This window comes from Geodermatophilus sp. SYSU D01045 (assembly GCF_054050295.1).
In genome coordinates this window covers 57672-112959 of the sequence record NZ_JBJGZB010000003.1, presented here as the reverse complement: position 1 = coordinate 112959, position 55288 = coordinate 57672, and the positions used below count along the sequence as shown (strand labels likewise).

The 55288-nt window shown below is 76.1% G+C and carries 59 protein-coding genes and 1 pseudogene (2 of these 60 only partly in view); 17 read left to right on the top strand and 43 right to left on the bottom strand.

Annotated elements, in window-relative coordinates; genetic code table 11:
* The 8 genes from ACI798_RS03775 to ACI798_RS03740 form a co-directional block, all read right to left on the bottom strand.
* Window positions 1-592, bottom strand: the 5' portion of a protein-coding gene (locus ACI798_RS03775) for a bifunctional polysaccharide deacetylase/glycosyltransferase family 2 protein (RefSeq protein WP_457047269.1). Its footprint begins 1748 nt before the window's first position; only the first 592 of its 2340 coding nucleotides appear in the window; the start codon lies at window positions 590-592; the stop codon falls past the left edge of the window.
* A 2156-nt stretch (window positions 593-2748) separates the two neighbouring features.
* On the bottom strand, window positions 2749-3081 hold the full coding sequence (locus ACI798_RS03770; RefSeq protein ID WP_457047268.1) for a CDGSH iron-sulfur domain-containing protein: 333 nt from the start codon (window positions 3079-3081) through the stop codon (window positions 2749-2751).
* A gap of 42 nt (window positions 3082-3123) precedes the next feature.
* Entirely contained in the window at window positions 3124-6243 is a 3120-nt protein-coding gene (locus ACI798_RS03765) for a bifunctional [glutamine synthetase] adenylyltransferase/[glutamine synthetase]-adenylyl-L-tyrosine phosphorylase (RefSeq protein WP_457047267.1), read from the bottom strand.
* Window positions 6244-6247: 4 nt separating this feature from the next.
* Window positions 6248-6988 (bottom strand): type 1 glutamine amidotransferase, encoded by a 741-nt coding sequence (locus ACI798_RS03760; protein ID WP_456941971.1) that lies wholly within the window; start codon window positions 6986-6988, stop codon window positions 6248-6250.
* A 93-nt stretch (window positions 6989-7081) separates the two neighbouring features.
* Complete coding sequence (gene glnA / locus ACI798_RS03755) at window positions 7082-8431, bottom strand: type I glutamate--ammonia ligase (protein ID WP_456941972.1); 1350 nt, start codon at window positions 8429-8431, stop codon at window positions 7082-7084.
* A 107-nt stretch (window positions 8432-8538) separates the two neighbouring features.
* Window positions 8539-9762, bottom strand: a complete 1224-nt coding sequence (locus ACI798_RS03750; RefSeq protein WP_457047266.1) for an NAD(P)/FAD-dependent oxidoreductase — start codon at window positions 9760-9762, stop codon at window positions 8539-8541.
* 15 nt (window positions 9763-9777) lie between these two features.
* Window positions 9778-10440, bottom strand: a complete 663-nt coding sequence (gene folE, locus ACI798_RS03745; RefSeq protein WP_457047265.1) for a GTP cyclohydrolase I FolE — start codon at window positions 10438-10440, stop codon at window positions 9778-9780.
* A gap of 56 nt (window positions 10441-10496) precedes the next feature.
* A complete protein-coding gene (locus ACI798_RS03740) occupies window positions 10497-11177 on the bottom strand; it encodes a helix-turn-helix transcriptional regulator (protein ID WP_457047264.1) in 681 nt (226 codons plus the stop codon).
* 123 nt (window positions 11178-11300) lie between these two features.
* Between ACI798_RS03740 and ACI798_RS03735 the strand changes: the two genes are divergently transcribed.
* The 3 genes from ACI798_RS03735 (at window position 11301) to panB (ending at window position 15069) form a co-directional block, all read left to right on the top strand.
* Entirely contained in the window at window positions 11301-12131 is an 831-nt protein-coding gene (locus tag ACI798_RS03735; protein ID WP_457047263.1) for a slipin family protein, read from the top strand.
* A gap of 278 nt (window positions 12132-12409) precedes the next feature.
* Window positions 12410-14242, top strand: a complete 1833-nt coding sequence (locus tag ACI798_RS03730) for an NAD+ synthase (RefSeq protein ID WP_457047262.1) — start codon at window positions 12410-12412, stop codon at window positions 14240-14242.
* Window positions 14239-15069 carry a 3-methyl-2-oxobutanoate hydroxymethyltransferase gene (panB, locus tag ACI798_RS03725; RefSeq protein ID WP_456941978.1) on the top strand — a complete coding sequence of 277 codons (831 nt, stop codon included), beginning with the start codon at window positions 14239-14241 and terminating at the stop codon, window positions 15067-15069. Before ACI798_RS03730 ends, panB begins: the two co-directional genes overlap by 4 nt.
* On the opposite strand, the gene ACI798_RS03720 is transcribed toward panB, so the two are convergent.
* Window positions 15070-15444, bottom strand: a complete 375-nt coding sequence (locus ACI798_RS03720) for a DUF2784 domain-containing protein (RefSeq protein ID WP_457047261.1) — start codon at window positions 15442-15444, stop codon at window positions 15070-15072. It lies immediately after the preceding gene.
* 172 nt (window positions 15445-15616) lie between these two features.
* Here ACI798_RS03720 and ACI798_RS03715 point away from each other — a divergent pair, with 172 nt between their 5' ends.
* Window positions 15617-16726 carry a glycosyltransferase gene (locus ACI798_RS03715; RefSeq protein ID WP_457047260.1) on the top strand — a complete coding sequence of 370 codons (1110 nt, stop codon included), beginning with the start codon at window positions 15617-15619 and terminating at the stop codon, window positions 16724-16726.
* A gap of 6 nt (window positions 16727-16732) precedes the next feature.
* Here the strand turns inward: ACI798_RS03715 and npdG are convergent, their stop codons facing one another.
* The 3 genes from npdG to ACI798_RS03700 form a co-directional block, all read right to left on the bottom strand.
* Window positions 16733-17434 carry an NADPH-dependent F420 reductase gene (gene npdG, locus ACI798_RS03710; RefSeq protein WP_456941981.1) on the bottom strand — a complete coding sequence of 234 codons (702 nt, stop codon included), beginning with the start codon at window positions 17432-17434 and terminating at the stop codon, window positions 16733-16735.
* A 112-nt stretch (window positions 17435-17546) separates the two neighbouring features.
* The gene (locus tag ACI798_RS03705; protein ID WP_456941982.1) at window positions 17547-17729 is read right to left on the bottom strand and encodes a hypothetical protein; all 183 of its coding nucleotides are present in this window, start codon (window positions 17727-17729) and stop codon (window positions 17547-17549) included.
* A 99-nt stretch (window positions 17730-17828) separates the two neighbouring features.
* The gene (locus ACI798_RS03700) at window positions 17829-18299 is read right to left on the bottom strand and encodes a cupin domain-containing protein (protein WP_457047259.1); all 471 of its coding nucleotides are present in this window, start codon (window positions 18297-18299) and stop codon (window positions 17829-17831) included.
* A 123-nt stretch (window positions 18300-18422) separates the two neighbouring features.
* On the opposite strand from ACI798_RS03700, the gene ACI798_RS03695 reads away from it, so the two are divergent.
* Both ACI798_RS03695 and ACI798_RS03690 read left to right on the top strand, forming a co-directional pair.
* Window positions 18423-19592, top strand: a complete 1170-nt coding sequence (locus tag ACI798_RS03695) for a diguanylate cyclase (RefSeq protein WP_456941984.1) — start codon at window positions 18423-18425, stop codon at window positions 19590-19592.
* 49 nt (window positions 19593-19641) lie between these two features.
* Window positions 19642-20976 carry a M24 family metallopeptidase gene (locus ACI798_RS03690; RefSeq protein WP_457047258.1) on the top strand — a complete coding sequence of 445 codons (1335 nt, stop codon included), beginning with the start codon at window positions 19642-19644 and terminating at the stop codon, window positions 20974-20976.
* Here ACI798_RS03690 and ACI798_RS03685 read toward each other — a convergent pair.
* The 6 genes from ACI798_RS03685 to ACI798_RS03660 are packed head-to-tail and all read right to left on the bottom strand — an operon-like array spanning window position 20973 to window position 23976.
* Entirely contained in the window at window positions 20973-21398 is a 426-nt protein-coding gene (locus ACI798_RS03685; RefSeq protein WP_456941986.1) for a ChaB family protein, read from the bottom strand. The genes ACI798_RS03690 and ACI798_RS03685 overlap by 4 nt on opposite strands.
* Before the next feature lie 28 nt (window positions 21399-21426).
* Complete coding sequence (locus ACI798_RS03680; protein WP_456941987.1) at window positions 21427-21888, bottom strand: cupin domain-containing protein; 462 nt, start codon at window positions 21886-21888, stop codon at window positions 21427-21429.
* Window positions 21889-21919: 31 nt separating this feature from the next.
* Complete coding sequence (locus ACI798_RS03675; protein ID WP_456942003.1) at window positions 21920-22333, bottom strand: acyl-CoA thioesterase; 414 nt, start codon at window positions 22331-22333, stop codon at window positions 21920-21922.
* Window positions 22330-22560: a hypothetical protein gene (locus ACI798_RS03670; protein WP_457047257.1), complete on the bottom strand. Its 231-nt coding sequence runs from the start codon at window positions 22558-22560 to the stop codon at window positions 22330-22332. Before ACI798_RS03670 ends, ACI798_RS03675 begins: the two co-directional genes overlap by 4 nt.
* Window positions 22561-22570: 10 nt before the next feature.
* Complete coding sequence (locus ACI798_RS03665) at window positions 22571-22828, bottom strand: DUF2795 domain-containing protein (RefSeq protein ID WP_456930362.1); 258 nt, start codon at window positions 22826-22828, stop codon at window positions 22571-22573.
* Window positions 22829-22842: 14 nt separating this feature from the next.
* Window positions 22843-23976 (bottom strand): baeRF2 domain-containing protein, encoded by a 1134-nt coding sequence (locus ACI798_RS03660; RefSeq protein WP_456941989.1) that lies wholly within the window; start codon window positions 23974-23976, stop codon window positions 22843-22845.
* A 140-nt stretch (window positions 23977-24116) separates the two neighbouring features.
* Here ACI798_RS03660 and ACI798_RS03655 point away from each other — a divergent pair, with 140 nt between their 5' ends.
* A complete protein-coding gene (locus ACI798_RS03655) occupies window positions 24117-24461 on the top strand; it encodes a hypothetical protein (protein ID WP_456941990.1) in 345 nt (114 codons plus the stop codon).
* A 57-nt stretch (window positions 24462-24518) separates the two neighbouring features.
* Here the strand turns inward: ACI798_RS03655 and ACI798_RS03650 are convergent, their stop codons facing one another.
* From ACI798_RS03650 to ACI798_RS03610, 9 genes are all read right to left on the bottom strand, one after another.
* Window positions 24519-25415 (bottom strand): type II secretion system F family protein, encoded by an 897-nt coding sequence (locus tag ACI798_RS03650; protein ID WP_456941991.1) that lies wholly within the window; start codon window positions 25413-25415, stop codon window positions 24519-24521.
* Window positions 25415-26356 (bottom strand): type II secretion system F family protein, encoded by a 942-nt coding sequence (locus ACI798_RS03645; protein WP_456941992.1) that lies wholly within the window; start codon window positions 26354-26356, stop codon window positions 25415-25417. Before ACI798_RS03645 ends, ACI798_RS03650 begins: the two co-directional genes overlap by 1 nt.
* Window positions 26356-27789: a CpaF family protein gene (locus ACI798_RS03640; RefSeq protein WP_457047256.1), complete on the bottom strand. Its 1434-nt coding sequence runs from the start codon at window positions 27787-27789 to the stop codon at window positions 26356-26358. Before ACI798_RS03640 ends, ACI798_RS03645 begins: the two co-directional genes overlap by 1 nt.
* Window positions 27790-27817: 28 nt before the next feature.
* Window positions 27818-29008, bottom strand: a complete 1191-nt coding sequence (locus ACI798_RS03635; protein ID WP_456941994.1) for an AAA family ATPase — start codon at window positions 29006-29008, stop codon at window positions 27818-27820.
* Window positions 29005-29817, bottom strand: a complete 813-nt coding sequence (gene cpaB, locus ACI798_RS03630) for a Flp pilus assembly protein CpaB (RefSeq protein WP_456941995.1) — start codon at window positions 29815-29817, stop codon at window positions 29005-29007. The genes ACI798_RS03635 and cpaB overlap by 4 nt, the downstream gene beginning before the upstream one ends.
* Before the next feature lie 10 nt (window positions 29818-29827).
* Window positions 29828-30814, bottom strand: a complete 987-nt coding sequence (locus ACI798_RS03625; protein WP_456941996.1) for a pilus assembly protein TadG-related protein — start codon at window positions 30812-30814, stop codon at window positions 29828-29830.
* Complete coding sequence (locus ACI798_RS03620) at window positions 30802-31197, bottom strand: TadE/TadG family type IV pilus assembly protein (protein ID WP_456941997.1); 396 nt, start codon at window positions 31195-31197, stop codon at window positions 30802-30804. The genes ACI798_RS03625 and ACI798_RS03620 overlap by 13 nt, the downstream gene beginning before the upstream one ends.
* An 82-nt stretch (window positions 31198-31279) precedes the next feature.
* Complete coding sequence (locus ACI798_RS03615; protein WP_456941998.1) at window positions 31280-31495, bottom strand: Flp family type IVb pilin; 216 nt, start codon at window positions 31493-31495, stop codon at window positions 31280-31282.
* Window positions 31496-31677: 182 nt separating this feature from the next.
* Window positions 31678-32412 (bottom strand): prepilin peptidase, encoded by a 735-nt coding sequence (locus ACI798_RS03610; RefSeq protein WP_456941999.1) that lies wholly within the window; start codon window positions 32410-32412, stop codon window positions 31678-31680.
* Between the two features lie 115 nt (window positions 32413-32527).
* On the opposite strand from ACI798_RS03610, the gene ACI798_RS03605 reads away from it, so the two are divergent.
* Genes ACI798_RS03605 through ACI798_RS03595 form a run of 3 tightly spaced genes read left to right on the top strand, consistent with a single transcriptional unit; the run spans window position 32528 to window position 34726 of the window.
* A complete protein-coding gene (locus ACI798_RS03605) occupies window positions 32528-32854 on the top strand; it encodes a hypothetical protein (protein ID WP_457047255.1) in 327 nt (108 codons plus the stop codon).
* 39 nt (window positions 32855-32893) lie between these two features.
* Complete coding sequence (locus tag ACI798_RS03600) at window positions 32894-33160, top strand: DUF1905 domain-containing protein (protein ID WP_456942001.1); 267 nt, start codon at window positions 32894-32896, stop codon at window positions 33158-33160.
* A 54-nt stretch (window positions 33161-33214) separates the two neighbouring features.
* On the top strand, window positions 33215-34726 hold the full coding sequence (locus ACI798_RS03595) for a DUF222 domain-containing protein (RefSeq protein ID WP_457047254.1): 1512 nt from the start codon (window positions 33215-33217) through the stop codon (window positions 34724-34726).
* Window positions 34727-34824: 98 nt separating this feature from the next.
* Here ACI798_RS03595 and ACI798_RS03590 read toward each other — a convergent pair whose 3' ends face one another.
* The 3 genes from ACI798_RS03590 to ACI798_RS03580 all read right to left on the bottom strand — a co-directional run bounded on the left by ACI798_RS03590 (window position 34825) and on the right by ACI798_RS03580 (window position 36855).
* Complete coding sequence (locus ACI798_RS03590) at window positions 34825-35565, bottom strand: hypothetical protein (protein WP_457047253.1); 741 nt, start codon at window positions 35563-35565, stop codon at window positions 34825-34827.
* Window positions 35566-35718: 153 nt separating this feature from the next.
* On the bottom strand, window positions 35719-36351 hold the full coding sequence (locus ACI798_RS03585; protein WP_456941920.1) for an SIMPL domain-containing protein: 633 nt from the start codon (window positions 36349-36351) through the stop codon (window positions 35719-35721).
* A 6-nt stretch (window positions 36352-36357) separates the two neighbouring features.
* A complete protein-coding gene (locus ACI798_RS03580) occupies window positions 36358-36855 on the bottom strand; it encodes a hypothetical protein (RefSeq protein ID WP_456941919.1) in 498 nt (165 codons plus the stop codon).
* A 199-nt stretch (window positions 36856-37054) separates the two neighbouring features.
* Here ACI798_RS03580 and ACI798_RS03575 point away from each other — a divergent pair, with 199 nt between their 5' ends.
* Window positions 37055-37489, top strand: coding sequence for an SRPBCC family protein (locus ACI798_RS03575; RefSeq protein WP_457047252.1), 435 nt, complete (start codon window positions 37055-37057; stop codon window positions 37487-37489).
* 40 nt (window positions 37490-37529) lie between these two features.
* Window positions 37530-39197: a CocE/NonD family hydrolase gene (locus ACI798_RS03570; RefSeq protein WP_457047251.1), complete on the top strand. Its 1668-nt coding sequence runs from the start codon at window positions 37530-37532 to the stop codon at window positions 39195-39197.
* 3 nt (window positions 39198-39200) lie between these two features.
* Here ACI798_RS03570 and ppk2 read toward each other — a convergent pair whose 3' ends face one another.
* The 4 genes from ppk2 to ACI798_RS03550 all read right to left on the bottom strand — a co-directional run bounded on the left by ppk2 (window position 39201) and on the right by ACI798_RS03550 (window position 42907).
* Window positions 39201-40037, bottom strand: coding sequence for a polyphosphate kinase 2 (ppk2, locus tag ACI798_RS03565; RefSeq protein WP_456941916.1), 837 nt, complete (start codon window positions 40035-40037; stop codon window positions 39201-39203).
* A 50-nt stretch (window positions 40038-40087) separates the two neighbouring features.
* Entirely contained in the window at window positions 40088-41545 is a 1458-nt protein-coding gene (locus ACI798_RS03560; RefSeq protein WP_457047250.1) for a protein adenylyltransferase SelO, read from the bottom strand.
* A 23-nt stretch (window positions 41546-41568) separates the two neighbouring features.
* Window positions 41569-41940, bottom strand: coding sequence for a hypothetical protein (locus ACI798_RS03555; RefSeq protein WP_456941914.1), 372 nt, complete (start codon window positions 41938-41940; stop codon window positions 41569-41571).
* Between the two features lie 73 nt (window positions 41941-42013).
* On the bottom strand, window positions 42014-42907 hold the full coding sequence (locus ACI798_RS03550; protein ID WP_457047249.1) for an alpha/beta hydrolase: 894 nt from the start codon (window positions 42905-42907) through the stop codon (window positions 42014-42016).
* Window positions 42908-43093: 186 nt separating this feature from the next.
* On the opposite strand from ACI798_RS03550, the pseudogene ACI798_RS03545 reads away from it, so the two are divergent.
* Window positions 43094-43933 (top strand): annotated as a pseudogene (locus ACI798_RS03545) (helix-turn-helix domain-containing protein); the annotation flags it as partial.
* Here the strand turns inward: ACI798_RS03545 and ACI798_RS03540 are convergent.
* Window positions 43862-45091 carry a DUF2235 domain-containing protein gene (locus ACI798_RS03540; RefSeq protein ID WP_456941912.1) on the bottom strand — a complete coding sequence of 410 codons (1230 nt, stop codon included), beginning with the start codon at window positions 45089-45091 and terminating at the stop codon, window positions 43862-43864. The pseudogene ACI798_RS03545 and the gene ACI798_RS03540 sit on opposite strands and share 72 nt — an antisense overlap.
* A 215-nt stretch (window positions 45092-45306) precedes the next feature.
* Here ACI798_RS03540 and ACI798_RS03535 point away from each other — a divergent pair, with 215 nt between their 5' ends.
* Window positions 45307-46755 carry an amino acid permease gene (locus tag ACI798_RS03535; RefSeq protein ID WP_456941911.1) on the top strand — a complete coding sequence of 483 codons (1449 nt, stop codon included), beginning with the start codon at window positions 45307-45309 and terminating at the stop codon, window positions 46753-46755.
* A 15-nt stretch (window positions 46756-46770) separates the two neighbouring features.
* Here ACI798_RS03535 and ACI798_RS03530 read toward each other — a convergent pair whose 3' ends face one another.
* Window positions 46771-47397: a hypothetical protein gene (locus ACI798_RS03530; RefSeq protein ID WP_457047248.1), complete on the bottom strand. Its 627-nt coding sequence runs from the start codon at window positions 47395-47397 to the stop codon at window positions 46771-46773.
* 140 nt (window positions 47398-47537) lie between these two features.
* On the opposite strand from ACI798_RS03530, the gene ACI798_RS03525 reads away from it, so the two are divergent.
* Window positions 47538-48494, top strand: a complete 957-nt coding sequence (locus tag ACI798_RS03525) for a hypothetical protein (protein ID WP_457047247.1) — start codon at window positions 47538-47540, stop codon at window positions 48492-48494.
* Between the two features lie 19 nt (window positions 48495-48513).
* Here the strand turns inward: ACI798_RS03525 and ACI798_RS03520 are convergent, their stop codons facing one another.
* Complete coding sequence (locus tag ACI798_RS03520; RefSeq protein WP_457047246.1) at window positions 48514-49356, bottom strand: alpha/beta fold hydrolase; 843 nt, start codon at window positions 49354-49356, stop codon at window positions 48514-48516.
* Between the two features lie 103 nt (window positions 49357-49459).
* On the opposite strand from ACI798_RS03520, the gene ACI798_RS03515 reads away from it, so the two are divergent.
* Both ACI798_RS03515 and ACI798_RS03510 read left to right on the top strand, forming a co-directional pair.
* Window positions 49460-49846, top strand: a complete 387-nt coding sequence (locus ACI798_RS03515; RefSeq protein WP_456941907.1) for a YybH family protein — start codon at window positions 49460-49462, stop codon at window positions 49844-49846.
* Window positions 49847-49923: 77 nt separating this feature from the next.
* Entirely contained in the window at window positions 49924-50463 is a 540-nt protein-coding gene (locus tag ACI798_RS03510) for a dihydrofolate reductase family protein (protein WP_457047245.1), read from the top strand.
* 105 nt (window positions 50464-50568) lie between these two features.
* Here ACI798_RS03510 and dhaK read toward each other — a convergent pair whose 3' ends face one another.
* The 6 genes from dhaK to ACI798_RS03480 all read right to left on the bottom strand — a co-directional run.
* The gene (gene dhaK / locus ACI798_RS03505; protein ID WP_457047244.1) at window positions 50569-51564 is read right to left on the bottom strand and encodes a dihydroxyacetone kinase subunit DhaK; all 996 of its coding nucleotides are present in this window, start codon (window positions 51562-51564) and stop codon (window positions 50569-50571) included.
* On the bottom strand, window positions 51561-52217 hold the full coding sequence (gene dhaL / locus ACI798_RS03500) for a dihydroxyacetone kinase subunit DhaL (RefSeq protein WP_456941904.1): 657 nt from the start codon (window positions 52215-52217) through the stop codon (window positions 51561-51563). The genes dhaK and dhaL overlap by 4 nt, the downstream gene beginning before the upstream one ends.
* Window positions 52214-53050, bottom strand: coding sequence for an HAD-IA family hydrolase (locus tag ACI798_RS03495; protein ID WP_457047243.1), 837 nt, complete (start codon window positions 53048-53050; stop codon window positions 52214-52216). The genes dhaL and ACI798_RS03495 overlap by 4 nt, the downstream gene beginning before the upstream one ends.
* Window positions 53051-53060: 10 nt before the next feature.
* Window positions 53061-53921 (bottom strand): class II fructose-bisphosphate aldolase, encoded by an 861-nt coding sequence (locus ACI798_RS03490; RefSeq protein ID WP_456941902.1) that lies wholly within the window; start codon window positions 53919-53921, stop codon window positions 53061-53063.
* A gap of 61 nt (window positions 53922-53982) precedes the next feature.
* Entirely contained in the window at window positions 53983-54849 is an 867-nt protein-coding gene (locus tag ACI798_RS03485) for a LuxR C-terminal-related transcriptional regulator (RefSeq protein WP_457047242.1), read from the bottom strand.
* 146 nt (window positions 54850-54995) lie between these two features.
* Window positions 54996-55288: the 3' portion of a dihydrofolate reductase family protein gene (locus tag ACI798_RS03480; protein WP_456941900.1), read on the bottom strand. The gene runs 280 nt beyond the window's last position; only the last 293 of its 573 coding nucleotides appear in the window; its start codon lies off the right edge, out of view — the gene reads right to left on this strand; the stop codon is at window positions 54996-54998.

Here is a 55288-nt window from a genome sequence, read left to right as displayed (position 1 = left end):
TGCCGAGGGCGTGCCCCTCCCGCACGATCCGCTGCATGATCTCCGGGTACCGGACCATCTGGTCCCCGGTGACGAAGAACGTCGCCGGCACGGAGTAGCGGCTGAGCAGGTCGAGCAGGCGCGGGGTCCAGACGGGGTGGGGCCCGTCGTCGAAGGTCAGCGAGATGGTCCGGCCCGCGCCCGTGCCGTACCCGTAGCGGCGCAGGGCGTAGGTCGCGGACCCCGCCTCGTCCACGTCCTCGGGCGGCAGCTGCGCCACCACCTGGCCGGTGAACGGTTCCTGGGCGTAGGTCTCGCCGTCGACGTGCAGCAGCCGGACCACCTGCACCAGGGGGCCGGCACCCAGCACGGGCGGGACGCCGACGTCGGCGACCGTCGGCCCGTCCGGGACGGGCGCGCCGCCGAGCGCCGGTGGCGCGATCGCGTGGGGGACGACGACCGCCCCCGCGGCGAGGAAGACGGCCAGCAGGCTCAGGCCGACCGCCCGGAACCGCCGCCAGCGGCGTCCCGAGGGGTTGAGGAAGACCGGGCGGTCGACGACGCGGACGGCCCGGGGTGCGGGGCGGTCCGCCTTCGTGGTGCGGTGGTTCACGAGAGGTCCTTCGGAGGAGCCCGGGCGCGGACGGCGCAGGGGCGGGCGAGCGGTGGGACGGGGGTGCGCACCGCCTCAGCGGGCGCAGCGGTGGACGCGCGGCGTCGGTGCGGCAGGCGCGTCAGGCACCGGTGGTCCGGCACGCGTGCAGCCGGGTCCCGCGGGTCAGTCGGGCCGGGAGCCCGGGGCGTCGGCGTCACCACCGGGAGCGGCGCCCGGGTCGCGCCCCGGGCAGACGGGGACCCCGCCGAGCAGTGGCGGCCAGTGCCCGGTCAGCGCGGCTGCGGGCAGGGTCGGGGAACTGCCCGAGGAGCTCGACCCGGCGCTGGAGGACCCGGCGCTCACGCCGGCGACGGCCACGGCCTGGTGCTCGGGCAGGTGGCCCTGCAGCGGGGCGACCGGGACCCGGGGGGTGATCGTGTCGGCCTGCCCGGAGGGCGCCGGCGCCGCGGCGGGACCGGGCGCCCCCGACCGAGCGGGGACGGTGTCACCGGGCTCGGCGGGGCCGTCGGAGGCGGGACCGTCGGAGGCGGGACCGTGGGAGGCGAGACCGTCGGAGGCGAGACCGGAGGCAGGTGCCGACCCGTCGTCGGCGCCCGGCTGCTGACAGGGGACGGGCGGAACCGGAGCGACGTCGGGGGCGGTCACCGGGGGCTGCGCGGGCTGTGGCACCGCAGGCTCCGGGGCCGCTGCGGTGGCCGTCCCCGTCGGCGCGGTCTCGTCGGTCGGGGCGGTCGAGGACGGTCCGGCGTCGGGCGTGGCGGCAGGCGCCGTCCCCGAGTCGGCCGTCACTCCTCGCGTGCTCGCGGGTCCGCCGGTTCCCGGGGTCGGCGGGGCCGGTGCGCCCGTGTCCGCCGTCCCGTCGGTCGGCGCACCAGCGGCCGCGGGCTGGGGCGCCGGTGTCCCGGTGGCGAGGATCCCGGCGGCCGTTCCGGCCCCGGATCCGGTGCTGTCCGACGACGCCGCGACCGTGCCGGCCGGGGGGCCTGCCGTGGCCGCGGGCCCGTCGTCCGTGCGGGCTACCGGGCAACCGGTCGCGGGCGGCGGGGATCCCGGCCCGCTGGTGCCGGCCCTCACCGGGAGCCTCGTCCCCGTCGGCACGCACGTACCGGGTGACGGCGCGGCCGCCCCGGACGCGTGGGGCACCCCGGTGACCGCTTCCGGCCGCGGCGGCGCGACCGGCTCGGGAGGGGCCGGCTCCTCGGGAGACGTGACCGGCTCGGGAGCGACCGGCTCCTCGGGAGACGTGACCGGCTCGGGAGCGACCGGCTCCTCGGAAGGCGCGACCGGCTCGGGAGCGACCGGCTCCTCGGGAGGCGCGACCGGCTCGGGAGCGACCGGCTCCTCGGGAGGCGCGACCGGCTCGGGAGCGGGTGGCTCGTCCACCGGGGCAGGTGCGGGGGGCTCCGTGGTCGCCGGGACGGCGCCGGTCACGTCGTGGTGCGCGGCGGGTCCCGGACGGCCGGCGCACCCTGCCTCCGCCCCGTGCGGGTCCCGCTGGGGATGACGCTGGTCGCCGGCGGACTCGACGTGGGGGCAGGACGGCCCGGGCCCGGGGGTGCCCGTCGTCCCGGGACCGGCGGACGCCGCCGGGGCGAGGAGGGCGAGGAGCGCCCAGCAGCCGACGACGAGGGCTGCACCGGCGAGGACGCGACCACCCCACCGCATCCAGGCCAGGACGGCTCCGCGCCGGGACACGACCTCCGCCACCCGGTCCACCCGGGAGGTGTCGGGAGGGCGTGGCTCGCCCACACGGATGCGCACTGTCCCCCCGGGTGTCGAACCACACGGTCGGCGTCGCCACGGGCGTCCTCAGCACCGGTGGCACGGACGGGGCAACGCTCCGAAGTCGTGGACGACCGGTCAACAACCTCGGCGGCCTCCGCGGCGTCACAAGGGGGACGCGCCGCACGGGGGTGACCCTCCGTCACCGCCGGGGTGTCCTCAGGTACCCGATCGGGTGACGGACCGCACCGCGTCGGCTGCGCGTGCAGCCCGGTCGTCACCCGGTCGGGTGACCCCTCCACGGCCGGGGGTGCGTGGATCCCGCACGCCTGCACGGTGCCGCACCGTCGTACGGCGCGCAGCGCACCGATCACCGGGCGTGACCGTCACTGCCTCCTGACCGGGTGCGTGCCGGCACCGGAGGCGGCCGGTCAGTCAGGTGCCCCCTCCGCGGACGGTGCGGGGTCCGGGCGGCGGGCCCGGCGCAGGATCGCCGCGGCCGGCCGGGGCCGGCTCGGCGCGCTCGGGGCGGAGAAGCCCGAGCGCTTGTGGCTGCCGTCGCAGAACGGCTTGATGCCGGACTTGCCGCACCGGCACAGCGCCACCGTCTTCCGGCCCGGGTCGATCTCGGCGCCGTCCTGGTCGACCAGCCGGAAGTCGCCGCGCACGATCAGCGGGCCGTCGCGGTAGGGCGTGATGGTGGCGCCGGGGACGGCGTCCTCGTCGGGCAGGCCGGCGTCGTCGGCGGGGACGGCTGAGCTCACTCCCCTCCCGTGCCCCGCCACCGCGCCCCGCACACCCGGGGGTCAGCCGGGCGGCTGACCGTAGAAGACCTGCTCGACCACGCCGCGGGCGTGCCGGGTGGTGCGCCGGTAGTCGTCGAGGAACTGCCCCGGGTCGACGTCGGGGCCGTACCCGCTGGCCCGCGCGACCCCGGCCAGCTCCAGCCCGGGCCGGGGCAACTGGTCGCCGGGCCGGCCGCGGACGAGGAAGACGGCGTTGCGCGCCCGGCTGGCCAGCTCCCACGCGTCGCGCAGCGACCCGGCCTGCTCGACGGTCAGCAGGCCGTTCCCGGCCAGCTCGGCCAGCGCGCCGACGGTCGAGGGCTCCCGCAGCCCGGGGACGGCCGCGGCGTGCTGGAGCTGCAGCAGCTGCACGGTCCACTCGACGTCGGCCAGGCCGCCGCGGCCGAGCTTGGTGTGGGTGGCCGGGTCGGCGCCGCGCGGCAGCCGCTCCCGCTCCACGCGCGCCTTGATCCGGCGGATCTCGGCGACCTGCTCGGCGGACAGCCCGCCCTCCGGGTAGCGCAGCGGGTCGACCAGCTCCACGAAGGCCGCGCCCAGGTCGGGGCTGCCGGCCACCGGCGCCGCGCGCAGCAGCGCCTGCACCTCCCACACCGACACCCAGCGCTCGTAGTACTCGCGGAAGGCGTCCAGGCTGCGGACCAGCGCGCCCTGCCGGCCCTCCGGGCGCAGGTCGGCGTCGACCTCGAAGGCGGGGTCGGGAGCGGGCTCGCCGAGCAGCCGGCGCAGCGTGTGCGCGACGGCGTTGGCCGCCTGGGTCGCCTTCGCCTCGTCCGCTCTGCCGTCCCCCGACCCACCGTCCCCGACGGCCCTCGGGCGGTGGACGAACAGCACGTCGGCGTCGGAGCCGTAGCCCATCTCGCCGCCGCCGAGCCGGCCCATGCCGATGACCGCGAGCTCCATCGGCACGTCGGCCGGGTCGATGCCGGCCTCGCGGGCCCACGCGCGGACGGCGACGTCCAGCCCGGCCTGCAGCGTGGCGACGGCGACGTCGGTGAGCGCCTGCCCCACGCGGACGACGTCGAGCAGGCCGAGCAGGTCGGCCGAGGCGATCCGCAGCAGCTCCTGCCGGCGCAGGCCGCGCAGGACGGTGACGCCGGCCTGCGGGTCGGCGGCGCGGCCGGCGGCGGCGCGCCAGGCCCCGGCCAGCGAGTCGGCGCTGCGCGGCTCGAGCTCGTCGTCGTCGGCGAGGATGCGCAGCGCCTCGGGGGTGCGGGTGATCAGCGCGGCCACGAACCGGCTCGACCCGAGCAGCCGCGCCAGCCGCTCGGCCACCTGGCCCTCGTCGCGCAGCAGCCGCAGGTACCACTGGTTGCCGCCGAGGGCCTCGCTGACCTGCCGGTAGGCCAGCAGCCCGGCGTCGGGGTCGGAGCAGTCGGCGAGGGTCTGCAGCACGACCGGCAGCAGGTACTTCTGCATCGACGCCGACCGGGACACCCCGCCGGTGAGCGCGCCCATGTGCCGCAGCGCGCCCTGCGGGTCGGCGAACCCGAGCGCGCGCAGCCAGTCGCCGGCGGCCTTGCTGCCCAGCTGCGCGGCCTCGGCCGGCACCCGCGCCACCGCCGACAGCAGCGGCCGGTAGAAGAGCTTCTCGTGCAGCCGGCGCACCTCGCGGGTGTGCAGGGCCATCTCCGCGCGCAGCACGTCGACGGCGGTGCCGCGGGCGTCGGGCTTGTAGCCCAGGGAGCGGGCCAGCCAGCGCAGCTGCTGCTCGTCGGTGGGCAGCAGGTGGGTGCGGCGCAGCCGCAGCAGCTGCAGCCTGTGCTCGACGGTGCGCAGGAAGCGGTAGGAGGCGATGAGGGTGTCGGCGTCGTCGCGGCCGACGTAGCCGCCGGCCCGCAGCGCGTGCAGCGCCGGCAGCGTGCCGCCGACCCGCAGCCGGACGTCGACCCGCCCGTGCACCAGCTGCAGCAGCTGGACGGCGAACTCCACGTCGCGCAGGCCGCCGCGGCCGAGCTTGATCTCCCGGTCGACCTGCGCCGGCGGGATGTTGTCCTCCACCCGCCGCCGCATGGCCTGCACCTCGGCGACGAAGCCGGGGCGGTCGCCGGCCTCCCACACCATCGGGAAGAGCTCCTCGACGTAGCCGCGGCCGAGGTCGGGGTCGCCGGCCACCGGGCGCATCTTCAGCAGCGCCTGGAACTCCCACGTGCTGGCCCACTGCCGGTAGTAGGCGGTGTGGCCGGCGAGGGTGCGCACCAGCGCCCCGGCCTTCCCCTCCGGGCGCAGCGCGGCGTCGACCTCCCAGGCCGCCTCGCGGCAGATCCGCATGAGCGCGGCGGCCACCCGGGTGGCGCTCTGCAGGGCGGGGGCCTCCGGGTCGCTGGGGTCCACGGGCTCGGCGACGAACACCACGTCGACGTCGCTGACGTAGTTGAGCTCCCGCCCCCCGGTCTTGCCGAGCGCGATGACCGCCAGCCGGCACGGTGCCGCGCCCTCGGGCTGCTCGGCGACGGCGAGCGCGAGGCCGGCGGTGAGCACCGCGGCGGCGACGTCGGCGAGCTCGGCGGCGACGTCCTCGGCCGACAGCCCCTCCCCCAGGTCGCGGCCGGCGAGGTCCAGCACCGCCCGCCGGTAGGCCAGCCGCAGCGCGGCGACCCGCTGCGGCGAGGCGTCCGGCGCGGCCCTGCCCAGCCGGACGCCCCACGGCGGGTCGTCGGGGTCGGCGCCGACGGCGGCGAGCATCTGCCGCTCCAGCGCGTACGCGGCGGGGCGCACCGCGCCGCGGCCGTCGGAGTCGAGGACGGTCCAGTCGCGGGGGTGGGCGGCGAGGTGGTCGGCCAGGCCCGCGCTGGCGCCGAGCACCGACAGCAGCCGGGTGCGCAGCGCGCCCGAGCCGCGCAGGCGGGCGAGCAGGCCGGCGGCCGCACCGCCCGTGTCGTCGGCGGCGTCCAGGGCCTCCACCAGCCGGGCCAGCGAGCGGACGGCGAGGTCGGGGTCGCCGGCGCGGGCCAGCGCGGAGACGACCGGGCCGGCCTCGGGGTCGGCGGGCTCGTTGCGCTCGAGGTCCCACAGCCCCAGGGCCGGGTCGGACAGCAGCAGCGCGGCCTTCTCGCCGTCCTCGAAGCCGAAGCGGGCCAGCCGCACGACCGCGCGGCGGGGCACCTCCCGGGATGCGGTCACCGGCTCAGACCGCGGCGCCGCGGCCCGCGCGGACGAGGTCGGCGAAGCGGGCCGCGAACGGCGCCCAGACCTCCTCGAGGTCCGGGTGCACCGCGTCGGTCAGCCGGCAGAGCGTCTCGCGGTCGTACGGGCTCGCGGCGACGCCGACGGTGTCCCGCTCGGCCCACTCGCGGACGATCTCCGGCGTCGTCTCGACGTGGAACTGCAGCCCGTAGACGTGCCGGCCCACCCGGAAGGCCTGGTGGGCGTACACCGGGCTGCTCGCCAGCAGGGTGGCACCGGCCGGCAGCTCGCTGATCTCGTCGTGGTGGAACTGGATGACGTCGGGCGACAGCGGGAGCGGGCCGAACACCGGGTCCCCGGCCGCGGCGTCCCGCTTGGCCACCAGCAGCGCCCCGACCTCCGGGCCCTCCATCCCCTCGCGCACCCGCCCGCCGCCCGCCTGGGCCAGCAGCTGGGCGCCCAGGCAGATGGCCAGCGTCGGGGCGTCGTCGGCCAGCGCCCTCGCCAGCAGAGCGCGGACCGGCCCCAGGCCGCTGGTGGCGTCGTCGTCGAGGCCGGACTGCGGGCCGCCGGTGACCAGCAGCCCGTCGAAGCCGGTCAGGTCGGCCGGCACCTCGTCGCCGGCGTCGAGGTGCCGCTCGTCGAGCTCGAGGCCGGCCGCGCGCAGCCAGTCCCCCAGCCGTGCGGGCGGGGCGGTGTCGCTGGGGACGACGACGAGCAGGCGGGCAGGGGTCTCCGGCACGGTGCCGAGGTTAGTGCGCGCCCGTGCCGGCGCCCCGCTCCGCCGCCCGCGCGCGGACGGCGGGGCCCTGGGGGCCTTTGTAGCGCTATCGGCTCAGAGGCCGGGCAGGTAGCGCTTGAGCTCGAAGGGCGTCACGTTCTGCCGGTAGGAGTTGAACTCCTCCCACTTGTTGCGGAGGAAGAACTCGAAGACGTGCTCGCCGAGGGTCTCGGCCACCAGCTCGCTGCCCTGCATCGCCGTCAGCGCCTCGCCCAGGGACACCGGCAGGTCCTCGTAGCCCGCGGCGCGGCGCTCGGTGTCGGTGAGCGACCAGACGTCGTCCTCGGCCTCCGGCGGCAGGTCGTAGCCCTTCTCGATGCCGCGCAGCCCGGCGGCCAGCAGCACGGCGAAGGTCAGGTACGGGTTGCACGCGGAGTCCGGCGAGCGGACCTCGATCCGCGCCGACTGGCCCTTGTTCGGCTTGTAGGAGGGCAGCCGGACCAGCGCCGAGCGGTTGGCCCGGCCCCACGTGGCCGCGGTCGGCGCCTCGGTGCCGGCCAGCAGCCGCCGGTAGGAGTTGACCGTCTGGTTGGTGACGGCGGTGAACTCGCGGGCGTGGGTGAGCAGCCCCGCGATGAACTGGCGCCCGGTGGCCGACAGCCGGATCGGGTCCGACGGGTCGTGGAAGGCGTTGCGGTCGCCCTCGAACAGCGACACGTGGGTGTGCATCGCCGAGCCGGCCAGGTCGGTGAACGGCTTGGGCATGAAGGTGGCGTGCACGCCCTGGGCGAGGGCGACCTCCCGGACGACGTGCCGCAGCGTCATCACGTTGTCGGCCATCGACAGGGCGTCGGCGTAGCGCAGGTCGATCTCCTGCTGGCCGGGCGCGACCTCGTGGTGGCTGAACTCCACCGAGATGCCCATCGCCTCGAGCGCGAAGACCGCCTCGCGGCGGAAGTCGTGCGCCACGTTGTGCGTGGACAGGTCGAAGTAGCCGCCGGTGTCGGCGGGCTCCGGCGGCCGCCCGTCGGTGGGGAGGTCCTTGAGCAGGAAGAACTCGACCTCGGGGTGGGTGTAGAAGGTGAACCCCATGTCCGCGGCCTTGGACAGCGCCCGGCGCAGCACGTGCCGGGGGTCGGCCCACGACGGCGACCCGTCGGGCAGCGTGATGTCGCAGAACATCCGCGCGGTGTCGCTGGGCTGGCCCTTGGTCGCGGGCATCACCTGGAAGGTGGCCGGGTCGGGCTTGGCGAGCATGTCCGACTCGTAGACCCGCGCGAAGCCCTCGATCGCCGAGCCGTCGAAGCCGATCCCCTCGGCGAACGCCGCCTCGATCTCCGCCGGCGCCACGGCCACCGCCTTGAGGTAGCCCGAGACGTCGGTGAACCACAGCCGCACGAAGCGGATGTCGCGTTCCTCCAGGGTGCGCAGGACGAACTCCTGCTGCCGGTCCATGCTGGCCATGATCGGATCCGCTCGTCTCGTCGCCGTGTCGTCCGTGCACAGCCTGCCCGGTCCGGGTGCCGGGCACACCGGTGGGGCGCCCCGTGTCGCCCCACCCGGTGGGCCGGTCAGACGACGAGCGACTCCAGGGGCGCGTCCGGGTCGGTGAGCGCGGCCGCCGGCACCCGCTGACGGCTGCGGACCAGCGCCTGCAGGGGCGCGGTGACGTCCCAGACGTCCACGTTCATCGCCGCGGTGACGCGGCCGTCCGACGTCCAGAAGGCGATGAACCCGCCGTCGTCCGGGTCGCCGCGGCAGACCACCGTGTCCCCGGGCGCGCTCACCCCGGAGTACTCCATCCCGAGGTCGTACTGGTCGGTGAAGAAGTAGGGCACGCGGTCGTACGGGACGTCCTGCCCCAGCATCGAGCGCGCGGCGGCCGGGCCGCCGTGCAGCGCGTTGGCCCAGTGCTCCACGCGGAGGTGCCGGCCGTAGAGCGGGTGGAACGACGCCGCGACGTCACCGGCGGCGTACACGCCGGGCGCGGAGGTCCGCAGCGCGTGGTCGGTGACCACGCCGTTGTCCACGTCGAGTCCCGCCGAGGCCGCCGGCTGCGTGTTCGGCACGGCGCCGACGCCGACGACGACCAGGTCCGCGGACAGCCCCACGTCCCGGTCGGTCACCACCGCGGTGACCCGCCCGCCGGCTCCGCGGATCTCCCGCACGGTGGTCTCGGTGAGCAGGTCGACACCGTGCCGCCGGTGCAGGCGCGCGAACACCTCCCCCATCCGCGGGCCCAGCACGGCGTGCAGGGGCGTGGGCTGCGGCTCGACGACGGTCACCTCGTTGCCCCGGGTGCGGGCGGCGGCCGCCACCTCGAGCCCGATCCACCCCGCGCCCACGACCACGATCTGTCGGCCACCACCCGTGAGGTCGGCGCGCAGGCGGTCGGCGTCGGCGAGCGTGCGCAGGTACCGGACGCCGTCGAGGCCGGCGCCGGGCACGGGCAGCCGCCGGGCCGAGCACCCGGTGGCCAGCAGCAGCCGCGACCAGGCGAGCTCCTCGCCGGTGTCCAGGGTCAGCCGGTGCGCGCCCGGGTCGAGCCCGACGGCGCGCACGCCCAGCCGCAGGTCGACGTCGTGCTCGCCGTACCAGCCGGGGTCGAGCACCTGCGCCGCCTCGCGGGGGGTGGTGCCGAGCAGGTACCCCTTGGACAGCGGCGGGCGCTCGTAGGGGACCTCGGGCTCGCCCGCGACGACCACGAGCGGCCCGTCGAAGCCCTCGGCGCGCAGGGTCTCGGTCGCCTTCGCGCCGGCGAGGCCACCGCCGACGACCACGAAGGGGGTGTCCACGGGTCCCGCCTCCCCTCAGGCGGCCGTGCCCGGCACGGCGCCGGTCAGCGCGAGGAACTCCTGCCGGGAGCGGGCGTCGTCGCGCAGCACGCCGTGGAGGGCGGAGGTGATCGTGCGGGACCCGGTGGCGCGCACCCCGCGCAGCGTCATGCACTGGTGCTCCGCCGCGATGACCACGCCCACCCCGCGGGGCGCGAGGTGGTCCCGCAGCCAGTCGGCGACCTGCTGGGTGAGCCGCTCCTGCACCTGCAGGTCCCGGGCGAAGGACTCGAGCACCCGGGCCAGCTTGGACAGGCCGAGGATCCGCTCGCCCGGCAGGTAGCCGATCGCCGCGGTGCCGGTGAAGGGCAGCAGGTGGTGTTCGCACAGCGACTGGACGGGGATGCCCGTGGCGACGACCAGCTCGTCGTACCCGCCGTCGTTGGGGAACGTGGTCAGCTCGAAGGGCCGGCCGGTGAGCAGCTCGGCGAGGGCGTCGGCGACCCGGCGCGGCGTCTCGGCCAGGTGCGGGTCGGTGGGGTCCCTGCCGAGCGCCCGCAGCAGCTGGGCGACCGCCCGCTCGGCCGCGGGCAGGTCCACCGCCCCGGTCTCGCGGACGAAGCGGAGGGCCCGGCGGTGGCCGGGGACGGCGGGCTCGGCGGTGAGGGCGGCGGTGCGTCGGAGCGCGTGGGTGGTCATCGGACCTCCTCTATCACCAACGGTGGTTGGCAGTAGAGACCCGGCCGCCCGGTCTGTCAACCGTCGCGCGTGCCGTCCAGGCGCACGCAGCAGGCGCCGTCCTCCGGCTGCAGCCGGGCGGTCAGCCCGCTGGGCCCGACGCCGTCGAGCACACCCTCGAGCAGCCGCAGGTTCATGCCGCAGACCAGCTCGGTGTGAGCGCGGGCGAGGGTGTGGAAGGGACAGTTCCGGAGGGTGACCGCGTCGCCGTCGACGCGCGGCTCGTAGCCGTGGGCCTCCAGCACGCGGAGCACGGCCTCCCGGCCACCGGCCCCGTCGGTGGCGGCGGCGAGCTCCCGCCCGCGTGCGTGCGCCCGCCGGTCGAGGACGGCCGCGGGCCGCTCGCCCGACGCCTCGGCCTCGGTCACGGCCGCGGCGAGCAACTCGCCGGCCAGGTCGTAGTGGCGCTCCGGCAGCGAGACCGCCACCGAGCCCCCCGACCGCCGGTAGAGCTTCGCGGGGCGGCCGGCGCCCGGGCCGGTGCGCCCGGACCGCCGCTCGAAGTGCACGTCGAGCAGCCCGTCGTCCACCAGCCGGTCGAGGTGGAAGGCGACCGTCGCCCGGGGGACGCCCAGGGCGGCGGCCACCTCGTCCCGGCCGACCGGCTCCGCCTGGCGGACGACGTGGTCGTACAGCCGGCGGCGGGTGGGCTCGGCCAGCGCGGCGACGGCGGCGACCTGGTCCGCCCGGGGATCCACCCGCCCACTCTAGAAGCAACGATCGTTCGTCGAACAGTTCCGCGGGGCCCGGTGCGGGCCTACGCTGACCCCCGCGTCACCGGTGCGTCCGCGGCTCGCACCGGGACGGCGACGGAGGACGACATGGACGCGATCCTCGTGATCCTGGCGGTCGTGCTGGTGGTGCTGCTCCTCCTGGGCGGGAGCAGCGTGCGGGTCGTGACGCAGTACGAGCGCGGCGTGGTGCTCCGGCTGGGGCGGCTGCTCGGCGAGCCCCGGCCGCCCGGCCTGACCCTCATCCGGCCCGGCGTCGACCGGCTGCACAAGGTGAACGTGCAGGTGGTCACCCTGCCGGTCCCCGCCCAGGAGGGCATCACCCGGGACAACGTGACGGTCAAGGTCGACGCGGTCGTCTACTACCGGGTGTTCGACCCGGTGCGGGTGGTCGTCGACGTGCAGAACTACCAGGCGGCGATCGCCCAGGTCGCCCAGGCGTCGCTGCGGTCGATCATCGGCAAGAGCGACCTCGACGACCTGCTCTCCAACCGGGAGCGGCTCAACCAGGGCCTGGAGCTGATGCTGGACTCCCCCGCCGTCGACTGGGGCGTGCACATCGACCGCGTCGACATCAAGGACGTCGCGCTGCCGGAGTCGATGAAGCGGTCGATGTCCCGCCAGGCCGAGGCAGAGCGCGAGCGCCGGTCGCGGGTGATCACCGCCGAGGGCGAGCTGCAGGCCTCGCAGAAGCTCGCGCAGGCCGCCGGGGTCATGGCCGCGCAACCGGCCGCGCTGCAGCTGCGCCTGCTGCAGACGATGGTCGAGGTGGCCGCCGAGAAGAACTCGACGGTCGTCCTGCCCTTCCCGGTGGAGCTGCTGCGCTTCCTGGAGCGTGCGGCGCCCCCGCCGGCCCCCGCGGAGGTGCCCGCGCCGCGGCCGGCGCCGAACGGCGCGGTCGTGCCCCCCGACGGCCGCTGAGGCCCAGCCGCGGACCGGCGCGGCGTCGTCCGGGTCGAGGCCGTCCGGGTCGAGGTCGTCCGGTCGAGGTCGTCCGGTCGAGGCCGTCCGGGTCGAGGCCGTCCGGTCGAGGCCGTCCGGGTCGAGGCCGTCCGGGTCGTCGTCCCGCGCCGGCGGGTCGGCGCCCACCGGTGTCCAGCACGGCCGCGCCGGCTGGACGCCGGGCCGGTCGGCGGGCGGGGTCCACCTCCCCCGTCCCCGGTCTGGCCGGTCCCGGGGGCCGGTTGTTGGATGGGTACGTGACGGTGCAGCTGAGAGTCGCGATGGCCCAGGTCGACACCCGCGTCGGCGACCTGGAGGGCAACGCCGCGCTCGTCGTCGAGTGGGCGCGGAGGGCCGCCGACGACGGCGCGCACCTCGTCGTGTTCCCCGAGATGACGCTCACCGGCTACCCCGCCGAGGACCTCGTGCTGCGCGAGTCCTTCGCCCGCGCCAGCGAGCAGGCGCTCACCGGCCTCGCGGCCACCCTCGCGGAGCGGGGGCTGGGCGAGGTCGCCGTCGTCGTCGGGTACCTGGCGCACACCGAGGGCCCGGTCGCGATCGACACCGCGCCGAGCGACGAGGAGACCCTCGACGAGGAGCGCCCCGGCGACGCCAACCCGCGCCGCACCCAGCCCCGCAACGCCGCGGCGCTGCTGCACGGCGGGCAGGTCGTGGCGCGCTACGCCAAGCGGCACCTGCCCAACTACGGCGTCTTCGACGAGGCCCGCTACTTCGTGCCCGGCTCCGAGCTGCCGGTGGTGCGGGTCCGCGGCGCCGACGTCGCGCTGACCATCTGCGAGGACCTCTGGGTCGAGGGCGGGCCGTGCGGGGTGGCCGGGCGGGCGGGCGTCGACCTCGTCGTCTCCCCCAACGCCTCCCCCTACGAGCGGGCCAAGGACGACCTGCGGCTGCCGCTGGTCCGCCGCCGCGCCGCCGAGGCGAACGCGCCGATCGTCTACTGCAACCAGGTCGGCGGGCAGGACGAGCTCGTCTTCGACGGCGACTCGCTGGCCGTCTCCGCCGACGGCGAGCTGCTCGCCCGGGCGCCGCAGTTCGTCGAGCACCTGCTCTGCGTCGACCTCGCCCTCGACCCGGCGCGGGTGCCCGAGCGGCGGGAGGGCCGGATCGGGCCGATGACGGTCACCCGCACCGTCGTGTCCGAGGAGCCGCCGGCGGCGTTCGAGCCGCGGCCGGGCTCGGTGGCCACGCCGCTGGGCGACTGCGAGGAGGTCTGGCGGGCGCTGGTGCTGGGCCTGCGGGACTTCATCGACAAGAACGGCTTCCCGTCGGTGGTGTTCGGCCTGTCCGGCGGCATCGACTCGGCGCTGGTGGCCGCGCTGTCGGTGGACGCGCTCGGCGCCGGCCGGGTGCACGCCGTCGCGCTGCCCTCGCGGTGGTCCACGGAGCACTCGTTGTCCGACGCCGAGGACAGCGCCCGGCGGCTGGGCCTGCACTTCTCCACCGTGCCGATCGCGCCGATGGTCGACGCGTTCGAGTCGCAGGTCGAGCTGTCCGGGACCGCGGCGGAGAACCTGCAGGCGCGCATCCGCGGCACGCTGCTCATGGGGCTGTCCAACCAGCACGGGCACCTGCTGCTGGCCACCAGCAACAAGAGCGAGGTCGCCGTCGGCTACTCGACGCTCTACGGCGACGCCGCCGGCGGGTTCGCCCCGATCAAGGACGTGCCCAAGACCCTGGTGTGGGAGCTGGCCCGCTGGCGCAACGCCCACGCCCGTGACCGCGGCGAGACCGAGCCGATCCCGCAGAACTCGATCGACAAGTCCCCGTCGGCGGAGCTCGCGCCCGGGCAGAAGGACAGCGACTCGCTGCCCTCCTACGAGGAGCTCGACGCCGTCATCGCGGACTACGTCGACCGCGACCTCGGGATGGCCGAGCTGCTCGAGCGCGGCCACGACCCGGAGGTCGTGGCGCGGGTGCTGCGGCTGGTCGACGTCGCGGAGTTCAAGCGCCGGCAGTCCGCGCCCGGGACGAAGATCAGCCTCAAGGCGTTCGGCCGCGACCGGCGGCTGCCCATCACCAACCGCTGGCGGGAGAGCCTGCCCAGCGTCCGCGAAGGAGCCCAGGCATGACGGAGTCGGTCCTCTACGGCGGGACGTCGACCGCCCGGGTGCGCATCCACCACCTGCAGCAGGCCAAGGAGCGCGGCGAGAAGTGGGCGATGCTCACCGCCTACGACACCTACAGCGCGCAGGTGTTCGAGGAGGCCGGCATCCCGGTGATGCTGGTCGGCGACTCGGCCGGGAACGTCGTGCTCGGCCACTCCTCGACCGTGCCGGTCACCGTCGAGGACCTGCTGCTGATGACCAAGGCGGTCACCCGCTCGACGAAGCGGTCGCTGATCGTCGCCGACCTGCCGTTCGGGTCCTACGAGGCCTCGCCGCAGCAGGCGTTCGCCACCTCCGTCCGGATGATGAAGGAGGGCGGCGCGCAGGCGGTCAAGCTCGAGGGCGGGGTGCGGGTGGCGCCGCAGATCCGGGTGCTCACCGAGAACGGGATCCCGGTGATGGCGCACGTCGGCTTCACGCCGCAGAGCGAGCACGCCCTCGGCGGGTTCCGGGTGCAGGGCCGCGGCGCCGGCGCCGAGCAGCTGCTGGCCGACGCGCACGCCGTGCAGGAGGCCGGCGCGTTCGCCGTCGTCCTGGAGATGGTGCCCGCCCCACTGGCCGCGAAGGTGACCGAGGAGCTGTCCATCCCGACGATCGGCATCGGCGCCGGGCCCGACTGCGACGCCCAGGTGCTGGTGTGGCCGGACATGGCCGGGCTCAACGGCGGCCGGGTGCCCAAGTTCGTGAAGAAGTACGCCGACCTGCGCGCCGAGCTGCTGCGCGCGGCCCGCGAGTACGCCGACGAGGTGCACAGCGGGGTCTTCCCCGGCCCGGAGCACTCCTTCGACTGATCAGGCCCGGCGGCTCCCGGCCGTGCGCCGGGCCCGCGCCAGCAGCAGCCCGTAGCCGACGGCGTTGAGGCCCAGCGCGACGGTGTAGACGCCCGCCTGGACGCCGGCCGACCGCACGTCGAGGCCGAGCGGGCCGAACAGCACGTGGCCGAGGAAGCCGCCGTCGTAGGGCGCGGCGCCGGCCCGCTCCCGCAGCGCGAGCTCCAGCGTGGTGAGCGGGCACGGCGCGCCGGCCAGGTTGACCCCCAGGACGGCGAGCGCCACCGGGGCGTGCAGCCACGCCAGCCGCGGCCACCGGAGCGCGAGCAGCGCGCCGGTGAGCATGAACAGGACGACGGCCGCGTGCAGGACCGCGACCGCGCTCGCGAGCAGCACGGCCCCATCCTCGCCGCCGTCCGGGCGCGGCGGAACGCCTTCCGGGCCGGCGGTGGGCCGAGCGCGTGCGCCGGAGACGGGTTCCGGGCCGGCGGACGCGGCGTGGGCGCACACGCTCCCGGGAGGCGCGCACGCCTTGTGCCGGGCAGGTCGCCGCGGCCAGCCTGACCGCATGCGCGTGCTGGTCGTCGCCTCCCCGCTGACCGGCCACGTCCTGCCGCTGGTCCCGCTCGCCCTGGCCCTGCGCGACGCCGGCGCCGAGGTGGTCGTGGCCACGGCCGGCGACGCGGTCGCGAGCTGCCCGCCGGAGCTGTCGCCGGTCGACGTCGCGCCCGGGCTGCGGCTGGGACCGCTGTTCGGGCGGATCATGCTGCGCCGGCCCCTGCTGGCCCGCCGCGAGCTGGCCGGGCGGGGCGGGACCGAGGCGGTCGGGCTGCTGTTCGGCACCCTCGGCGCCCGGATGGCCGGCGGCGTCCTCGCCGCGGCCGGCCGGCACCGTCCCGACCTGGTGGTGCACGAGTCGCTGGCCCCGGCCGGGGCGGAGGTGGCCGCCCGCCGGGGAGTGCCGTCGGTGCTGGTGGAGGGCAACCTGTTCGACGCGGGGCGGCTGCTCGCCGCGGCGCTGGGGACCTACCGCCCGGCCCGCGGGCTCGGGGAGCTGCCGCCGCCGGAGCAGGTGCTCACCTCGGCCCCGCCGAGCGTGGTCGGCCCGCGCTCCGGCACACCCGTGCGGTTCGTCCCGTGGACGCCGGACCGGCCCGTCGACGCGGAGCTCACCCGCCCCGGCGACCGGCCGCGGGTGCTGGTCAGCCGCAGCACCGTGGCCTCCCCCGGCCCCGACCGGCTGATGCGCGACGCCGCGGCCGCCGCCGCGGGCACCGGCCTCGACGTCGTCCTGGTCCGGCCCGACCGCCGCGTGACCCGGCGGCCGCTGCCCCCGGAGGTGCGGACGGCGGACTGGCTGCCGTTCCCGCGGGTGGTGCCGGCGGCCGCCGGGGTGGTGCACCACGGCGGCGCGGGCACCGTCCTGACCGCGCTGGCCGCGGGCGTGCCGCAGCTCGTGGTCCGCGGCGCCGGCGACCGCCGCACCAACGCCGACCTGGTGGCCGCACGCGGTGCCGGCCTCGCCGTCGAGCCGGGCGGGATCACCTCTGCGCTGCTGGAGCGGCTGGTCGGCGACCCCGCCCTGGCCGCGGCCGCCCGGGAGGTGGCCGCCGAGATCGCCGCGGTGCCCGACCCGGCCGCCGTCGTCCCGGACCTGCTGGCGCTGGCCGGGCGGTGAGCGCGCTCAGACGTCGGTGACGCGGATGCCGGCGTGCGCCTTGTACCGGCGGTTGACCGAGACCAGGTTGATCGTCAGCGCCTCGACCTGGCGGGCGTTGCGCAGCCGGCCGGCGTAGATGCCGCGCATCCCGGGCAGCCGCCCGGCCAGCGCCTGCACCTGGTCGGTGGCGGCGCGCACGTCGCCGACCACCATGACGTCGCCGTCGAGGGTGGGCTTCGACAGGTCCTCGAGCAGCACCGCGGACAGGTGGTGGAACGCACCGACGACGTCGGAGTCGGGCAGCAGCGCCGCGGCCTGCTGGGTCACGCTGCCCTCCTCGACGTCGAGCACGTAGGCGCCCAGCTCGTCGAAGCCCATCGGCACCACGCAGTCGACGACGACCTTCCCGGCCAGCGGGCGCGCGAGCTCCGCGAGCGTGTCGGCGTGCCCGGCGTAGGGGACGGCGACGATCACCAGGTCGGCGGCACCGGCGACGTCGAGGTTCGACCCGCCCTGCACCGAGACCTCGCCCCCGCCGGCGGCCGCGGCGCGCTCGGCGACCTGCGCGGCCACCTCGCGGGCGCGGTCGGCGTCCCGGGACCCGAGCAGCAGCCGCTGCCCGACGGCGGCCAGCCGGACGGCGAGCCCCCGCCCCTGCGGGCCGGTCCCGCCCAGCACACCGACGACCAGGTCCTCGACCGGACGGCTCTCCGCTGCGGTGGTCACGCTGCCTCCTCCCGGGCACCGGCGGGTCCGGCGCACCGGGCCCGATCATGCCGGGCCGGCGGGGAGCGGCCGGCCGGCAGGGGCCCGTGGCAGCGGCGGTCGGCGGGACCGGTCAGCGGCCCTCCCACTCCCGGTCCTCCTGGTCGAGGCGCTCGTTGCGCTCGGCCACCGACTGCAGCGCGTGCTCGGCCTCCTCGCGCGTGGCGTAGGGCCCGAGACGGTGCCGCTCGGCGCAGCCGTCCCGGGGCTCCACGGTGTGGTGCTTCAGGCAGTAGAACCACGGTCCCTCGGCCATGCGCGCGCCTCCTGTCAGCCGGTCCCCGCGTGCCGGGGACACCCGATCACGACATGCCCGGAAACGGGGCCGCCACGCTCGCGCCGTGGGCCCCCGTCGTCACTCCTCGACCATCACCTGGTCGTGCCGCGCGTAGAACGCGGTCATCTCCTCGGGGGACGGCCGGAGCCCGGTCCGGCGCATCTCCGCCATCTCGGCGAAGAACGACTCCCGCGCGAGCCCGGGCGTGAACAGGATGAGGAAGGACGCCGGCTCGTCGGAGTCGTTGCGGAAGCCGTGCACGCCCCGCTCGTGGGCCAGCGCGAAGTCACCGGGCCGGCACGGCTGCCAGCGCCCCCCGGCGTAGAGCGTCAGCTCGCCCGAGAGCACGTAGAACGACTCGGAGAACGTCCGGTGGTAGTGCGGCGCCGCGCCGGCCGACCGCGGGCCGAGCCGGTACTCGACCAGCCCGAACCGCCCGGCGGTGGCCGCACCCGGCGCCACCATGCGCAGCGCGGCCGAGCCGGCCTCGGCGAGCGGGTGGTCGGCCAGCGGGCGGACGTCGACGAGGCCGGGGTCCGGGTGCGACATGCGGGCAGCCTGCCAGCGACGGCGCCGCGCCGCCGCCCGCCGGCGCACGGCCGGTCCCCCGATGAGCGGGCAGGCGCGCCGCGGACCTCCCGCGACGTCGTCCCCGTGCGGCATCCTGCGCCGGTGACCTCCGTCCGGCCCCCCGACCCCGACGCCGCGACGCCGGACGACGTCCTCGGGCCCGGCGGTCCCGAGAACCGGGTCGCCGCGCTGCTGCTCGCCGTCCTGCTCGTCGTCGGCGGCCTCACGGGCCTGGTCAACCTCGCCCTCGACGGCGTCGTCCGCGAGGGCGCCACGGGCGTCACCTACGGGGCCAGCATGGCCGCCTGCGTGCTCGCCGCGGTGCCGCTGATCGTGCGCCGGCGCATCGGGCTGTGGCAGACGTTCGGCCTGGTGCTGCTCGGCGACCTCGTCTACGCCGTCGTCGCGCTGTGCATCGAGGACCCGGTCCGCTACGCGACGCCGCTGGTGCTGCTGTTCCCCTCGGTGGTGGCCGCGTGGTTCCTCCGGCCGTGGATGCTCGGCGTGCACATGGCGGCCACGCCGGTCGCCGTCGCGGTGGCGGTCCAGCACAGCTACGCGAGCACGGCCGGGCTCGCCGTCCAGGTCGCCGTCTCCGCCGGGATGCTCGACCTCGTGGCGGTCGGGGTGCACCTGCTGCGGCGCCGCGAGCGGCGGCTGCTGGCGGCCACCGAGGCGCAGTCCCGCCGCGACCCGCTCACCGGGCTGGCCAACCGCCGGCACCTGGTCGAGGAGGCCTCCCGGATCTGGCGGCAGGCCCGCCGCGAGGGGCAGCGGGTGGCCGCGATGGTCATCGACCTCGACCACTTCAAGCAGGTCAACGACCGGCACGGGCACGCCGCCGGCGACACCGTGCTGCAGGCCGTCGCGCGGGCGCTGGCCGACACCGTGCGGCCCAGCGACGTGCTCGCCCGCATCGGCGGGGAGGAGCTGGTCGTCCTCGGCCTGGTCGGCGACCCCGGCGAGGCGGCGCACCTGGCCGAGCGGCTCCGGCTCGCGGTCCGTGCCACCCGGCAGCAGCACGGGCACGCGGTCACCGCCTCGATCGGCGTCGCGCTGACCCGGCCGGTCGACGGCGAGGACGCCCCCGCCGCGCTGTGGCGGCTGGTCGACCGGGCCGACGCCGCCATGTACCGGGCCAAGCAGGCCGGCCGGGACCGGGTGGCCACCGTCGCCCCGCCGCGGCCGCGGGCCACCCCGCCGCACGAGCGGCTCGGCCCGCCGACCGTCCCGGGGGCCGCGCGGCCCGGGACGGCGCCCACCGGGGCCTGACCTCCCGTTCCACCGGGTGCGGACGGCGGTTCTCTGCTTCCCTGTCCCCATGACGCTGGTCGTCCCGGACCCGACGCGGACGGTGCCGCTGTCGCGGCGCGAGCAGGCCGACGTCCGCGACCGGTGGCTGACCCAGCGGCTGCTCGACCTCCTGCCCGGCCTGATGGACCGCGCCGGCATCGACCTGTGGCTGGTCGTCGGCCGGGAGGGCGGCGAGGACCCGGTGCTGCCCACCCTGCTGCCGGCGACGTGGCTGTCGGCCCGGCGGCTGGTCGTCCTGGTCCTGCACCGCAGCGACGACGGCGTCACGCCGGTCGCGGTCTCCCGCTACCCGGTCGGCCAGTTCCTGCCCGGCTGGTCACCGGGGGACGACGGCGGCGCCGAGGGCGTCGGCGACGACGAGGACGCGCAGTGGGCCGCGGTGCGGCGGATCGTCGCGCAGGCCGCACCGCGGCGGATCGGCGTCGACGTCTCGGCCGGGAACCCGCTGGCCGACGGGTTGTCGGTCGCCGAGCACCGGCGGCTCACCGCGGCGCTCGGCGACCTCGCCGGCCGGCTGGTGTCCGCCGATGACCTGGTCGTCGGCTGGCTGGAGACCCGGCTGCCGGAGGAGGTCGCGGCCATCGGCGCCCTGGCGCGGTTCACCGACCGGGTGCTGGCCGAGGTCCTCTCCCCCGCCGTGCTCGTGACCGGCGTGACCACGGCGGCGGACCTGGCCTGGGAGGTGCACGAGCGGCTGGCCGCCCGGGGCGTGCCGCCGTGGTTCCACCCGGGGGTCACCGTGCAGCGGGCCGGCGTGCCGCTGCAGCCCGACGGCGGGGTCGGGCTCCCGACCGTGCCGCAGGACGCCGTCCTGGAGCCCGGCGACCTGGTGACCTGCGACGCCGGGCTGACCAGCCTGGGCCTGGTCTCCGACCTGCAGCGCAGCGTCTACCTGCTGCGCCCCGGGGAGGACGCCGCGCCGGCGGGCCTGCGGCGGGCGTGGGCGGCGGGGCGCCGCGCGCAGGAGCTCACCGCCGCGGCGCTGGTACCGGGGCGGACCGGCAACGAGGCGCTTGCCGCCGCGCGCGCCGCGATGGCCGCCGAGGGGCTGGATGCCGACGTCTACTCCCACCCGGTGGGCGTGCACGGGCACGGCGCCGGGCCGGTGATCGGCCGGTGGGACGACCAGCGCGGCGTGCCCGGCGAGGGTGACCGCGTGCTGCACCCGGACACCGTCTTCGCCCTGGAGCTCGCCGTCCGCGTGACGGTGCCCGAGTGGGGCGGCCAGTGCCTGCGGCTGGCGCTGGAGGAGGAGGTCGTCCTCACGTCCGCGGGGACGTCGGAGCTGGGCGCCCCGCAGCGCGAGCTGTGGGCCGTCCCGGCGGGCTGGGGCGGCGCCTAGCTCTCGCGCGCCCTCGCCGTCGCGCGGTCGCTGGCCTTGCGGATGGCGTCGACGAGCTCGTCCTTGCTCATCCTCGATCGCCCGCTGACGTCGAGCCGCTTCGCGACGTCCATGAGGTGCTCCTTGGTGGCGTTGGCGTCGACGCCGCCCTTGGTCTCCCGGTCGGTGCCGGCGCCGCCCTCGGCCTGGGGGTCGCTCGGGCCCTTGTGGTCCTTGGGCTCCCAGTGGTCGCCGACCTTCTCGTGGGTGTGCTTGACCGCCGCCCACGCCACCCGGTTGGCCCGCTGCTCGTCGCCGTCGTAGTCCTCGACGGCGGAGTCGTGCGCCTTGGCGAAGGTGCGCTGCGCCTTCTCGTCCGAGCGTTGCAGCGTGCTGGGGATCTCGTCGGCCTTCGCGTCTCCGCTCTTCGTCGTCTTGGGCATGCGGCGCAGGTACCCGCGGGCCGGGCGGTCACTCGCCGGTGCCGAGCCAGGTGACGCCGTGCTCCCGTGAGGCCCGCTGGTAGGCCTCGTCGAACGAGCCGCCGGTCGCGCTGGCCTCGGCGAGGGTGCGGAAGAAGCCCTCGAAGCCGGCCGGGGAGGTCAGGCAGAGCAGCCGGCCCTCGCGCGGCACCACCCGCCGGTGGGCGTGCGGGACGCCGCGCGGGAGGAACGCCGTCCCGCCCGGGCCGACGGTGAACTCCTGCTCGCCGCACACGAAGACGTGCTCGCCCTCGATCACGTAGTACAGCTCGTCGGTGTCCCGGTGCACGTGCCGGGAGGTGTCCAGGAGCGGGGTCTGCTCCTCGAACAGGGTGAAGGCCCCGGCCGTGGTGTCCGCGGACGCGCGGACGACGATCGTCGTCCCCCAGAAGACCAGCCGCTCCCCGCCGTCGTGGTCCCGGGCGAAGGGCGGCGCGGCGGGCTCGGCCATGGCAGGACGCTACGCCGGGGACCGCCCGGCGTCAGCGGCCCGCGGCGTCCCCCGGCCCGTCGACCAGCCAGCGCGACCAGTGCACCCGCTGGGCTTCGGTCAGGGGCGCCGAGGCGTCGGCGGCGTAGTCGAAGTTGACCAGCACCATCTCGGCGCGCAGGGCCACCTGCCCGTCCTGGGTGAGCTCCTGGCACATGCCGATCGAGCTGCGGCCCAGCCGGGTGATCGACGTCGACACCGTCAGGTGCTCCCCGATCCGGTAGTGCACCTGCCGCAGGTAGTCGACCTCCAGCCGGGCGAGGATGATCCCCGAGCCCGGCGCGGGGTCGACCATGGCCAGCCGGGCGTCCTCGAGCAGGCCGAGGACGCGGGCGTGGTTGACGTGCCCGAAGACGTCGGTGTCCGACCAGCGCAGCTGGACGGGGTGCTCGTGCCGCTGGCTCAGGGCAGGTCCGCCGTCTCCGCCGACTGGCGGTGGGCGCCCTGGGCGTCGTCCGGGTCGGGGTGCACGGTGCGCTCCTCGGACTCGGCGAGGATCACCTCGGCGGCCACCTCCTCCATGCCGCTGCCCTTCATGCCGGCCTCCTCGGGGAGCAGGTCGGCGCGGGTCTCGACGTTGTGATCGGTGACGTTGGCCAGGGCCTCGGGGCTCGGCTCCTTCTGCGTGACCACGCGGACCTCCTCAGAACCGCTGCTGCTCGGTGCCGATGCCCAGCGCCCGGGCGACGTCCTGGACGTTCTCGAACGTCTGCCCGGCCGGGAGCCGGCGCAGGTCGGCGAGCACGCGGTCCTCCGCGTTCGACTCCTCCGCGCGGGCCACGAGCGCGTCGCGGTCGGCCGGCCACACCTCCTTGCCGAGCGTCTCGGCGATCGCGGCGCGGCGGTCGACGTCGGCCGGGCTGGTGCCGGCCGGGGTGCCCTCCTGGTGCGGGTCGCTCATGGGGTTCGCCTCCGTCACTGCGGGGTCGGGGTCGAGTCGTCGGTGTAGCGGAGGATCGCCGCCACCGGGATGTCGCCGGGCATGGCCGCCCGCGGCACGACGACGACGCCGGCGGTGCTCGCCACGGCGGCGGCCAGCAGCGCGCGCTCGGCGGGGACCGACTGCGCCTCCTGCACGCCGAGGGCGTCCATGTCGGCCGGGTCGACGCCGAGCTCCAGCGGCGAGGCGCCCACGAGCAGCTTCTCGTCGTCGGCGGGGTCGGCGAGGACGAGCGTCTCCACCTGCGCCTTCCGCAGCGCCTCGACGACGTTCGCCGTCCCGGTGACGGCCAGGCCGTGGGCGCCGGCGGAGCTGATCTTCTCGACGGCGTCGGCCTCGTCCCGCGCCTCGTGCTCGGCGACGAGCTCGGCGGCCTTCCGCTCGACCGGCTCGCGGTCGGCGCCGGCGGCCCGGCCGCCCTCGTCGATGGACACAATCAGGTCCGACCACAGCCCGCTGGCCCGGTCGGAGAGGATCTGGCGGGCGCGCATGTCACCGGCGAGCAGCACGAACCGCGGCTGGTGGCGCCGGACGACCGAGGAGACGTGCTGGGCGACGTCCTCGGCGTTGTGGATCCACTTGTTCTCGGCGTTGTGCTGGTACCGGTGGTGGGCCCAGCCGCCGCCCTGGAACTTGCGGATCTGGAAGGTGTCGCCCTTCACCGTCTCCTCCTCCTCGGCCTCGCCGGGGAGGCTCGCGACGGTGAGGTCGGCGCCGGTGCGGTCGGTGAGGACGACGACGTGCGGGACGCGCCCGGGCAGCGCGCGCAGCACCGGCAGCAGGTCCGGCTGCGGCGACCACTCGGCGAGCTCCTGGCGCGGCACGTCGGCGAGCTGGGAGTCGAACACGACGGTGCCGTCGGCGGCGACGACGACCGCGCGGCCGCGGATCGTGCCCGCCTCACCGCCGTCGTTGCCCTCCAGCAGCCGGCCGCGGACCGCCTCGACGACCGCCTCCGGCGCGCCCTGCTCGCCGAGCTTCTCGGCGACCGCGCGGACGCGGAGGTCGAGCTCGGTGTCGGCGCTCTCGGTGGTGTGCGTGACGTCGGCGGTCACGGTGGCGAAGGGACCTGCGGCCTGGAAGACCGGTGCCAGGAAGGACACGTCCATGGGGTGGGGACCACTTCCTCTGTGCTGATCGGAGTGCGGGACGGCGTCCTCGGTGGACCGCGCACTGCTCCGCCGCCTACCCACCGGTCCGAGTGCCACACACCGTGTCGGATCCGGGAGGGGCGGGTAGGCGGTCCGGCATGACCGAGCACGACCAGCTGCCGCTGCCCGACTACGACCACCTGCCGGTGCAGGGACTGATCTCGCGCATCCGCACGCTGGACGCCACCGGCCTGCAGACGGTGCTCGAGTACGAACGGGCCCACGCGAACCGGCTGCAGGTGGTCACGGCCATGGAGAACCGGCTGCGGTCGCTGCACGAGGGCGCCCAGCCCTCCGGCGGCGACCCGGCGGCCGCGGCGGCCGACGACCCGGTGCACGCCTCCGCCGGCTCGAAGGTGTCCGAGGCCACGACCGGCCCGGCGATGAACCCGCCGTCGCAGGGCGACCCGACCAACCCCGCCCAGCCGCGCTCGACCGGCTGACCTCCCCACCGACGACGGCGGCCGCGCACCCCACCGGGTGCGCGGCCGCCGTGCCGCTCAGCCGAAGGCGTCGACCATGTCCATGGCGGCCGGGCCGAGCAGCACGACGAACAGGACCGGCAGGATGCACACCATCAGCGGGAAGATGACCTTGACCGGGATCTGCATGGCCTTCTCCTCGGCCCGCTGCCGGCGCTTGAGCCGCATCTCCTGCGCCTGGGTGCGCAGCACGTCGGCGATCGAGACGCCGTAGACGTCGGCCTGCACCACGGCCCGGATGAACCGCCGCAGGTCCTCCACCCCGGTCCGCTCGGCCAGCGCGAGGTAGGCCTCGCGGCGGGGCTGGCCCACCCCGATGTCCTGCAGGGTGCGTACCAGCTCCTCGGCCAGCGGACCGCGGCCGTTCCGCCCGGCCCGGGCCATGGCCGCCTCGAACCCGAGGCCGGCCTCCACGGCGATGGTCATCTGGTCGAGGGTGTCGGCCAGCTCCAGCCCGATCGCCTGCTGGCGCTCCTGGCCCCGGCTGTGGAGCAGCAGCTCGGGGACGACGTACGCGACGGCCGTCGTGGCGACGGCCATGAGCACGGTGAGCGCCCCCGGACGGCTGCTCACGACCAGCAGCCCGAGAGCCGCGGCGATCGCGGCCAGCACCAGCTTGGCGGCGACCAGCCGCGGGACGGGCCAGGCCGCCGGGCGCCCGGCCGCGCCGGCCATCCGGTCCAGCCGGGCCACCGTGCCCGCCGGCGTCAGCACCGAGACGAGGCGCCCGAGCAGGCCCGGGCGGGTCCGCGCGGACCGCGGCCCGGCACCGGTCACGTCGAGCCCACGGGTGAGGTTGGCCCGGGACCGGGCGGCCGCGTCCTGCGGACGCGCGACCAGCGCCCAGCCGATCAGGGGGACGCCGGCGGCCACGGCCAGTGCCGCGGCGAGGACGAGGGGAGGAACGGTGCCCATCAGAACCGGATCGCCACGGTCTTCTTGAGCCACAGCCCGCCGACGAGCAGCAGGACCGCCGACACGGCGATCATGACCCAGCCGGCGAGGGACCCGGTGAACGCGGAGAGGTAGGCCGGGTTGGTGACCGTCAGGAAGGCGACGATGCCGACCGGCAGGGCCATGAGCACCCAGGCCGACAGCCGGCCCTCGGCCGACAGGGCCTGCACCTGACGGCGGATGGCGTTGCGCTCCCGGATCGTGTGCCCGACGGTGTCGAGCACCTCGGCCAGGTTGCCGCCGACCTCGCGGTGGATGGCGATGGCCTGGGCGGTCCAGCGGAAGTCGTCGCTGTCCACCCGCACGGCCACCTCGTCCAGCGCGGCGCCGAGGTCCCGGCCCACCCGGGTCTCGTTGACGATCCGGGCGAACTCCTCCGCGATGGGGGCCGGCGCCTGGTCGGCCACCGCGTCCACCGCGCGCAGCAGGCTGTGCCCGGCGCGCAGGCTGCTGGCCATCAGCTGCAGCGCGTCGTCGAGCTGGTCGGCGAACCGGGCCCGGCGCCGGCCGGTCCGCAGCCGGACGAGTACCCGCGCGCCCAGCGGTACGAGGGCCGCGAGCAGCAGCCCGGCGAGGACACCCCCGAGCAGCCAGCCGAGCGCACCGAGCACCAGCGTCCCCAGGCCGGTGAGCAGGACGAACTCCGCCGGCCCCGTGGCGATGCCGGCCCGCTCGAGGGCGGCCGCGACTCCCCCGGCGCCACCTCGCCGCGCCAGCACCTGCTCGACGCCGTCCTGCGCCTGCGCGGCCACCTTGGTCAGCAGCGTCGGCGGCGGCGCGATCGTGGGGTCGAGGCGGGCCAGCGGCACCCGCCGCGGCCCGGCCGGCACCACGCCGAGGGCCAGGACGGCCAGCCCGCCGGCCACCAGCGCCAGCCCGAGGAGCAGCAGCGCCGGCGACATCAGGCCCACCTCCGCGCGGGCAGCGGCTCGGGCGTCCCGAACACCGACGGGGAGACCCGGATGCCGAGCTCCTCGAAGCGGTCGGTGAACCGCGGCCGCACGCCGGTCGGGACCGGCTTGCCGAGGAAGCGGCCGGAAGGGTCGACGCCGGCGGAGTAGTCGAACAGGAAGGCGTCCTGCAGGGTCACCGTCTCCCCCTCCATGCCCTGCACCTCGGTCACGTGGGTGACCCGGCGGGTGCCGTCGCGCAGGCGGGTGAGCTGGACGACGACGTCGACCGCGGAGGCGATCTGCTCGCGGATGGCGCGCAGCGGCAGGTCCATGCCGGCCATGAGCACGAGGGTCTCCAGCCGCGAGATGGCGTCGCGCGGGGAGTTGGCGTGCACCGTCGACAGCGAGCCGTCGTGGCCGGTGTTCATCGCCTGCAGCATGTCCAGCGACTCCCCGCCGCGGCACTCCCCGACCACGATCCGGTCGGGGCGCATCCGCAGGCTGTTGCGGACCAGGTCGCGGATGGTGATCGCGCCGCGGCCCTCGATGTTCGGCGGCCGCGACTCGAGCCGGACGACGTGCTCCTGCTGCAGCTGGAGCTCGACGGCGTCCTCGATGGTGACGATCCGCTCGCCCTCCGGGATGAAGGACGACAGCACGTTGAGCAGCGTCGTCTTCCCGGTGCCGGTGCCGCCGGAGACGATGATGTTGAGCCGGGCCTCGACGCAGGCGTGCAGCAGCTCGGCCATCTCCGGGCTGAGCGTGCCGAACCCGATGAGGTCCTCGACGCCGAACGGGTCCTTCGAGAACTTGCGGATGGTCAGCGTCGATCCGGAGAAGGCCAGCGGCGGGATGATCGCGTTGACGCGGGAGCCGTCGGCCAGCCGCGCGTCGACCATGGGCGAGGACTCGTCGATCCGGCGTCCCACCCGGGAGACGATCCGGTCGATCACCCGGCGCAGGTGCTCCTCGGAGGTGAACCGGGCGGCGCTGCGCACCAGCTTGCCGCCCTGCTCGACGTAGACCATCTCCGGGCCGTTGCACATGATCTCGGTGACCGTCGGGTCGTCGAGCAGCCTCTGCAGCGGGCCGAAGCCCAGCACGTCGTCGGCGAGCTCCGCGGTCAGCCGGGCCCGCTCGTCGGGCGAGAGCGGCACCTTCTCCTCGTCGACGACGACGTCGAGCTCGCCGAGGACGATGCCGCGCAGCTGCTCCTCCGACAGCGACGGGTCGTTCATCCGCGACCCCATGCGCTCGAACAGCGCCTTGGCGACGCGGTCCTTGAGCCGGGTGAGGGCGTCGGTCGGGGGCGCCGGGGCGACCGGGGTCACGGGCCGGGGCGCGGGGACGACCGCCGGCGCCGGCGTCTGCGCCGGGACGGGCGGGGGCACCGGCTCGGCCGGCCGGCCCTGGGCGGCAGCGAGGCGGGAGGCGAGGTTCACGACGCCGCCCGGTGCATCGAGGCGGAGGTCACGACGCCGCCCGGTGCTTGGCGCGGTAGCGGCCCGGCTTGACCAGCGGGGTGGCGGCGAACCGGGAGACCAGCCGGCGCAGCTCCTTCGCCGCCGGGTCCTTGCCGTTGCCGGCGAGGATCGGCACCCCCTGGTTGGTCGAGGCCGGGACCGCGGGCGACCGCGGGACGACGACGTCGACCCCCGTGCCGATCGCGGACTCGACGTCGCGCTGCGACAGCCCGCTCTTGGGGTCGGCCATGTTCATGACCACGTGCCGGCCGGCCGGGATCATGCCGAGCTCGCCGAGCACCTGCACCTCCTTGCGCAGGCCGCGGACGCCGGGGACGTCCATGCTGCTGAGCAGGACCACGTCGGTGGCGCCGTCGATGGCGGCCAGCGTGTGCTCCGAGAGCCCCGGCGCGGTGTCGACGACGACGTAGCGGAACTCCCGGGCCAGCGCGGACAGCAGCCGGGTGACGTCCTCGGCGGTGACCGTGTCCCCGGCGGCCGGCGACTCCGACCCGCAGACGGCGAACAGCCCGCTGGGGTGCTGGGTGAGGAAGGTCTTGAGGACCATAGTGTCCTGGCTGGCCGGGCCGTGGACGGCGTCGGGCAGCGTGTACTCGGGCACCAGGCCGAGCGCGGAGGCCACGTCGCCGAACTGCACGTCGAGGTCGACCAGCACGGTCCCCTGCGGGGCCGTGGCGGCCAGGCCGACGGCGAGGTTGGTCGCCACCGTGGTCTTGCCGACGCCGCCCTTGGGCGAGGCGACGGTGACCACCCGGCCGGTGAAGCGGGCGGTCTCCTCCAGCGGGCGCAGCACCCGGCGCCGGTCGGCGGCGGCCGCGCCGGCGCGCTCGACGGCCGCGGTAATCTCGGCCGCCTCGGCACGCGGGGGCAGCAGGTCGCGGATGCCGGCCCGCATCGCCGCCTGCCACAGCTCCGGCGTCGGCTCGGCGACCAGGACGACGCTGGTGCCGGGGCACTGCACGTCCAGCCGCCCGGCCAGGGTGAGCACCTCGTGCAGGGGGGCCAGCGGGCCGACGAGCAGGACGTCGGGCAGCTCGCCGTCGGTCAGCAGCTCGAACAGCCGGGCCGGGTCGCCGGGCAGCCGGCCGGGGGGCAGCACCTGGACGTCGCCGTCCACGGCGGCCACGACCGCCGCCCGCAGGTCGTCACCGGCCCCGGCGAGGACGACGCGGCTCACTCCGTCGCCTCCGCGGCCACGGCACCGAGGGCGGCGAGCAGGTCGCCGTAGACGTTGCCCTGGGTGACCACGCGGGTGCCGGAGGTGTCGGTGCCCTCGCGCTCGAGCGCCAGCCAGACGGTCGCGTGCTCCATGCCGAAGACCACCCGCTCGGCGTCGCGGGCCGGCAGGGCCATCGTGACCATCACGTTGCCCGTCGGGGCGGCGCCGGTGGCCGAGGCGGTCTCCACGTCCCCGCCCTCGGCGCCGGCCGGTGCCGGGGCGCCCTGGACCTGGGTGACCAGGACGCCGTGCAGGGTGGCGTGGGTGGTGCCGATCTGCTCGTCGTCGGGGTCGGCGTCGATGTTGCCCTGCAGCTCCATGGAGATGTAGACGCCGATCTCGTCGCCGGCGGCCAGCCGGCCCCCGACCGCGCGCTGCGGCTCGAGGACCACGCTCACCTCCGACAGCCCCTCGGGCACCGGCACGGTGCCGGGCGCCTGCAGGTCGGTGGGCGCGGCGAACCGGCGGGCCAGCAGCTGCTCGCCGGGCTCGAGGTCCGCGGTGGCGACCTGGCCGGCGAGCTGCTCGAGGTCGGTCACCCGCCCCTCGACCGCCGCCTTGGCGGGCAGCACCTCGGTGCGGACCAGGCCGGCGACCTCGTCGGCGGGGGTGCCCTCGGGGATCGGCTGGTCCACCACGAGCACCTCGACCGTGCGCACCCCGGCGAGGGCGCGGGCGTCGGCGCCGCGCACGTAGGCCAGCAGCACCACGGTGCCGGCGGCCACGAGGACCAGCGCCGCGACGGCGGCGAGCAGTCGGCGTCTCACGGAAGGGCCCCTATCGGATCAGTCGGAGGATCGACGCGCCCAGGTCCGGGGCGTCGGTGCTGGTGTCGAAGGCGCCGGAGGCGTCGACGAAGCGGGTGAAGTAGCCGCGGATGCAGCGCTCCTCGCCCTTGCAGGGCGCACCGGAGTCGAAGAGCCCGCCGAAGTGGTAGCCGGTGACGGTGAAGGCGGCGTAGCCGTAGACCTCGTACCAGGCGCCGCTGCCGGTGCCGCCGTACTCGTCGAAGATCGGCAGCAGCACGGTCCGGCCGACCAGGGCCGCGACGTCGCCGACGGAGCAGCCCTGCGAGGGGTTGTTGCCCGGCTCGGAGTCGAACCGGTTGCCCACCCGCGTGGTCGCCCTGCAGGTGTTGCCGCCGTCGGACTCCAGCCAGCCGAAGCCGCCGGGCACGAACATGCGCGAGGGACCGGTGCAGCCGGTGTCGGACTTCTTGGGCAGCACGATGGTGCGTTCGGTCGTGCCCGAGGGCATGCCGCCGCCGGTCTGCGCCTGCCACTCGCACCAGGAGAAGATCAGCGGCAGCATCGCCGTCCCGCCGCTGGGTGCGCCCCAGGTGACGGTCGCCGTCGCCGAGACCTGGCTCGCGTCGTGGCCGATGACCGGGGCGAACCAGTGCTCGCGCGGGGCGCTGCCGGTGACCGTCACGCGGGTGGGCCCGCTCTGCAGCACCGGCGGTGCCGCGGTGGCCGCGCCGGCGCCGGCCGCGGCCTCGTCGTTGGCGGCGACCAGCTCCTGGGCGGTGGCCTGCACGTCGCCGCAGGCGCCACGGGCGCAGTCGCGGGCCACGGCGAGGGCGGCGGCGTCGGCGGCGACCTGCAGCCGCGCCTTGTCGGCGTAGAGGGCGCCGACGTCGACCGCGATCGCGGTGAAGCCGAGCAAGGGGACGAGCAGGACCGACAGGAGCACGGCCACGGCGCCGCGCTCGCCGGCGAGCCGGCGCCGGAAGCGCGCCCGCAGCGGGCGGATCAGCCGTTGCACCGCATGACCCCCGTCCCGGTCAGGTCGACGTCGGCCCCGAAGAAGCCGGTCAGGAAGGGCATCGGGTAGCTGATGGTCACCCGCACGTTGGTCGTGGTCGTCGCGGTGAGCGGGCACGCGGCGGGTGAGATGGCGATCTGGGCGTCGGTGATCGCCGGGTCGAGGGTGGGGGCGGCGTCGCGGACGGCGGCGCGGGCGGCGGCCGGGTTGCTCTGCAGCGCCATGACCCGGGCGCCCTCGCGGGCCGCCGCGGACAGCGTCCCCTGCACCTGGAAGGCGTGACCGAACTCGATGATCCCGAGGACCAGGACCATCAGCAGGGGCACGATCAGCGCGAACTCGACGACGCTGGCGCCGCGCTCGCGGTTCGACCGTTCCCTCATGTCAGCCTCCTCCCTCGACGATGCGGCCGGGCGTCGTGGCGACTCGTCGTCGCCACGACGCCCGGTGCCCGGTGTGTGTGGGTCAGCTCGCCTCGTTGGCCTTCGTGAGACCGCTCACCACCGACTCGAAGAGCTCCTTGAGCTGCGGGCCGAGCAGGAGCAGGGTGGCGATGATCGCGACGGCGATCAGGCCGACGAGCAGGCCGTACTCGACGGCGGTGGCGCCCTTCTCCTCCCGCTCGACGCGGTCCTTGGCGAAGGCGACGAGGGTGACGAGGGCGGCGAGCGGGTTCAGCACGGTTCTCTCCTGTGGGGGTGGGCCGCCGGTCCAGATCGGTCGATCCGGCCAGTCACGGCGCTGCAGACCCCGTCGGGCGAGAGATGCGCGGACTTGAGGGTCCTTCACCCCGTCCACGGACACGGTTCACCCTCCCCGGTGCGTTCAGCACCTGGGCGGTGACTCCGAGTGTCTGGATTCCGTCAGGTGAGGAGCGGGGCCAGGACCACCAGGCCGGTGCCCAGCAGCAGCGCCGGGCCGAAGGGCAGTTCCGTGCGGAGCCCCACGCGGCGGACCGTCACGAGGGCCAGCGCCAGCACCGCCTGGAGGGCGAAGCCCGCGAACAGGCCGAGCACGACGTGCGGCCAGCCGAGCCACCCCAGGTACAGCCCGAGGACGGCGCCCAGCTTCACGTCCCCCATCCCCATGCCGCGCGGTGAGACCAGCGCCATGACGAGCAGGACGCCGAAGACGGCCGCGGCCGCCGGCACCGCGCGCAGCAGCGCCGGCCACTCCCCCGTGACCGCCGCGGCGCCGGCGAGCAGGACGGTGCCCGCGGCCAGCGTGGGCCGCACGACCCGATCGGGCAGCAGGGAGTGCCGCTGGTCGATCGCGGCCAGCAGCACCCCGCTGACGGCGAGCAGGAGATAGGCGGGCAGCTCGGCGGCCGGCCCGAACCGCCACGCGGTCAGTGCGCACAGGGCACCGGTCAGGAGGACGAGGACCGGCCGCACCGCGGGGCGTTCCGCCGCCCGCTGGTCCTGCGACGGGAGGGCCGGTGCGCCCGCCGGCACCCGGGCGTCCCGACGCCAGGTCCCCCATCGCCGGGCCGCCGGCCAGGGGAAGGTCGCGGCGGCGCGGTCGACGGCCACCCCCGCGACCAGGCCGAGGAGCGCGGCGACCCCGGTGGCGACGGCGGTGGCGGACACGGCGGTCACGATGACACGGCGGAACGTGCGGGCCGGTGAGCGAAAGGCGCCCCTTTCGGGTGAGATCCCGGGACGCGATCGGTGCTCCGTGGCTGCCCGGGCCTCACCGGTACCTTCCCCGTCCGTGCACGTCGTCCGGGGGTTGGTTCAGGCGCTCGTCCTGCTCGTCGCGGGGACGGCTGTCGCCTGCACCGTCGCCGGCGTCTGGGCGGCGGTCGCGGACGGTGACCTGCGGTCGAGGCTCGGCGTCGCGCTGCTCGTCGTCGCCGGGCTCGTCGCCCTCGTCGGTGGATCGCTGCTCGCCCGCGCCGGGACGTCGGACGTGCGGGCGTTCCTGGGCCTGGCCCCGGAGACCGGTCGGGCCGAGCCCGGGGGTTCGCTGGGGCCGGTCGGCGTCTTCCTGTTCGTCTGCGTGCCGCTCGCCGTCGCCGGGCTCTTCCTCGCGGGCTGAGGCGCCCGGATCGTCGTCCCCGTCGGGCAGGCTGCGCGCGTGCCCTTCGACGCGACGCTGGTGCGGTGGCCCGGTGCCGGCAGCTGGGTCTTCGCGCCCGTCCCCGCGGAGCACGCGCCGGAGACCGCCGGTCCGTTCGGCCGGGTGCCCGTGACCGCGACCGTCGACGGGCGCACGTGGTCGACCAGCGTGTGGCGCGACCGCGCGGCGGGGTGGCTGCTCCCCGTGCCCGCGCGGATCCGGCGCGGCAAGGACGACGGCGACGTCGTCACGGTCGACGTCGAGGTGGACCCCGTCCGGCTGTGAGAAACCGCCTCTGACCTGCGGGAACTGTCGTACCCCGGTCGTAGCGTGCGGGGTGTGCAGGAGGTCGCGGAGTACGTGTCGCCGGTCGAGCAGGCGTTGCTCGACGCGGTGATCGAGCTGCCCGCGCCGTTCCGGCGGCTGCCGGTGGACCTGCTGTCGGATGAACAGGCCGCCGCGGAGTTGCAGCGGGTGCAGGCGCGCAAGGCGATGGAGGCCGCCTACGAGGCCGAACTGGTGCTCCGCCTGGCCGAGGCCCGCCCGTCCGACATCGATCCGGCGCCGGGCACCCCCGGGGCGAGGCGCGGGTCGTGGGTGCCGGACACCGAGCTGCCCGGGGTGTCGGAGTTCTTCTCCGCCGAGCTCGCGGTGGTGCTGAACGTCGGCCGCGGTACCGCCGCCCACCTGGCCCACCGGGCGTGGACCTATCGGGAGAAGCTGCCCGCCACCTGGGCCGCACTGGCCGCCGGCACCCTCGACGAGGCCCGCGCCAAGGCGCTGGTGGACGTGCTGGAGCACACCACCGCGGCCACCGCCCGGGCGATCGAGTCGGCGCTGCTGCCGGACGCGACGGGCCTGACGGTCCGGAAGCTGAAGGACCGGGCGCTGGCGCTGCTGCTCGACGCCGACGCCGACGCCATCGACGGCCGCCGCCAGCAGGCCGAACGGCACGCCGACGTGCGGCTGTACGACTGCCCGTTCGACGGCATGGCCACCCTCGCCGCCGACCTGCCCGCCGACGTCGCCGCCGCCTGCCACGCCGTCGTCGACGCACTCGCCCGGATGCGCAAGGCCGACGGTGATCCCCGCCCGATCGGGCAGCTGCGCACGGTGGTCCTCGCCGACCTGCTGCAGCGCCCGTGGGAGAGCGGCCGGCCGGCGGTGACCGCGCACCTGCAGGTCATCGCCACCCTCAGCGCGCTGGCCGGCCGCAGCACCGAGGCCGGCCAGGTCAACGGGTTTCCGATCACCGCCGCCCACCTGCGCGAACTCCTGCAGCAGCTCGACGCCCTGGGCCTGCGGGTGCCCGAGGGCGGGTCGGTGACGGTCGCGCTGGTCGACGACGGCGGCGCCCTGCGCGCCACCACCACGCTCGAGCAGCTGCGTCGGCTGGCCGGCCGCGGCTGCCCCGACCACCCCGCCGAGGCCGACTGCGACTGCGACTGCGCAGTGCTCGACCGCCCGGACACAACCCATGCCTACGCGCCCTCGGCGCCGCAGCAGCGGTTCGTGCACACCCGGGACCGCACCTGCCGCTTCCCCACCTGCGGGCAGCGGGTCGGCTGGGCGGATGTCGACCACGTCGTCCCGCACGCCCACGGCGGCGCCACCGACTGCGCCAACCTGTGCTGCCTGTGCCGCAGCCACCACCGCCTCAAGACCTTCGCGAGGGGGTGGCGGTTCGAGATGAGTGCCGACGGCGTGCTGACCGTCACCACCCCGTCGGGGATCACGCGGACCACCCGCCCACCCGGGATGCGACCACCCCCGGCCGAGTCGGACCCACCACCGGCCGGCACCGGACCACCATCACCCGCCGACCCGGCCGACGATCCCCCGCCCTTCTGACCGACCCGATCAGAGGGACGTCGGCTCGCCCGCACCCGGCGAGCCGACGCCTGCGGTCCTCCCCTGCGCACGGAGGTCAGGGCGCCGGGGGACGTGCATCAGCGGCCGTACCGGACGTGCAGCAGGCCGTCGTCGGTCTCGGCCAGCCGCCCGCCTGCCGCGGCCATCGCCTCCGCCGCCCGCGCCAGCCGCTCGTAGGCGGCCGCCGCATCGAGGAGCGTCGCGGCGCGGTCGGCTGCGTGCCGGAAGGTCAGGGACTCGACCGTCCGGACGAGGACTCCGCCGGCCACGGCGTGCACCCGCAGGGCGCTGCCCTCGGCGACCAGGTCGCGGCCGGGACCGACCCGGGCCGCGACGACCGCCCACCGCCGGGAGCCGAGTTCCGTGGGCGACACCTGCCGGGCGAGCTCGGCGAGCACCTCGGACGGCAGGTCCGGCCCGCCCACCTGCACCGCCCCTCCCCCGCCACGGGCCACGACCGGAGTGCCGGGGACGGCGCCGAGGGACAGCACGTCGTCGTCGGCGACGGGCGGCTCGTCGACCACCCGGACCCGCCAGTGCAGGGCGGGGGCGACGCCGGGCGCCGGCAGCGGCACCGGCGTCAGGGACGTGGCGGCGCGCTGCCGCCGGGACGGGCGGGTGGCGAGGAGGTGGCCGTCGCGCATCGGCTGGGCCAGCGTCCAGCCGGCGGCGTGCGCGGCGCGGAGTTCGGCGGCCAGGAGGCGCACCCGTGCGGCGGCATCGGTCAGTGAGACGACGTCGTCGAGGTCCCAGCGGTACTCGGTCTCGTGGCGCGAGCCGGGCCAGGGCGACGGCGGTCGGGAGAGCTGCGTGGTCATGTCGATCCTCGCGCGGACGGGACGCCCCGCGGCGGGGAGCCGGCGGGGACCGCCGGGCCGGCGCCACGGGGACGGACCGTCTCGCGGGTCGGGGCCGGCGGGTGTCCCCGGGCGGGGTCCGGCGCCGACCGGCCGATCATGGCACGACCCGGCTCACTCCCCCAGGGCGTAGGTCGCCTCCACGACGGCGCGGACGACGACGTCCTGCGGGTCCAGCTCCAGCGCGGGACCGCCGCCGCGGGCCATGACCGCCATGGTCTCGGGCGCGCCGGGCACCGCGGAGGACAGTCCCGGGTCGGCCAGCTCCAGCAGCGGCCCGAGCGGGCGCCCCACCGCGTCGGCGAGGTCGGCGGCGGCCTCGCGGGCGGCGGCGACGGCGGCCCGGCGGACGGCGCGGCGCGCGGCGGCGGGGTCGTCGAGGTCCCAGGAGACGCCGCCGATCCCGGCACCCGCCGCGGCCACCACCTCGGCCAGCTCCGGCACGGCGCCCGCGTCGGCCTGCACGGTGCCGCCCACGGTCGCCTCCCAGCCGGCCCGCTCGGCGGTCCCGGTGTCCCAGACGAACCGCTCGTGCACCGACACCCGCGACAGCACCACGGCCCGGACCCCGGCGACCCCGTCGAGCGCCGCGCGCAGGCCGGCGGCCACCCCCGACGCCACCGCCAGTGCCGCGGCCCGGCCGTCCGGGGAGACCTCGCGGACGTGCACGGCGAGCGTCGCGCAGTCGGGCGGGTGGTCGGCGCAAGCCTCACCGCGCACGCGGACGACGGCCGGCGGCAGCGTCACGCGCGGTCAGCCGACCACGGGCGCGGGCGCGGACAGCTCCGCGACCACCGACTCGTAGCAGCCGTGCAGCAGGTCCAGCCGCTCGACGAGGCGGTCGACCCACGCCGCGGACGTGCTGACCGGCACCGGCTCGAACATCAGCGACCAGAACAGCCGGTCCACGTGCGCGGTGCGCACGAACCGCCGCTCGTCCACCGACAGCGTCGACCCGACGGCCTCGGCGAACCGCCGGGCCGCCTCCCTCCGCAGCCGTCCCGCGGACGAGGGGACGGCGAGGCCGATCGCGCGGCCCAGCAGCGGGACCAGGCGCGGCCGGTCGGCGTCGGAGAGCACGTCGTTGGCGTGCCGCAGGACGGCGGCCAGCTCGGCGTCGACGCACGCCGGCGCGTCGCTGAACGCCTCCCCGGCCAGCAGGGCCGTGTACTCGAGGAAGCACGCGCCGCGCGCGGGCGTGCGGTGCCGTCCCCGGCTCAGGACGGGCAGGTAGTCCGGGCTCCATGTCATGGTCACCGCCCCCTCCGGGCCGCCTCCGGCCGTCGGCGCGACGAGCGTAGGTCCGCGGAGCGGCTCAGCGCAGTCCTGCGGCCATGGCGGGACCGCGACGCAGCCACCCGGCCGCGGCGAGCCCGCGCCGGGAGCCCTCGACGGCGCCTGACGACGTCGGCCACGGTGAGCCGGACGCCGACCCGAGGAGCCCAGCGCGATGACCCAGGTGTCCACCGCGATCGAGATCGACGCGCCGCCGGAGCGGGTGTGGGCCGAGCTCACGGACCTGCGCGCCTATCCCGAGTGGAACCCGTTCATCGTCCGGGCCGCGGGCGACGTCGTCCCCGGCGCCCGGCTGTCGCTGCGGATGCAGCCGGTGGGCGGGCGGGCGATGGGCTTCCGCCCGCGCCTGCTCGAGGTCGCCCCGCCCCGCGAGCTGCGGTGGCTCGGCCGCCTCGGCGTCCCGGGGCTGTTCGACGGCGAGCACGTCTTCCGCCTCGAGCCCGCCGGGCCGGGCACCCGGCTCGTCCAGGAGGAGACCTTCCGCGGCGTGCTCGTCCCGCTGCTGGCGCGGTCCCTGCGGCGCGGCACGCTGCCCGGCTTCGAGGCCATGAACCGGGCGCTCAAGGAGCGGGCGGAGCGGCCTCTCTGACCTGCCCTCGGGCGCACGGGACGGTCGGTAGCGTCCGGCCATGACCGTCCTCAGCAGGCTGGGCGCCCTGGCCGTGGACCTCGCGCTGGGGCTGCGCCCCACCACGGGCAGCTACACCGTCGAGCGCGACCTGGCCGTCCCGATGCCCGACGGCGTCGCGCTGGTCGGCGACCTGTGGTGCCCGGTCGGCACGCGCGGGCCGCAGCCGGTCGTCCTCGTCCGCACGCCCTACGGCCGGGCCGGCGCGGGCGGGCAGCTGTTCGCCGCGCCCCTGGCCCGGCGCGGCCTGACCGTCTTCCTGCAGGCGACCCGCGGGACGTTCGGCTCGGGCGGGCACTTCCGCCCGTTCACCACCGAACACGAGGACGGCCTGGCCACCGTCGCCTGGCTGCGCGCGCAGCCGTGGTGCGACGGCCGGGTGGCCACCACCGGCGGCAGCTACTTCGGGCACACGCAGTGGGCGGTGGCGCCCTACGCCGACCCGCCGCTGACCTCGGTGTCGCCGCACATCACCGCGGCCGACGTCAGTGACACGGTCTTCTTCCAGAACGGCGCGCCCTCGGTGCACACGGCGCTCGCGTGGTCGGCGCAGATCGGCCGGCAGGAGCGCGGCGGGCTGCTCGGCGGGCTACCGGACCCACGGCTGCGCAAACAGGTCCGCCGGGCGCTCGGGCGGCTGCCGCTGCAGGCCGCCGACGTCGCGGTCGCCGGCGCGCCGGTGCCCTTCTGGCGCGACTTCGTGGCGCACTCCGAGCCCGGCGACCCGTTCTGGTCCGCCGCCGACCACGGCGAGGCCGACCTCACCCGCCTGCCCCCGGTGAACATGGTCACCGGCTGGTGGGACCTGTTCGTCGCCGGGCAGATGGCCGACGTCACCGCCCTGCAGGCCGCCGGCGTCCCGGTGCGGGTCACCGTCGGGCCCTGGCTGCACGGCGAGTTCGGCGAGCTGCGGGCGATCGTGCGCAGCGACGTCGCGTGGCTCCGCCACCACCTGCTCGGCGGGCCGGTGCCCCGGGGCGCCGCCGTCCGGGTGTTCCTGCAGCAGGCCGGCCGCTGGCTGGACCTCGACCGGTGGCCGCCGGCGCAGGCCCGCGACGAGGTCCTGCACCTGCGCGCCGGCGGCGGCCTCACCGCGCAGCCGGCGGACGACGACGCCGCGCCGGGCCGGTTCACCTACGACCCGGCCGACCCGACCCCGGCCGTCGGCGGGCCGCTGCTGCAGCCGCCGGGCGGGCAGGCGGACAACCGGGAGGTCGAGGCGCGCGACGACGTCCTGGTGTTCACCGGTCCCCCGCTGGCCGCCGACCTCGACGTCGTCGGGCCGGTGCGGGCACGGGTGCACGTGCGCACCGAGCTGCCGCACGCCGACGTCTTCGTCCGCGTCTGCGACGTCGACCCCGCGGGCGTCTCGCGCAACGTCGTCGACGGGATCCGCCGGCTCGACCCTCGCACCGTCCCGGCCGACGACGTCGCGGTCGCCGACGACGGCACCCTCGCCGTCGACGTCGCGCTGTTCCCCACCGCCTACCGGTTCCGGGCCGGCCACCGGGTGCGGGTGCAGGTCAGCGGCGGCGCGTTCCCGCGGTTCGCGCGCAACCCGGGCACCGGCGAGCCGCTGGGCACGGCGACCGAGCTGCGGGCCAACCGGTTCGAGGTGCGGCACGACGCCGCGCACCCCTCGTGCGTGGTGCTGCCGGTCCTCCCCTGACCGTCAGGGGACGACGTCGGGCACGAACCGCTGGCTGTCCATGGGCGGGCGCACGTAGTCCTCGTCGACCGGCGGCCGCGGCGGCAGCTCCGGCGGTGCGGGGGTGAGGTCCTCGTAGGGCACCTGGGCGAGCAGGTGCGAGATCACGTTGAGGCGGGCGCGCTTCTTGACGTCGGCCTCGACCACCCACCACGGCGCCTCGGGGATGTCGGTCGCGGCGAACATCGCGTCCTTGGCCTTGGAGAAGTCCACCCAGCGGTTGCGCGCCTCGAGGTCCATCGGGCTGAGCTTCCAGCGCTTGGTCGGGTCGTGCAGCCGCGCCTGGAACCGCTTCTCCTGCTCGGTGTCGCTGACCGAGAACCAGTACTTGAGCACGGTGATGCCGCTGCGGACGAGCATCCGCTCGAACTCCGGGCAGGAGCGGAGGAACTCCTCGTACTCCTCGTCGGTGCAGAAGCCCATGACCCGCTCGACGCCGGCGCGGTTGTACCAGGACCGGTCGAACAGGACCATCTCGCCGCGGGTGGGCAGGTGCTCCACGTAGCGCTGGAAGTACCACTGCCCGCGCTCGCGCTCGGTCGGCGCCGGCAGGGCCACCACCCGGGTGGCCCGCGGGTTGACCGACTCGGTGATCCGCTGGATCGCGCCGCCCTTGCCGGCGGCGTCGCGGCCCTCGAACAGGACGACGACGCGCAGCCCCCGCGCGCGGATGAACTCCTGCTGCTTGACCAGCTCCACCTGGAGGCGGGCCATCTCCTCCTCGTAGTACGCGGTGGGGACCTTGCCGGTGGACCTGGGTGCCTCCTCGACGGAGGGGCCGGACCTCTTCTTGGACGCCATGCCGCAGCATCGACCCGCCCCGCCCGGTGGAGCAAGGTGCCGCGGGACGGTCAGGTGCCGCAGAAGGTGACGAACGGTCCCTCGGGGCCGGGCGCGGCGTAGCGCTCCAGCCCGGGCCGCTCGTCGAACGGGCGGCGGACCACCTCGACCAGCCGCTCCACCGGGCCGAGGTCACCGGCGGTGGCCGCGGCCAGCGCCTCCTCGACGAGGTGGTTGCGCGGGACGTACACGGGGTTGACCCGGTCCATGGCGTCCGCGTCCGGCGCCAGCGCGTGCCAGCGCTCCAACCAGGCGTCGGTCCCGGCCAGGTCGAGGACCAGCTCGCGGACCGGCTCGGCGTCGCCGCGCGCGGCCGCCGACAGCCTCCGCACCGACGAGGTCAGGTCGACGCGGTTCGCCTGCAGCAGCGCGAGCCAGTCCTCGACCAGCGACCGGGTGACCTCGTCGTCGAGCCCGGCGGGCAGGCCGAGCCTGGCCCGCCAGCCGGTCAGCAGCGCCGCCTCGAAGCGGGGGCGGAACCGGCCGAGCGCCTCGACGGCGAGCGCGACCGCCTGCTCCTGCTCGCCGGCGAACAGCGGCAGCAGCGCCTCGGCCAGCCGGGCGAGGTCCCACTCGGCGGCCAGCGGCTGGTTGCCGTAGCGGTAGCGCCCGCCCTCGTCGACCGAGCTGAACCAGGTGTCGGGGTCGTAGCCCTCCAGGAAGGCGCACGGCCCGTAGTCGATGGTCTCGCCGGACAGCGTGACGTTGTCGGTGTTCATGACGCCGTGCACGAAGCCGACGAGCATCCAGCGCGCCACCAGGTCCGCCTGCGCGGCGACGACGGCCTCGTACAGCGCGAGGTACGGCTGGTCGGCGTCCGCCGCGGCCGGGTGGTGCCGGGCGATCGCCTCGTCGGCCAGCCGGCGCAGCAGGTCGTCGTCGCCGGTGGCGCGGGCGTACTGCGCGCTGCCCACCCGCAGGTGGCTCGCGGCCACCCGGGCGAGGACGGCGCCGGGCAGCAGGGTCTCCCGGCGCACCGGCCGCCCGGTGGCGACGACGGCGAGCGAGCGGGTGGTGGGGATGCCGAGGGCGTGCATCGCCTCGCTGACGACGTACTCGCGCAGCATCGGCCCGACGGCGGCCAGCCCGTCGCCGCCGCGGGAGAACGGCGTGGCGCCCGAGCCCTTGAGGTGCAGGTCGACCGGCCGGCCGTCGACGCCGGTGAGCTCGCCGAGCAGCAGCGCCCGGCCGTCGCCCAGCCGCGGGTTGTAGTGGCCGAACTGGTGGCCTGCGTAGGCCTGCGCCACCGGCCGCGCGCCCTCGGGCACGACGGTGCCGGTGAGCAGTCCGACGCCCGCGGGGCCGCGCAGCGCCTCCGGGTCCAGGCCGAGCTCCGCGGCCAGCGGCTCGTTGAGCACCAGCAGCCGCGGGTCGGGCGTTCCCACGGCCTGCCACGGCACCGCCATCTCCGGGAGCGCGGTGGCGAAACGGGTGCCGAGGACGACGGAGACGCCGGGGGTGACGGTCACCCCCTCGAATGTACGGACGGGGCTCAGCGGCGCCCGGGGAGACGACCGGCCGCCCGCGCGGCCAGGGTGCGCAGCCGTCCGGCCGCGGACGGGCGCGGCGCCGCGAGCCGCGACTCGACGGCGGCCAGCCGCGTCTCCAGCTCGGTGACCGTGGCCGGGGCCGCCGGGGCGGGCGGCGGCGTCACCGCGAGCTCGGCCAGGCTCTCGGTCAGCCCGGACACCAAGCCGGCCACCTCGTCGGGCCGGAGCTTGACGGTGCCGACGCACGCGTCGTCGCGCCAGATGCTCAGGTTGACCAGGCCCTGCGCCGGGTGCGCGGAGACGCGGACCGCGCGGGTCCGGTCGCGTGCGTCCCACACCCAGCGGGCCCGTGCCGGCATCGCGGTGACCGTCATCCCGCCATGATCGCCGCCGGGAGCGCCGCCGGCCAGCAGGAACCGGCCGGCCGTCGGCGGCCGGCCGGGCGCGTCACTGGGCGCCGGCGACCTGCGGGCGCGGTCCCGTCGCGTGCTCGAGCGCCCAGTCGAGGGACTCGTCGGCGATCGCCTCCCAGCCCGGCGCGGCGGGCAGCAGGTGCGGGTAGCCGGGGTACTCGCGCACCTCGGTCACGGTGTCGCCGCGGTAGTGCGCCGCGTTCGACCGTTGCACCGACGGCGGCATGAGGTGGTCCTCGCCGCCCGAGACGAACAGCAGCGGCGGCCGGGCCTCGTTGCCGTAGTCGACGTGGGCGTCCTGCGGGCCGGGCATCAGGTTGGCCAGCACGGAGTTCCACAGGATCCGGCCCGACGCCGGGATGTGGTACCGCCGGTAGAGCGCCCGCGACTCGTCCTCGGGGAACGTGTTGGTGAAGGCGTAGTGCCACTGCTCCTCGGTCAGCCCGACGGCGCGGTGCCGGTTGGCGGGGTTCTTGAGCACCGCCCAGGTGGAGCGCAGCTGCGACAGCGGCACCACCTTCACGCCCTCGGTCGGCGCCGAGTCGATGACCACGCCCACCGCGCCGAGGCCGCGGTCGAGCAGCAGCTGCACGAGCGTCCCGCCGGCGGAGTGGCCGATGAGGACCGGCGGCCGGTCCAGCCCGCGGACGAGCGCGGACAGGTGCTCGACGATCGCCGGCAGCGTGACCTCGGCGATCGGCGTCGGGTCGGCGTTGAGCGCCTCGACCTCGCCCTCGAAGCCCGGGTAGGTCGGGGTGAGCACGCGGAAGCCGCGCTGCTCGTAGTGCGTCTTCCAGTGCTCCCAGCTGCGCGGGGTCACCCAGAAGCCGTGGATCAGGACGATGGTGTCCGGTGCGATGGTGTCCGGTGCGGTGGTGCTCGGTGCGGTGGTGCTCGGTGCGGTGCGAGGTGCTGGTGGCGTGGTCACGGTCGCTCCCTCGGGGTGGTGGCCGGTCAGCGCGAGCCTGACAGCGGAGCCGTCCGGTGACCGGTCCCTGCGTGCACGGCTGCGGTCCCTGCCTGCACCCGGGCGGGTTCCGGTCGCCGGGGCGCTCTGCCAGGCTCGACGGCGTCCACGGGGGACGTCAGCTGCCCGAGGCCCAGGGACGGCGCGATGCTGCTCTCCGACACCACCCCGCTCCCCCGCACCGACCGCGCCGACCGCACCGACCGCACCGAGGCCTTCCCGTACGGGACGGCGGTGCTGCTGGCCACCGACGCGACCCGCCTCCGCACGGTCCGCACCCGGCGGCACGCCGCCCGGGACGCCGCCCGGGACGCCGCCCGGGACGCCGCCCCGGTGGTCGCGCTGGCCTTCCCGCACCGCGGCCGCGGCGAGCTCGGGCAGCCGGGCCGCGGGCAGCCGGCCGAGGGCGGGGACCTGGTGCTGGTCGACATGACCGCGCCCCCCGGGTCCGCCCGCGCGGCCGGCGGCGGGTCCCGCGCGCTGCTGGTCCCCCTCGACCGGCTCGGCCTGCCGGTCGACGTCGTCCGCCGGGCGGCGCCGCGGCTGCGGGCCAGCGCGCTGCACGGGCTGGTGCGCGCGCACCTGCAGCGGATCGCCGACGACGCCGCGGCGCTGTCGGCCGACCCCGGTGCCGCCGCGCTCGGGGCCGCCACGGTCGAGCTGGTCCGCGCGCTCGTGGTGTCCGCGGCCGGCGACGACCGGCCCGGCCCGCCGGTACGGGAGGACACGCTGGTGACCCGGGTGCGCGCGCACGTCGCCCGGCACCCCACCGACCCCGGCCTCACCCCGGCCGCCGTCGCCCGCGCGCACGGCGTCTCGGTCCGGCAGCTCTACAAGGCCTTCGCCGCGGCGGGCGCGAGCCTGGAGCAGGAGGTCATCGCCCGGCGGCTGGAGGCCGCGCGGGCCCGGCTGGCCTCACCCGCCGGACGGCAGCGGTCGATCGCCGCCACCGCCCGCGCCTGCGGCTTCGCCGACCCCAGCCACTTCGCCCGCCGGTTCCGCGAGGCCTTCGGGATGAGTCCGCGGGACTGGCAGCGGGCGTCCGCCGCCCGCTGACCGCCGGCCGGCGTCGACCTCGGTGCGCCGCCCGCCGCGGGCGAGGAACGCGGCGACGCCGGGGGGCCGGTAGCGCTCGTCCTGCAGGTACCGGCGGACGGCGGTCGTCGCCAGGCTCTCGGTGTGCGGGTGCCCCTCCCCGATCGGCCGGTGGTACCGCGGGAGCAGCCGGTACAGGCCGGTGCGGGAGTCCCGCAGCTCGCCGAGCGGGTCGGGCGCCGGGCGCGGGCGGTTGTCGTCGGGCACCTCGCCGGGCCGGGGCGGCGCGAAGGCGTCGCGGTGGAACGCCAGGCCGCACTCCCGGGCCCGCTCCACCATCCACAGCAGCGCGACGTCGGACAGCGAGGTGTCGCGGTAGCCGCCGCCGACGCCGCAGTGCACGCCGGAGAACCAGACCTGCTCCAGCCGCTGGCCCTCCGGCCGGGCGTCGCCCCGGCGCGGCTCCCACAGCGTGGGCCGGAAGGCGCGGCGGGTCTCGTCCACGGCCAGCGCCTGGAAGGCGTTGCGCACCTTCGAGCTCAGCGTCGTGTCGTGGAACGCCCACCGCCGGTTGACGAAGCCCAGGCCGCGCACCGGCAGCCCGAGCGCGCCCACGGTGTCCCAGACGCCGATGAAGTGCACGTCGGGCTCGTACGAGTAGGAGCGCCGGAACAGCTCGGCCTCGGTGCCGCGGGGATGGGCCTGCCGGCAGCGGTAGAGCTCGTAGGCCTCGTCGAGCCGGCCGGCGTGGCGGCGCTCCAGCACGCCGGCGGTGCGGACCAGGCCGACGGTGCTGCGGGCGGTGAACGCGCCGCGGCTGAACCCGAAGAACCACAGCTCGTCGCCGGGCTCGTAGTTGTCGACGATCGTCCGGTAGGCGTCCTTGACGGTGCGGGACAGCCCCACGCCGAACGCGCCGCCGCGGTACCGCTCCCCGCGGGCGGTGCCGACCCCGCGCAGGTAGTAGACGCACTGCCGCAGCCCGTCGTCGCCGGCCGGGGCGACCTCCAGGGCGATCTTGGTGACGTTGGTCGGGCACGGCCGGCCCGCGGCCACCTGGTCGGGGGTGTTCCAGGTGCCGTCGCAGCACACGACCAGTCGCTTCGGCACGGCACCTCCCGCGGGGGCACGTCAGGTGCCTGCCACGGTGCTCCCCCGCCGCCCGGCCGACAAGGCCCCGCTGTGCCGACGCGCCACCGTGCCGACGCGCCACCGTGCCGACGCGCCACCGTGCCGACGCGCCGCTGCGCCGGCGTCCCGCTTTGCCGACCCGGCGGGACGCGGGCAGGCTCGCCGCACACGGGGCCCGCGACGAGGGGACGCCCATGAGCACCCGGGACCAGCACTCCGTCTGGCGGCGCCTGCCGGTCGAGCAGATGGACGACGCCGAGGAACGCGTCGCCGGCGGCGCGCTCGCCAAGAGCCTGGGGCTGTGGCAGCTGACCGCGATCGGGGTCGGCGGCATCATCGGCGTCGGGATCTTCTCCCTCGCGGGGCTCGTGGCCGCCGGCGACGCGGACAACGAGGCCGTCGGGCCGGCCGTGCTCATCGCCTTCCTGATCGCGGGCCTGGCCTCCGCGGCAGCGGCGCTGTCCTACGCCGAGTTCGCCGGCATGATCCCGCGCGCCGGATCCGCCTACACCTACGGCTACGTGGCCCTCGGCGAGCTCATCGGGTGGTTCATCGGCTGGGACCTGCTCCTGGAGTACATCGCCATCGTCGCCGTCGTGGCGATCGGCATCTCCGGCTACCTCGGCGAACTGCTCGACAACCTCGGGCTCACCCTGCCGACCTCGCTCACCGCGTCCGCCGAGGAGGGCGGCGTCGTCAACGTCCCCGCCGTCCTGATCTGCCTGCTCGTCACGTTCATCCTCAGCCGCGGCACGAAGACCTTCGGCCGGTTCGAGCTGGTGGCGGTGGGGATCAAGATCGTGCTGATCCTCGGCATCATCGGGCTGGGCGTCTTCTACGTCGAGGCCGGGAACTACGACCCCTTCCTGCCGTCCGGCTTCGGCCCGGTGCTCACCGGCGCGGCCACCGTCTTCTTCGCGGTCTTCGGCTACGACGCCATGAGCACAGCCGCCGAGGAGGCCGAGGACGGCAAGAAGCACATGCCGAAGGCGATCATCCTGTCGCTGGTCATCGCGATGCTGCTCTACGTCGCCGCGACGCTGGTGCTCACCGGGATGCAGGACTACCGGGACATCGACCCGACCGCCGGTTTCGCCTCGGCCTTCGAGGGTGCGGGCCTGCCGGTGGTCGCCAGCATCATCTCCGTCTTCGCCGTGCTGTCCATCCTGACGGTGATGCTGACCTTCCTGCTCGGCGTCACCCGCGTCTGGTTCTCCATGAGCCGCGACGGGCTGCTGCCCCCGTGGTTCGCCAAGGTGGACCGGACCGGCACCCCGCAGCGGGTCACGTGGATCGCCGGCGTGGGGGCGGCCGTGCTGGCCGGCGTCTTCCCGATCCGCGCCGTCGCGGACCTGACGAACATCGGCATCCTGTCGGCGTTCATCGTGGTCTGCGTCGCGGTCATCCTGTTCCGCTACACGCGGCCGGACACGCCGCGGCCGTTCCGGTTGCCGCTCATGCCCGTCGTCCCAGCCTTCGGGGTGCTCGCGTCGCTGTTCCTCATCTGGCAGCTGCCGTGGGAGACGTGGGCCCGCTTCGGGGTCTGGCTGCTCATCGGGCTGGTCATCTACTTCGCCTACGGGCGGAAGCACTCGCTCCTGAACCCGGACAGCCCGAGCCACCGCCAGCCGGTCGACGACTGAGCGGCGCTCCGGCCGTCAGGGGCGGAGGGCCTGGCTCCCGCGGTAGGAGAGGTCGCGGACGGCGCGGAACAGCCCGACCGGCTGGAGGTCGTCGGCCCCGAGCGTCGGACGGAAGCGCAGCACCTCGGACTCCGCGTCCGGCCGGGCGGCGCCGACGGTCAGCCGTCCCCACCGCGTCCAGCCGCCGGCGAGCGGTGCTGCCAGCAGGTCCCAGCCGGCGCCCTCGCTCCGCGCGCCCAGCACCACCAGCCGGCCGCTGCCGGTCCGGTACGGCAGCACGGAGGAGAACGTCCGGCCGAGGGGCCGCGGCACGAACAGGTGGCGCAGGCCCGGCAGGCCCCCGGAGGTGTTGACCAGGACGTCCAGCGGCGCTCCGCCCCACCCGAGTCCCGGGAAGCGGACGGCCAGGCCGACGACGTCGGGCAGTGGCTCCGGCAGCCCGACCCCGCGGGAGAGGCGGACGACGACGTCGTGCGTGTCCTCCGCGTCGAGCAGCCGGGCGCCCCACGAGCCGCCGCCGACGGTCTCCACGGTCCCGGTGGACGCCCGCCCGCGGGGGTGGAACACGCGCGCGCCGCGCACCGCCGTCCCCAGGGCGAGCGCGGACGCGGTGACGGTGCGGGGCAGAGCGAACGGGTCCATGCGGTCGGCCTACCCGGCGACGCGCCGCACCACCGCCGCCACGTCCGGGGCGTTCGGCCCTGTCCCGTGCGCACCCCGCGGGCCACCGTGGACCGGGCGGGGGACGACCGTGCGACCGACGACGCCCACCGGAGGCAGCCGTGCCGACGACGCGGAGGACGACCGGCCACCTGCGAGCGGCGGTGCTGCTGACCGGCGTGGTCGCCCTGACGGTCACGACCGTCCCGTCAGCGGCGGCGTCCTGGCCGGAGGTGATCGTCCTGCCGGGCGCCACCTCGGCCGAGGGCATCGCGGCGGGCGGGGGCGACACGTTCTACGCGGGCGACCTGTTCGCCGGCGACGTCTTCCGCGGCGACCTGGAGGCGGGGACCGCCGAGCTGTTCATCGACGCACCGGCCGGCCGGTGGGCGGTCGGCATGGACGCCGACCTCCGGCACGGCCTGCTCTACGTCGCCGGCGGCGGCACCGGCCAGGCGTACGTGTACGACCTGCACTCCGGGGAGACGGTCGCGGAGTACCGGTTCGCGCCGCCGTCGCCCGCCCCTCCGGCGGCCTTCACCACGCTGGTCAACGACGTCGTCGTCACCCCGGCGGGCGCGTGGTTCACCGACAGCCGGCGCGCCGTGCTGTACCACGTGCCGATCGACTCCTCCGGGCGACCGGGGCCGTTCCGCACGCTCGCGCTGCACGGGCCGGCGGCCGACACCGCGGGCGAGATCAACCTCAACGGCATCGACGCCGCGCACCACGGCGCCACGCTGGTCGTCGCGCACTCGACCAACGGCGAGCTGTACACGGTCGACCCGGCCACCGGCGCCAGCGCGGTCGTCGCCGGGGTCAGCGTGCCGTCCGTGGACGGCATCGAGCTGCACCGGGACTCGCTGTGGGCGGTGCAGAACACCGATCGGGTGAGCGAGGTCCGGCTGAGCTGGGACCTGGCGTCCGGGTCCGTCGTGGAGGTCGTCACCAGCGACCTCTTCCAGACCCCGGCGACCGCCATCCGGCACGAGGGACGGCTCGCCGTCGTGAACACGCACTTCGACACCGGCATCCCGCCGACCGCGGACCGGTACGAGGTCGTCCTCGTCCACGACTGACCCGGGCGGCCGCCTGGGGTCAGGACGCGCCGTCCGGGGGCCGGTCGAACAGCGCGAGCACCATCGGGACCAGCCAGTCCAGGCGGTCGAGCACGCCGCTGCCCGGCGGCATGAAGTGGGTGGTCCCCGGCAGGACCGCCAGGCGCGCCCGCGGCAGACCGGCCAGGTCGCCCATCGCCCCGCCGCCGAGGAGGTGGAAGAGCTCGACGGCGGACTCCACGCGGACGGCGTCGGCGTCCCCGGCGACGACCAGGGTGGGCGCGGTGATCCGCCGGATGTCCTCGGCCGGCCAGTCGAAGGGGGTCTCGTCGAGCGTCTTGAGCTTGTGGACCAGGACCGGGAAGTGGCCGGGGTCGGGGGCGAGCGCCCGGTAGGTCGCCTCCATCGGCGTCCCGGCGAACACCTCCGGCGTGATGCCCGGGATCATCTCGACCAGCTCCGGCGCCATCCCCCTGCTCGAGTGCGACGCCGAGACGACCACGAGCGTGCGGACGACCTCCGGGTGGCGGACGGCGAGCTGCAGCGCCGCGGCGCCGCCCATGCTGAAGCCCAGGACGTCGGCGCGCTCGATGCCGAGGTGCGCGAGGAGGCCCGCGGCGTCGTCGGCCAGGCCCTCGTAGGTGATCGGCCGGTCGACGTCCGCCGTCCGGCCGTGGGCCTGCAGGTCCGGGACGACGACCTCCCGGGTGGCGGCCAGGGCGGACACCAGCGGCCCGAGGTCGCCCGCCGACATGTACGCGCCGTGCAGGAGGAGCACCGGACCACCGGCCGGCTCCCCGGTCGGCGCGTGGACCTCGACGTACATCCGCAACCCGTTGACCGGGGCGAACTCCGTCCGCGTCGCGGGAGCGGTGTCGGTCATGGCGCCCTCCTCGGTGGTCCGGCCCCTGGGCGATGCGATCGTCGCGCACCCCCGAGCGCGCCGGGAAGCCCCGCCGGCCCGGCGGACGTGACAGCGTGGCCGCGTGGACAGGGCCGGCGTGGCGCGGTGGGTGGCCGGGTACGAGCGCGCGTGGCGGGAGGGGGACGTGGCCGGGGTCGCCCGGCTGTTCACCGACGACGCGCGGTACCGGCGCTCCCCCTACGAGCCGTCGGAGGTCGGCCACGCGGCGATCCAGGCGTTCTGGCGGGAGGACGAGGGCCGGACGTTCACGGTGACCGCCGAGCCGGTCGCCGTCGACGGGCGCGACGCGGTGGTCCGGCTGGAGGTGCGCTACGGCGACCCGGCACCCCAGGAGTACCGGGACCTGTGGGTGCTGCGCTTTGCGGACGACGGCCGGGTCGAGGACTTCGAGGAGTGGGCGTACTGGCCCGGCCGGCCGTACACCGCGGAGGCCGACCGGGCCGGGTGAGGACCCCGCGGGCGGCTCACGGGCCGGCGCTCCGGGGAGTCCGCCGGGAGCTCCGCGGCGGCCTACGCTCGTCCGCCATGGCGACGGTCTTCGCCGGGATGGCGGCCAGCCTGGACGGCTTCATCCAGTCGACCTCCGGGGACCTCGCGTGGCTCAACGACGCCATGGCCCCGGGTGAGGACTACGGCTTCGCGGAGACCGAGGCCCGCACCGGGGCCTACGTCGTCGGCGCCAACACCTACCGGGAGATGGGCACCGCCGGCATCGGGTCCGTGCCGACCTGGGTGGTCACCCACGACGCCGACCTGGCGACCGGCCGGGACGTGCACGCGTACGCCGGCGACCTGACCCGGCTGATCGACACCGTGCGGTCCCGGATCGACCCCGGCAAGGACATCTGCGTCTTCGGCGGCGGGCGGCTGGTCACCCAGCTCCTGGAGCTCGGCCTCGTCGACGAGCTGGGCGTCTCCGTCGTCCCCGTCGTCCTCGGGGGCGGCGTGCCCTTCTTCGGCACGATGACGGCGAGCACCAGGCTCCGGCTGGTCGAGTGCCGGCCGTTCCCCTCCGGGATCGTGCTGCTGAACTACCGGGTCGTGCGGCCGGCCCGGGCCGGGTGAGGACCCCGTCCGGCGCGGACGTCGGACGGGGTCCTCCACCCGCTCGGCCCGCGGAGGCCCGCGGAGCCTGCCCCGGGTGGTGTGGCGCGGGTCGTGTCACCTCTCCTAGAAGACCCGGACGGCGACCTCGGCCGGCGCGGCCAGCAGACGCTCGATCTCGTCGTCGAGCCGGACGAGGGTGACCGAGGCGCCGGCCATGTCCAGCGAGGTGCAGTACTCGTTGACGTAGCTGCGCGCCACGGTGATCCCGCGCTGCTCGAGCTGCTCGTGCACGCGGCGGAAGAGGATGTACAGCTCGCTGATCGGCGTGCCGCCCAGCCCGTTGACCATGAGCGCGACCCGGTCACCGGACTCGTAGGGCAGGTCGGAGACGATCGGCTCCAGGAGCTGGTCGGCGATCTCGTCGGCGCTGACGAGCTCGCGGCGTTCCCGGCCGGGCTCGCCGTGGATGCCGACACCCATCTCGATCTTGTCGGGGCCGAGGTCGAACAGCGGCGAGCCCTTGGCCGGCGGCGTGCAGGCGGTGAGCGCGACCCCCATGGTGCGGGTGACGGAGTTGACCTTCTCCCCGATGCGCCCGAGCTCGTCGAGGTCGGCGCCCTCCTCCGCGGCGGCGCCCACGGCCTTCATGACGAAGAAGTTCCCGGCGACGCCGCGGCGGCCGACGGTGAAGGTGGAGTCCTTGACCGCGACGTCGTCGTCGATGGTGAGCACCCGGACCCGGATGCCCTCGGCCTCGGCCATCTCCCGGGCCATGTCGAACGCCATCCGGTCGCCGGTGTAGTTGTTCACCAGGAGCAGGACGCCCTTGGGCGAGGCCAGCAGCTTGGCCGTCTCGTAGACGTAGTCCATGGGCGGGGCCGCGAACACGTCGCCCGGGCAGGCGCCGTCGAGCATCCCCCGGCCGACGACCATGACGTGCGCCGGCTCGTGCCCGGACCCGGAGCCCTGGACGATCGACACCTTGTCGTCCCGGGGTGCGTCCGCGCGCATGATCAGGTTGTACTCGGGGACGTAGCGCAGGGTGCCGGGGTTGGCTCGGGCGATGCCCTCGAGCATCTCGGGGACGAAGTCCTTCGGGTCGTTCACGAACTTCTTCATGACGGCGCTCCTCCAGTCGTCCAGGTCCGGCTGACCCGGTCGGTGATCACGGCGACCGCCATCGCTCCGGCGTCGACCGAACCCCTGCTGCGCTCACCGGTGTACGACGCGCGCCCCCGCCTGGCGACCATGTCCACGGTGGCGTCGGCCGCCTCGCGGGCGGTCCCGGCGGCGGCGGCCAGCGCGGTCGCGGCGTCCGAGCCGGCGCGCAGCTCCTGCTCCAGCCGGTCGGTATAGGGCACCAGGGAGTCGAGCAGCGTCTTGTCCCCGAGGTCGGACTGCCCGCGGGTCTTGATGCCCTCGGCGGCCGCCCGCAGCATGGCCACGACCTGCTCGCCGGTCAGCTCGGCGTCGGACCCGGCGGCCATCCCGGCGCGCATGAACGCCGTGCCCCAGAGCGGGCCGGACGTGCCGCCGATCCGGGAGCTGATGACCATCCCGACCTTCTTGAGGAACGTGCCCGGGTCGCTGCGGTCCAGCCCGTCCCAGCCCTCCAGCAGCTTCTCGAAGCCGCGGGCCAGCGAGTAGCCGAAGTCGCCGTCCCCGACGACGGCGTCCAGGTCGCCGAAGTACGCCTCGTTGTCCAGGGCGGTCTGCGCGATCGTCCGCACCACCAGCTCGGTGCGGGCGAGCGAGGTCTGGGTCGAGGTCATGCGGGCTCTCCTTCCTCCGGGTCGTGCACCCGGCCGCGCGGCGGGTGTGGTGCCTCGACGGGGGCCGACAGGCACGCCTGCAGGTCGGCCAGCGTCACGTGGTCCCCGGGGCGGGCCACGCCGCGGCCGGCCAGCACCTCGATCGGCGGGCCGCCCGGGTCGCCCAGCTCCGACACCACGAGGGTGGCCTCGCCCATGTCCTCGCCGCGGGTGTAGCCGTTGACGGTGACGACGCAGCGCAGCCCGGCCGCGGTGGCGGCGAGCAGGCCGTTGCGGGAGTCCTCGACCACGAGGGTGTCGGCCGGCTCCAGACCCAGCTCGCGGACGGCGAGCAGGTAGACGTCCGGCGCGGGCTTCTTGGCCGGGACGACGTCGCCGGCGAACAGCGGCACCTCGCTCGCGACCTCCTTGCCGACGGCGCGCTCGAGCACCGCCCGCACGGACTCCTCCGCCGAGGTGGAGCAGACGGCGACCGTCCAGCCGGCGGCGAGCGCCTCGGGGATGATCCGCGCGATGCCCGACCGCGGCGGGATCCGCCCGTCGGCGACCAGTTGCCGGAAGTGCGCCGTCTTGGCCCGGTGCCACCGGGCGAGCAGCTCGGTGCGCGCTCCCTCGTCGTCGGGGATCCCGGCCTCCCGGACGAAGTCCGGGTCGGCGAACATGCTCGCCATCCGCTCCTTGCCGCCGCCGATCCGGAGCTTCTCGCCGTACTCCTCCTCGCTCCAGCGGACCGGGAGACCCAACTCCTCGAAGGTGGCGTTGAACGCGGGGAGGTGCCCGTGGCGCTCGGTGTCGGCCAGCACGCCGTCGCAGTCGAACAGCAGCGCGGTCACCGTGCTCCCCTCACCAGGCCCGCCCCGAGCCGCCGAACAGCGCGATGTGCCGGCGGGCCGTGTCGACGACGGCGGCCTTCTGGTGGGCGAACAGGGTGGGCGGGTCCCACCTGTCCTCCACCCGGGCCTGCTCCAGGTGCTCGAGGCCCGACCGCATGAAGGACTCCTTGATCGCGGTGGAGATGTTGACCTTCGCGCAGCCCCGGGAGATCAGGTCGCGGAACTGGTCGTCGGACAGGCCCGTGCCGCCGTGCAGCGCCATCGGCACCCCGGTGGCCTCGACCAGGTCGCTGACCCGCTGGTGGTCCAGCCGCGGCGCCGCCCGGTACTGGCCGTGCGCGTTGCCGATCGCCGGGGCGAAGACGTCCACGCCGGTCCGCTTGATGAAGTCGACGGCGACGTCGAGGCGGTGCAGGGTCGACGCCTCGTCCGAGCCGACGTCGTCCTCGACGCCCTCGATGCCCTCGATCTCGCCCTCGACGTGCGCGCCGAACCGCCGGGCCTCGGCGACGACCTCGATCGTCTGCTCGAGGTTGTCGGCGACGTCGAGCTCGTGCGCGTCGAACAGCACCGAGTTCCAGCCGCCGGCCAGGCAGTCGGAGATGACGTCGCGGTACGGGCAGTGGTCGAGGTGGATGCTCACCGGGACCGGGGCGTCGTGGGTCAGGGACTGCAGGATCCCCATGAGCGGGTCGCGGCCGTAGGCCCGCACGGTCTTCACCGACGTCTGGAGGATCACCGGGGCGCGTTCCTCCGCCGCCGCCTGCACGATCGCCTCGATCGTGAGGTCGTTGAGGACGTTGAACGCCGCGACGCCGTACCCCTCGGTGAAGGCGCGGTCGACGATCTCCTTGAGGGGGACCACGGGCACGACGACCACCTCCGCTGCCGTGGCTCCAGCAGCGGCGGCCGCTGTGCTGGGCTGGCCCCATTCAAGGTGCGCGGCGGCGGCCCCCGTATGGGGAAGGTTGCCCATCTCCCGCCCGGCTCCCGTCCGGCGGGAGCCAGCCGCGCTGCAGCGCCCGGACGACGGCGGCCGTCCGGCTCGCGGTGCCGCTCTTCCGGAGCACCGCCCCGACGTGCTTGTGCACCGTCTTGGGGGAGATCACCAGCCGGGCCGCCACCTCGCGGTCGCTCAGCCCGATCGCGAGCAGGCCGAGCACCTGCTGCTCGCGCCGGGTCAGCGGGCAGGCCTCGACGGTCGCCCGGGCCGGCACCCCGGGGGCGGCGGACGGCGGGACGTGGTCCGCCGCGTGCTCCCGCCGGAGGAGGCGGTCCAGCAGCGGGTCGCTCGCTGCCGCGCGCACCAGCGCGGGGACGGCCACCTGGGTGAGCTGCTCGACCGCGTCCACCTCCTCGGCCGTCAGGCGGCGCGGTTGGCCGGCGAAGGCGACGTTCACCCCGACGACCTCCCCGCGCCACCACAGCGGCACGGCCACCGCGGTCCCGTGGGCGGCCGGGTGGCCGGGCGGGAGGTGGCCGGTGCCGAGCGCGGCGTACTCGTCGACCACCACCGGCCGGCGGCGGGCGACGGCCCGGCCGGTCACCCCCTCGGCCAGGGGGAAGCGGCAGCCCAGCTGGCACGGGACGCCGATCTCGGCGACCTTCGTGTACTGCCCCTCGGCCGCGTCGACGATCGAGATGCTGCCGGCCACCGTGCCCAGCAGGTCGCCGGTGAGCACCAGGAGCCGGCGCAGGAGGGAGGGGACGCTCCGCTCGCCGTAGAGGTCGGCGACCGGCCGCACCGGCAGCAGCCGGACCGCCCCCTCGTGCGGCGGTGCCAGGGGGTCGACGCCCATGTCCCGGACCTCCGTGCGCCTGCGCCGTCGTGGACGGTGACGCGGGTGGGTCCTCGCGCGGAGGACGCCCCACCACGGAGGGGCGACGGTACTGGCCGGGGCAGGACCGGACAACGAGTTGCCGGACCGCGGACCGACCGGCGGGGTCAGCGGTGCAGCGTGGGCCGGTAGACGAGCTCCTGGATGCGGCCGTCGAACGTCCGGCTCCCGAGCAGCTCGAGGTCGAAGTCGGCCGCACCCCCGAAGACCGGCGCCGTGCCCGTCCTCCCGGTGATCACGGGGAAGACCGTCACCTGGACGCGGTCGACCAGACCCGCGGCCATGAGCGCCCGGTTCATCGCCAGGCTGCCGTGCGAGCGCAGCGGCACCGCGGACTCCTCCTTGAGCCGGGCGACGACGTCGACGGCGTCCCCGTGCTCCAGGGTCGCGTCGGGCCAGT

What these genes read in the sequence shown, in the direction of transcription:
- glnA (WP_456941972.1), bottom strand. Translation starts at nt 8,431, where the DNA reads ATGGCCAGCATGGACCGGCAGCAGGAGTTCGTCCTGCGCACCCTGGAG.
- folE (WP_457047265.1), bottom strand. Translation starts at nt 10,440, where the DNA reads ATGACCACCCACGCGCTCCGACGCACCGCCGCCCTCACCGCCGAGCCC.
- ACI798_RS03735 (WP_457047263.1), top strand. Translation starts at nt 11,301, where the DNA reads ATGGACGCGATCCTCGTGATCCTGGCGGTCGTGCTGGTGGTGCTGCTC.
- panB (WP_456941978.1), top strand. Translation starts at nt 14,239, where the DNA reads ATGACGGAGTCGGTCCTCTACGGCGGGACGTCGACCGCCCGGGTGCGC.
- ACI798_RS03715 (WP_457047260.1), top strand. Translation starts at nt 15,617, where the DNA reads ATGCGCGTGCTGGTCGTCGCCTCCCCGCTGACCGGCCACGTCCTGCCG.
- ACI798_RS03705 (WP_456941982.1), bottom strand. Translation starts at nt 17,729, where the DNA reads ATGGCCGAGGGACCGTGGTTCTACTGCCTGAAGCACCACACCGTGGAG.
- ACI798_RS03700 (WP_457047259.1), bottom strand. Translation starts at nt 18,299, where the DNA reads ATGTCGCACCCGGACCCCGGCCTCGTCGACGTCCGCCCGCTGGCCGAC.
- ACI798_RS03690 (WP_457047258.1), top strand. Translation starts at nt 19,642, where the DNA reads ATGACGCTGGTCGTCCCGGACCCGACGCGGACGGTGCCGCTGTCGCGG.
- ACI798_RS03685 (WP_456941986.1), bottom strand. Translation starts at nt 21,398, where the DNA reads ATGCCCAAGACGACGAAGAGCGGAGACGCGAAGGCCGACGAGATCCCC.
- ACI798_RS03680 (WP_456941987.1), bottom strand. Translation starts at nt 21,888, where the DNA reads ATGGCCGAGCCCGCCGCGCCGCCCTTCGCCCGGGACCACGACGGCGGG.
- ACI798_RS03665 (WP_456930362.1), bottom strand. Translation starts at nt 22,828, where the DNA reads ATGAGCGACCCGCACCAGGAGGGCACCCCGGCCGGCACCAGCCCGGCC.
- ACI798_RS03660 (WP_456941989.1), bottom strand. Translation starts at nt 23,976, where the DNA reads ATGGACGTGTCCTTCCTGGCACCGGTCTTCCAGGCCGCAGGTCCCTTC.
- ACI798_RS03655 (WP_456941990.1), top strand. Translation starts at nt 24,117, where the DNA reads ATGACCGAGCACGACCAGCTGCCGCTGCCCGACTACGACCACCTGCCG.
- ACI798_RS03650 (WP_456941991.1), bottom strand. Translation starts at nt 25,415, where the DNA reads ATGGGCACCGTTCCTCCCCTCGTCCTCGCCGCGGCACTGGCCGTGGCC.
- ACI798_RS03645 (WP_456941992.1), bottom strand. Translation starts at nt 26,356, where the DNA reads ATGTCGCCGGCGCTGCTGCTCCTCGGGCTGGCGCTGGTGGCCGGCGGG.
- ACI798_RS03620 (WP_456941997.1), bottom strand. Translation starts at nt 31,197, where the DNA reads ATGAGGGAACGGTCGAACCGCGAGCGCGGCGCCAGCGTCGTCGAGTTC.
- ACI798_RS03590 (WP_457047253.1), bottom strand. Translation starts at nt 35,565, where the DNA reads ATGACCACGCAGCTCTCCCGACCGCCGTCGCCCTGGCCCGGCTCGCGC.
- ACI798_RS03580 (WP_456941919.1), bottom strand. Translation starts at nt 36,855, where the DNA reads ATGACATGGAGCCCGGACTACCTGCCCGTCCTGAGCCGGGGACGGCAC.
- ACI798_RS03575 (WP_457047252.1), top strand. Translation starts at nt 37,055, where the DNA reads ATGACCCAGGTGTCCACCGCGATCGAGATCGACGCGCCGCCGGAGCGG.
- ACI798_RS03570 (WP_457047251.1), top strand. Translation starts at nt 37,530, where the DNA reads ATGACCGTCCTCAGCAGGCTGGGCGCCCTGGCCGTGGACCTCGCGCTG.
- ppk2 (WP_456941916.1), bottom strand. Translation starts at nt 40,037, where the DNA reads ATGGCGTCCAAGAAGAGGTCCGGCCCCTCCGTCGAGGAGGCACCCAGG.
- ACI798_RS03555 (WP_456941914.1), bottom strand. Translation starts at nt 41,940, where the DNA reads ATGACGGTCACCGCGATGCCGGCACGGGCCCGCTGGGTGTGGGACGCA.
- ACI798_RS03535 (WP_456941911.1), top strand. Translation starts at nt 45,307, where the DNA reads ATGAGCACCCGGGACCAGCACTCCGTCTGGCGGCGCCTGCCGGTCGAG.
- ACI798_RS03530 (WP_457047248.1), bottom strand. Translation starts at nt 47,397, where the DNA reads ATGGACCCGTTCGCTCTGCCCCGCACCGTCACCGCGTCCGCGCTCGCC.
- ACI798_RS03520 (WP_457047246.1), bottom strand. Translation starts at nt 49,356, where the DNA reads ATGACCGACACCGCTCCCGCGACGCGGACGGAGTTCGCCCCGGTCAAC.
- ACI798_RS03510 (WP_457047245.1), top strand. Translation starts at nt 49,924, where the DNA reads ATGGCGACGGTCTTCGCCGGGATGGCGGCCAGCCTGGACGGCTTCATC.
- dhaK (WP_457047244.1), bottom strand. Translation starts at nt 51,564, where the DNA reads ATGAAGAAGTTCGTGAACGACCCGAAGGACTTCGTCCCCGAGATGCTC.
- dhaL (WP_456941904.1), bottom strand. Translation starts at nt 52,217, where the DNA reads ATGACCTCGACCCAGACCTCGCTCGCCCGCACCGAGCTGGTGGTGCGG.
- ACI798_RS03485 (WP_457047242.1), bottom strand. Translation starts at nt 54,849, where the DNA reads ATGGGCGTCGACCCCCTGGCACCGCCGCACGAGGGGGCGGTCCGGCTG.